The sequence below is a fragment of the Campylobacter hyointestinalis subsp. hyointestinalis genome, assembly GCF_013372145.1.
In the GTDB taxonomy this organism is placed as follows: Bacteria; Campylobacterota; Campylobacteria; order Campylobacterales; family Campylobacteraceae; genus Campylobacter; species Campylobacter hyointestinalis.
The window spans coordinates 741976-799646 of the sequence record NZ_CP053827.1; the positions used below are offsets into that span (position 1 = coordinate 741976).

Annotated in this window: 52 protein-coding genes, 4 tRNA genes and 5 pseudogenes (2 of these 61 only partly in view); 44 read left to right on the forward strand and 17 right to left on the reverse strand. The window is 32.5% G+C overall.

Annotation, left to right across the window (positions count from 1 at the left end; genetic code table 11):
• Window positions 1-617 carry the 5' portion of a MetQ/NlpA family ABC transporter substrate-binding protein gene (locus CHHT_RS03965; protein WP_034961496.1) on the reverse strand. It extends 157 nt beyond the left edge of the window, so the window shows 617 of its 774 coding nt (coding positions 1-617); the start codon lies at window positions 615-617; the stop codon falls past the left edge of the window.
• Between the two features lie 287 nt (window positions 618-904).
• Here CHHT_RS03965 and thiD point away from each other — a divergent pair, with 287 nt between their 5' ends.
• Entirely contained in the window at window positions 905-1696 is a 792-nt protein-coding gene (thiD, locus tag CHHT_RS03970) for a bifunctional hydroxymethylpyrimidine kinase/phosphomethylpyrimidine kinase (protein ID WP_034961494.1), read from the forward strand.
• A gap of 47 nt (window positions 1697-1743) precedes the next feature.
• Here the strand turns inward: thiD and CHHT_RS03975 are convergent, their stop codons facing one another.
• From CHHT_RS03975 to CHHT_RS03995, 5 genes are all read right to left on the reverse strand, one after another.
• The gene (locus tag CHHT_RS03975) at window positions 1744-2385 is read right to left on the reverse strand and encodes a methionine ABC transporter permease (protein WP_034961493.1); all 642 of its coding nucleotides are present in this window, start codon (window positions 2383-2385) and stop codon (window positions 1744-1746) included.
• On the reverse strand, window positions 2382-3350 hold the full coding sequence (locus CHHT_RS03980) for a methionine ABC transporter ATP-binding protein (RefSeq protein WP_034961491.1): 969 nt from the start codon (window positions 3348-3350) through the stop codon (window positions 2382-2384). Before CHHT_RS03980 ends, CHHT_RS03975 begins: the two co-directional genes overlap by 4 nt.
• A gap of 67 nt (window positions 3351-3417) precedes the next feature.
• Window positions 3418-3966, reverse strand: coding sequence for a hypothetical protein (locus CHHT_RS03985; protein WP_034961489.1), 549 nt, complete (start codon window positions 3964-3966; stop codon window positions 3418-3420).
• Window positions 3963-5315 (reverse strand): AAA family ATPase, encoded by a 1353-nt coding sequence (locus tag CHHT_RS03990; RefSeq protein WP_034961487.1) that lies wholly within the window; start codon window positions 5313-5315, stop codon window positions 3963-3965. Before CHHT_RS03990 ends, CHHT_RS03985 begins: the two co-directional genes overlap by 4 nt.
• An 11-nt stretch (window positions 5316-5326) precedes the next feature.
• Window positions 5327-7948, reverse strand: a complete 2622-nt coding sequence (locus CHHT_RS03995) for a valine--tRNA ligase (RefSeq protein ID WP_034961484.1) — start codon at window positions 7946-7948, stop codon at window positions 5327-5329.
• A 179-nt stretch (window positions 7949-8127) separates the two neighbouring features.
• On the opposite strand from CHHT_RS03995, the gene fumC reads away from it, so the two are divergent.
• The 7 genes from fumC (at window position 8128) to CHHT_RS04030 (ending at window position 15469) form a co-directional block, all read left to right on the forward strand.
• A complete protein-coding gene (gene fumC, locus CHHT_RS04000) occupies window positions 8128-9525 on the forward strand; it encodes a class II fumarate hydratase (protein WP_034961482.1) in 1398 nt (465 codons plus the stop codon).
• A 230-nt stretch (window positions 9526-9755) separates the two neighbouring features.
• Window positions 9756-10391 carry a hypothetical protein gene (locus CHHT_RS04005; RefSeq protein ID WP_051663698.1) on the forward strand — a complete coding sequence of 212 codons (636 nt, stop codon included), beginning with the start codon at window positions 9756-9758 and terminating at the stop codon, window positions 10389-10391.
• 154 nt (window positions 10392-10545) lie between these two features.
• Window positions 10546-10686 carry a hypothetical protein gene (locus CHHT_RS04010; RefSeq protein WP_159428475.1) on the forward strand — a complete coding sequence of 47 codons (141 nt, stop codon included), beginning with the start codon at window positions 10546-10548 and terminating at the stop codon, window positions 10684-10686.
• A gap of 2 nt (window positions 10687-10688) precedes the next feature.
• Window positions 10689-10904 (forward strand): hypothetical protein, encoded by a 216-nt coding sequence (locus CHHT_RS04015; RefSeq protein ID WP_034961481.1) that lies wholly within the window; start codon window positions 10689-10691, stop codon window positions 10902-10904.
• Window positions 10905-11147: 243 nt separating this feature from the next.
• The gene (locus CHHT_RS04020; RefSeq protein WP_034961480.1) at window positions 11148-13181 is read left to right on the forward strand and encodes an ATP-dependent helicase; all 2034 of its coding nucleotides are present in this window, start codon (window positions 11148-11150) and stop codon (window positions 13179-13181) included.
• 227 nt (window positions 13182-13408) lie between these two features.
• Window positions 13409-14938, forward strand: coding sequence for a succinyl-CoA:acetate CoA-transferase ScpC (gene scpC, locus CHHT_RS04025; protein WP_034961479.1), 1530 nt, complete (start codon window positions 13409-13411; stop codon window positions 14936-14938).
• Between the two features lie 141 nt (window positions 14939-15079).
• Window positions 15080-15469, forward strand: a complete 390-nt coding sequence (locus tag CHHT_RS04030; protein ID WP_034961478.1) for a rhodanese-like domain-containing protein — start codon at window positions 15080-15082, stop codon at window positions 15467-15469.
• A 71-nt stretch (window positions 15470-15540) separates the two neighbouring features.
• On the opposite strand, the pseudogene sdhE reads toward CHHT_RS04030, so the two are convergent.
• From sdhE to htpG, 4 genes and pseudogenes are all read right to left on the reverse strand, one after another.
• Window positions 15541-16394: pseudogene (sdhE, locus tag CHHT_RS04035) on the reverse strand (8-methylmenaquinol:fumarate reductase membrane anchor subunit).
• 2 nt (window positions 16395-16396) lie between these two features.
• Window positions 16397-17356, reverse strand: a pseudogene (locus CHHT_RS04040) (succinate dehydrogenase/fumarate reductase iron-sulfur subunit).
• Window positions 17353-19156, reverse strand: a pseudogene (gene sdhA / locus CHHT_RS04045) (8-methylmenaquinol:fumarate reductase flavoprotein subunit). The pseudogenes CHHT_RS04040 and sdhA overlap by 4 nt, the downstream one beginning before the upstream one ends.
• A 477-nt stretch (window positions 19157-19633) precedes the next feature.
• Window positions 19634-21481, reverse strand: coding sequence for a molecular chaperone HtpG (gene htpG, locus CHHT_RS04050; RefSeq protein WP_034961477.1), 1848 nt, complete (start codon window positions 21479-21481; stop codon window positions 19634-19636).
• 577 nt (window positions 21482-22058) lie between these two features.
• Here htpG and CHHT_RS04055 point away from each other — a divergent pair.
• Window positions 22059-22304, forward strand: coding sequence for a ribbon-helix-helix domain-containing protein (locus CHHT_RS04055; protein ID WP_034961476.1), 246 nt, complete (start codon window positions 22059-22061; stop codon window positions 22302-22304).
• On the forward strand, window positions 22304-22582 hold the full coding sequence (locus tag CHHT_RS04060; RefSeq protein WP_034961474.1) for a type II toxin-antitoxin system YafQ family toxin: 279 nt from the start codon (window positions 22304-22306) through the stop codon (window positions 22580-22582). Before CHHT_RS04055 ends, CHHT_RS04060 begins: the two co-directional genes overlap by 1 nt.
• Here CHHT_RS04060 and CHHT_RS04065 read toward each other — a convergent pair whose 3' ends face one another.
• Together CHHT_RS04065 and CHHT_RS04070 are read right to left on the reverse strand one after the other, a co-directional pair.
• A complete protein-coding gene (locus CHHT_RS04065) occupies window positions 22583-23086 on the reverse strand; it encodes a restriction endonuclease (RefSeq protein ID WP_051663697.1) in 504 nt (167 codons plus the stop codon).
• Complete coding sequence (locus CHHT_RS04070) at window positions 23087-23320, reverse strand: hypothetical protein (RefSeq protein WP_034961472.1); 234 nt, start codon at window positions 23318-23320, stop codon at window positions 23087-23089.
• A 308-nt stretch (window positions 23321-23628) separates the two neighbouring features.
• On the opposite strand from CHHT_RS04070, the gene CHHT_RS04075 reads away from it, so the two are divergent.
• The 9 genes from CHHT_RS04075 to CHHT_RS04110 all read left to right on the forward strand — a co-directional run bounded on the left by CHHT_RS04075 (window position 23629) and on the right by CHHT_RS04110 (window position 31185).
• Window positions 23629-24030, forward strand: coding sequence for a hypothetical protein (locus CHHT_RS04075; protein WP_034961470.1), 402 nt, complete (start codon window positions 23629-23631; stop codon window positions 24028-24030).
• Between the two features lie 70 nt (window positions 24031-24100).
• Window positions 24101-24313, forward strand: a complete 213-nt coding sequence (locus CHHT_RS04080; RefSeq protein ID WP_034961468.1) for a hypothetical protein — start codon at window positions 24101-24103, stop codon at window positions 24311-24313.
• Window positions 24314-24557: 244 nt separating this feature from the next.
• The gene (locus CHHT_RS09135) at window positions 24558-24686 is read left to right on the forward strand and encodes a hypothetical protein (protein ID WP_255199062.1); all 129 of its coding nucleotides are present in this window, start codon (window positions 24558-24560) and stop codon (window positions 24684-24686) included.
• 131 nt (window positions 24687-24817) lie between these two features.
• On the forward strand, window positions 24818-26179 hold the full coding sequence (locus CHHT_RS04085; RefSeq protein WP_141079404.1) for a hypothetical protein: 1362 nt from the start codon (window positions 24818-24820) through the stop codon (window positions 26177-26179).
• Window positions 26180-26188: 9 nt separating this feature from the next.
• Window positions 26189-26602, forward strand: a complete 414-nt coding sequence (locus CHHT_RS04090) for a hypothetical protein (protein WP_034961463.1) — start codon at window positions 26189-26191, stop codon at window positions 26600-26602.
• An 8-nt stretch (window positions 26603-26610) separates the two neighbouring features.
• Window positions 26611-27750 (forward strand): zonular occludens toxin domain-containing protein, encoded by a 1140-nt coding sequence (locus CHHT_RS04095; protein ID WP_034961461.1) that lies wholly within the window; start codon window positions 26611-26613, stop codon window positions 27748-27750.
• Window positions 27683-28849 (forward strand): type II secretion system protein GspD, encoded by a 1167-nt coding sequence (locus CHHT_RS04100; RefSeq protein WP_034961458.1) that lies wholly within the window; start codon window positions 27683-27685, stop codon window positions 28847-28849. The genes CHHT_RS04095 and CHHT_RS04100 overlap by 68 nt, the downstream gene beginning before the upstream one ends.
• 1 nt (window position 28850) lies before the next feature.
• Window positions 28851-30326, forward strand: coding sequence for a replication endonuclease (locus tag CHHT_RS04105; protein WP_115608577.1), 1476 nt, complete (start codon window positions 28851-28853; stop codon window positions 30324-30326).
• On the forward strand, window positions 30316-31185 hold the full coding sequence (locus CHHT_RS04110) for a tyrosine-type recombinase/integrase (protein WP_034961573.1): 870 nt from the start codon (window positions 30316-30318) through the stop codon (window positions 31183-31185). Before CHHT_RS04105 ends, CHHT_RS04110 begins: the two co-directional genes overlap by 11 nt.
• 60 nt (window positions 31186-31245) lie before the next feature.
• Here the strand turns inward: CHHT_RS04110 and CHHT_RS04115 are convergent.
• The 4 genes from CHHT_RS04115 to CHHT_RS04130 form a co-directional block, all read right to left on the reverse strand.
• A tRNA-Met gene (locus CHHT_RS04115) sits at window positions 31246-31320 on the reverse strand.
• A gap of 16 nt (window positions 31321-31336) precedes the next feature.
• Window positions 31337-31411, reverse strand: a tRNA-Gln gene (locus CHHT_RS04120).
• Between the two features lie 759 nt (window positions 31412-32170).
• On the reverse strand, window positions 32171-32791 hold the full coding sequence (locus CHHT_RS04125; RefSeq protein ID WP_034961454.1) for a TonB-dependent receptor: 621 nt from the start codon (window positions 32789-32791) through the stop codon (window positions 32171-32173).
• A 115-nt stretch (window positions 32792-32906) separates the two neighbouring features.
• Window positions 32907-34130, reverse strand: a complete 1224-nt coding sequence (locus tag CHHT_RS04130; protein ID WP_074898764.1) for a glutamate-5-semialdehyde dehydrogenase — start codon at window positions 34128-34130, stop codon at window positions 32907-32909.
• Window positions 34131-34209: 79 nt separating this feature from the next.
• Between CHHT_RS04130 and CHHT_RS04135 the strand changes: the two genes are divergently transcribed.
• The 10 genes from CHHT_RS04135 (at window position 34210) to CHHT_RS04180 (ending at window position 42042) form a co-directional block, all read left to right on the forward strand.
• Entirely contained in the window at window positions 34210-35160 is a 951-nt protein-coding gene (locus tag CHHT_RS04135) for an NAD(P)-binding domain-containing protein (protein ID WP_034961452.1), read from the forward strand.
• Window positions 35161-35169: 9 nt separating this feature from the next.
• Window positions 35170-37089: a hypothetical protein gene (locus tag CHHT_RS04140; RefSeq protein ID WP_034961450.1), complete on the forward strand. Its 1920-nt coding sequence runs from the start codon at window positions 35170-35172 to the stop codon at window positions 37087-37089.
• Window positions 37086-37784 (forward strand): tRNA1(Val) (adenine(37)-N6)-methyltransferase, encoded by a 699-nt coding sequence (locus tag CHHT_RS04145; RefSeq protein ID WP_034961447.1) that lies wholly within the window; start codon window positions 37086-37088, stop codon window positions 37782-37784. Before CHHT_RS04140 ends, CHHT_RS04145 begins: the two co-directional genes overlap by 4 nt.
• Entirely contained in the window at window positions 37775-38161 is a 387-nt protein-coding gene (locus CHHT_RS04150; RefSeq protein WP_034961445.1) for a YkgJ family cysteine cluster protein, read from the forward strand. Before CHHT_RS04145 ends, CHHT_RS04150 begins: the two co-directional genes overlap by 10 nt.
• Window positions 38134-39426 (forward strand): tetratricopeptide repeat protein, encoded by a 1293-nt coding sequence (locus CHHT_RS04155; protein WP_034961442.1) that lies wholly within the window; start codon window positions 38134-38136, stop codon window positions 39424-39426. The genes CHHT_RS04150 and CHHT_RS04155 overlap by 28 nt, the downstream gene beginning before the upstream one ends.
• The gene (trpC, locus tag CHHT_RS04160) at window positions 39423-40205 is read left to right on the forward strand and encodes an indole-3-glycerol phosphate synthase TrpC (protein ID WP_034961439.1); all 783 of its coding nucleotides are present in this window, start codon (window positions 39423-39425) and stop codon (window positions 40203-40205) included. Before CHHT_RS04155 ends, trpC begins: the two co-directional genes overlap by 4 nt.
• On the forward strand, window positions 40202-40690 hold the full coding sequence (locus CHHT_RS04165) for an HIT family protein (protein ID WP_034961437.1): 489 nt from the start codon (window positions 40202-40204) through the stop codon (window positions 40688-40690). Before trpC ends, CHHT_RS04165 begins: the two co-directional genes overlap by 4 nt.
• Entirely contained in the window at window positions 40687-41427 is a 741-nt protein-coding gene (locus CHHT_RS04170; RefSeq protein ID WP_034961435.1) for a YaaA family protein, read from the forward strand. Before CHHT_RS04165 ends, CHHT_RS04170 begins: the two co-directional genes overlap by 4 nt.
• Before the next feature lie 141 nt (window positions 41428-41568).
• Window positions 41569-41874 carry an HU family DNA-binding protein gene (locus tag CHHT_RS04175; RefSeq protein WP_034961433.1) on the forward strand — a complete coding sequence of 102 codons (306 nt, stop codon included), beginning with the start codon at window positions 41569-41571 and terminating at the stop codon, window positions 41872-41874.
• Between the two features lie 81 nt (window positions 41875-41955).
• Window positions 41956-42042, forward strand: a tRNA-Leu gene (locus tag CHHT_RS04180).
• 263 nt (window positions 42043-42305) lie between these two features.
• On the opposite strand, the gene CHHT_RS04185 is transcribed toward CHHT_RS04180, so the two are convergent.
• Window positions 42306-43517, reverse strand: coding sequence for a multidrug effflux MFS transporter (locus tag CHHT_RS04185; RefSeq protein ID WP_034961431.1), 1212 nt, complete (start codon window positions 43515-43517; stop codon window positions 42306-42308).
• A 186-nt stretch (window positions 43518-43703) separates the two neighbouring features.
• Between CHHT_RS04185 and CHHT_RS04190 the strand changes: the two genes are divergently transcribed.
• The 15 genes and pseudogenes from CHHT_RS04190 to hemA all read left to right on the forward strand — a co-directional run.
• Window positions 43704-43780, forward strand: a tRNA-Arg gene (locus CHHT_RS04190).
• A gap of 193 nt (window positions 43781-43973) precedes the next feature.
• Window positions 43974-45419 carry an acetyl-CoA carboxylase subunit A gene (locus CHHT_RS04195; protein WP_034961428.1) on the forward strand — a complete coding sequence of 482 codons (1446 nt, stop codon included), beginning with the start codon at window positions 43974-43976 and terminating at the stop codon, window positions 45417-45419.
• A 5-nt stretch (window positions 45420-45424) separates the two neighbouring features.
• Window positions 45425-45661, forward strand: a complete 237-nt coding sequence (locus CHHT_RS04200; RefSeq protein WP_034961426.1) for a hypothetical protein — start codon at window positions 45425-45427, stop codon at window positions 45659-45661.
• A complete protein-coding gene (locus CHHT_RS04205; RefSeq protein WP_034961424.1) occupies window positions 45648-46361 on the forward strand; it encodes an arginyltransferase in 714 nt (237 codons plus the stop codon). The genes CHHT_RS04200 and CHHT_RS04205 overlap by 14 nt, the downstream gene beginning before the upstream one ends.
• Window positions 46362-46404: 43 nt before the next feature.
• Complete coding sequence (locus CHHT_RS04210; protein WP_034961421.1) at window positions 46405-47229, forward strand: adenylosuccinate lyase; 825 nt, start codon at window positions 46405-46407, stop codon at window positions 47227-47229.
• A 44-nt stretch (window positions 47230-47273) separates the two neighbouring features.
• Window positions 47274-48047 (forward strand): pyridoxine 5'-phosphate synthase, encoded by a 774-nt coding sequence (locus tag CHHT_RS04215; protein WP_034961419.1) that lies wholly within the window; start codon window positions 47274-47276, stop codon window positions 48045-48047.
• 48 nt (window positions 48048-48095) lie between these two features.
• On the forward strand, window positions 48096-49025 hold the full coding sequence (gene pdxA / locus CHHT_RS04220; RefSeq protein ID WP_034961417.1) for a 4-hydroxythreonine-4-phosphate dehydrogenase: 930 nt from the start codon (window positions 48096-48098) through the stop codon (window positions 49023-49025).
• A gap of 49 nt (window positions 49026-49074) precedes the next feature.
• Window positions 49075-50616, forward strand: coding sequence for an inorganic phosphate transporter (locus tag CHHT_RS04225; protein WP_064019730.1), 1542 nt, complete (start codon window positions 49075-49077; stop codon window positions 50614-50616).
• A gap of 146 nt (window positions 50617-50762) precedes the next feature.
• A complete protein-coding gene (locus CHHT_RS04230; protein WP_064019731.1) occupies window positions 50763-53558 on the forward strand; it encodes a flagellin N-terminal helical domain-containing protein in 2796 nt (931 codons plus the stop codon).
• 133 nt (window positions 53559-53691) lie between these two features.
• A pseudogene (locus CHHT_RS09395) lies at window positions 53692-53952 on the forward strand (DNA translocase FtsK); the annotation flags it as partial.
• 366 nt (window positions 53953-54318) lie between these two features.
• A pseudogene (locus CHHT_RS04235) lies at window positions 54319-55776 on the forward strand (DNA translocase FtsK); the annotation flags it as partial.
• Between the two features lie 71 nt (window positions 55777-55847).
• The gene (locus CHHT_RS04240) at window positions 55848-56111 is read left to right on the forward strand and encodes a DUF2018 family protein (protein WP_034961409.1); all 264 of its coding nucleotides are present in this window, start codon (window positions 55848-55850) and stop codon (window positions 56109-56111) included.
• Window positions 56104-56529 (forward strand): hypothetical protein, encoded by a 426-nt coding sequence (locus CHHT_RS04245; protein ID WP_034961408.1) that lies wholly within the window; start codon window positions 56104-56106, stop codon window positions 56527-56529. Before CHHT_RS04240 ends, CHHT_RS04245 begins: the two co-directional genes overlap by 8 nt.
• Window positions 56529-57413 (forward strand): polyprenyl synthetase family protein, encoded by an 885-nt coding sequence (locus CHHT_RS04250; protein ID WP_034961407.1) that lies wholly within the window; start codon window positions 56529-56531, stop codon window positions 57411-57413. Before CHHT_RS04245 ends, CHHT_RS04250 begins: the two co-directional genes overlap by 1 nt.
• On the forward strand, window positions 57413-57671 hold the beginning of the coding sequence (gene hemA, locus CHHT_RS04255; RefSeq protein WP_034961406.1) for a glutamyl-tRNA reductase. It continues 1010 nt past the right edge of the window; only the first 259 of its 1269 coding nucleotides appear in the window; its start codon is at window positions 57413-57415; its stop codon lies beyond the right edge, outside the window. Before CHHT_RS04250 ends, hemA begins: the two co-directional genes overlap by 1 nt.

Sequence of the window (57671 nt, forward strand, 5' to 3'; positions counted from 1 at the left end):
AAAGCAAGAGCGTCTTTTGTAGGATTTAAATTTGCGTTCATAGCAAAATTTGTATTTATCACGGCGATATCTACGTCATCTAAAGTTCTAGGAAGAGTTGCTGCTTCTAACTCTTTAAATTTAAGATTTTTTGAGTTTTTTGTGATATCAAGTGGAGTTCTAAGCTTTGCACTATTATCTACTTCTATAAGTTTTGCATTTACCAAAACATCAAGTGCGCGACTCTCGTTTGTAGGGTCATTTGGAATGCTTATAGTAGCTCCGTCTTTTAGATCTTTTAGTGATTTGATCTTTTTGCTATAAATTCCCATAGGCTCAAGATGTACGCCAGCTGTTTTTACAAGATGTGTGCCTTTGTTTGCATTAAACTCATTTAAGTACGGTATATGTTGAAAATAGTTTGCATCTAAATCACCGTCTTCTACGGCTAAATTCGGCACTACGTAGTCATTAAATACTTTTATCTCAAGCTCGTATCCCTCTTTTTTTAACTCAGGCTTTATAAATTCCAAGATCTCTGCGTGAGGGATCGGAGTAGCTCCTACTTTTATAACTTCGGCAAACGCCGCACTGATAAAGCTGGTCGCAAGTAGCGCCATGGCAACTGTTTTTTTCATTTTAATCTCCTTTTTTAATCTGTTTTGTTTTAAAAATTTCGGTATTATACAAAAAAGATAGATAAAAATCAAGTATTTTTATATGATTTATATATTTTTTATAAATTTATTGCTATATATAGCTAAAATATGGTATTAGATAAAATATATTTTATAGATATATTTTTAAATTTAAAAACAAAATAGGCTTTGATATAAAATGAAATTTATATAAAATAAGTAAATTCATCTAGTTGGTTATTTGTAAAGGCAAAATGTTATAATTTTATAAAAAAACAGAGGATAAAATGAAAAAAGTTTTAAGTATAGCTGGATCTGATTCTAGCGGAGGCGCTGGAATACAAGCTGATATAAAGACGATAACCGCGCATAAGATGTACGCGATGAGTGTTATAACGGCGCTTACTGCTCAAAATACAAATGGTGTTTTTGGCGTTTTGGATGTTGGCGGTGAGTTTATAACTGCTCAGATCGATGCTTGCTTTAGCGATATATTTCCAGATGCACTAAAGATAGGAATGGTCTCAAACGAAGAAATTATCAGATCTATATCTGCCGGACTTAAAAAATGGAATACAAAAAATATCGTCCTTGATCCAGTAATGGTGGCTACAAGCGGTGGCGTGTTGATGAAAGACAGCGCCATAAATGTTTTAATAGACGAACTTTTTAGCATAGCTAACATCATAACTCCAAATATCCCAGAAGCAGAAATCCTAAGCGATATGGTCATAAAAACAACTGAAGATATGCAAAAATCCGCTAAAAAGATATCTAAATTTACAAATGCAGCCGTTCTTGTAAAAGGAGGACATTTGGAAGGTAGCGCCATTGACGTGTTATATAGTGGCGGCGAATTTAGCTTTTTTAACTCAGACAAGATAAAAACTAAAAATACTCATGGCACGGGCTGCACACTTTCTAGCGCTATAGCTTGTGGTTTGGCGGCGAATTTAGATATAAAAACCTCAGTCTTAAAGGCTAAAGATTTTATCACCAAAGCTCTTGCAAATGATATCAAAGTAGGGCAGGGAAATGGCGCTATCGATCATTATTTTAGGATACCAGAGATTTTTTGATGAATTTGCTATTTAAACGGTTTTTATACCGTCAAATAGCTTTAAATTTATTTTTTGGTGATTTTATAAAGTAGATTTCCTATCATCTGTATAACTTGAACCAATACTATCAAGATGATGACTGTGTATGCCATAATGTCTGGACGAAATCTTTGGAAGCCATATCTCATCGCTACATCTCCTAGCCCACCGCCACCTACAGTGCCTGCCATCGCGGTAAATCCTACTATAACTATAAGCGTGAGCGTTATGGCGTTGATGATACTAGGAAGGGCTTCTGGAAGCATAACTCTAAATATAATTTGAGATTTGTTTGCACCAAAGCTAAGTGCAGCTTCTATGATACCATAATCCACTTCATTCATCGCATTTTCTATAAGACGCGCTATAAACGGAGCCGAGCCGATAGTAAGAGGAACGATAGCCGCACTTGTACCTATACTCGTGCCTACTATTATTTTTGTAAGCGGAAAAAGCACGATTATAAGTATGATAAACGGAAAGCTTCTAAGAACATTTACTATCAGATCAAGACTAGAATATACAACCCTATTTGGCATAAGTCCGTTTCGTTTAGTAAGAACTAAGATGATAGCTAAAATCAGCCCTATTATAAAAGCCAAAAAAGTAGATATAAAAGTCATATAAATAGTATCTAAAGTCGCTTCGTAAAGTAGTTTTGGTATCATTGTTCTTCTCCTGCTATTTCATATAAAACGCCTGTTTTTTCTATGTAATCTATGACTTTGGTTTTGTCTTGTTCATTTATATTTATCACGAGGTTTCCAAGGACGTTTTTATCCAAGCGTTCAAGTTTGCCCCAAACTATGTTAAAATCAATATCTAGACTTCTTGCCATACTAGTAATGATGGTATTAAACGCTACTTTTGGCGGGAAGAAAAGCCGTATATTTATGCCAGTTTGTGGTAAAATTTCTTCTTCGCCAAGGAATGTTTTCATATTTTTGTTTGGTTTTAAAAATATGTCGATTATGCTTCCTGAGTTGGTTATGACGCCATCTTCAAGCAGTATAGCCCTGTTTGCTATGCTTTTTACGACTTCCATTTCGTGAGTTACTAGAACTATGGTTATGCCTAATTTCTCATTTATTTCTCTTAGAAGTGCTAGAATTTGATTTGTGGTGTTTGGATCAAGGGCACTTGTAGCTTCATCGCTAAGTAAGATTTTTGGCTTCAAAGCTAAAGCTCTAGCTATAGCTACACGTTGTTTTTGACCGCCTGATAGCGAGTTTGGATAGCTTGTTGACTTATCTTTTAAGCCTACTAGATCAAGCAGCTCATTTACTCTTTTATTTATATAATTATTATCAAATTTCCATAGTCTTAGCGGTGTGGCGATATTTTCAAAAACTGTTTTTCTACTCATCAAAGCAAAGTGTTGAAATATCATACCGATATCTTTTCTAAGCTCTCTTAGCTCACACTCATTTAGCTTAGAAATCTCTTTATCAAAGACCCTAAGGCTGCCACTTTGATAGCTCTCAAGCCCATTAATACAGCGCAAAAGTGTGCTTTTACCAGCACCGCTATGACCGACGATAGCGAAGATTTCACCAGGCTTGATATGAGTGTTGATATCTTTTAAAATCTCGTGTTTATCATAACTTTTGGATAGATTTTTTATTTTTATCATTTTGTTCCTTGCTATACTGAATATTTGTCTATAAAATCTAAAGTAAATTATATAGTATTTATGTAATTTAATTTTTACTTACATTTTTAAATAACTCCAATTTTAGCTCTGAATATCCATTCTTATCGCATGCTATATCTATTTTTATTAATTTTGGATTATTTTTTGTTAAATTTGTTGATGTTTTTTGCTGGTTTGCTCTTTGCGGACAAAGGCAGATAAATTGTTCTTTATTTTTAAAATCCAACTTTTTTGATTTTTTCATGTTATAAGCATCACACAAGTAATGAAATAAAATTTTGCTGCTTTCACATTGTTTTAAGGCTTTATCAAGTGGATTTATATCATTTTTATATTCTGTATTATTGGATTTTAGTTCTACGAAAAAAACTTTACTATCGTCAAATACTATAAAATCACAAGAGGAAATAGCATCTTTGAATAATCCAGCTTTAAATTCATCTTTTTGTTTTAAAACAAAAAAATTGCCATATTTTTTTATGGCTATATGTCTAAATGTACTACCTTTTTTTTCTTTAATTTCATAAACGCCGTTATTTTCACATTTTAATTCTTCGCTTAAGAAACTATAAAAATCTTGTAAATCTTTTTTCATGATTGACTCTTTAAGATTTGTTCGTAAATTTTATCTTGAGTTCTATTTTGTTCGTTTATAATGTCGTTGAAAGTGTCCATGAAAATGCCATCTTCTTGAGTTATTTTAACACTTTCAGTAGTTATTTCATCTTTAATTTTTATAGTTTGATAAGCTCTTACTTTATTAGCGTCTAATTGCATTTGCTTGTTATACTCTTTAAGATTTTTTAAATTTTCATCACTGACATTTTTTAAGCAAATACAAGAGCTAAACTCACGCAAAATATAATCACTATGAGTGCTGATAAACACCTTTATGCCGATATTTACCAACATAACTAAAAGCCTAGCTAGTAAAATTTGATTTCTTGGATGTAAGTTTAATTCTGGTTCATCTATGATTAAAATATCGCCTTTTTGAGCTTTGTATTTTATATATAAATCTAATAAAAATAGAGATTTTACTGAACTTGAAGTTTGTTGTATATCTACGGATTTACAACCAGAAGTAATCTTTACTTTTGCTCCGTTAGCAAATTGTATTCCGCTTTCATTTATTATATATTTTCCGCCAACTATTTGCCAAAGTAGGCCTACAATTTCACGATTTTCACTTTGAGATATGAAGCTTTTTTCTTTTGTTATGTTCGTTCTATCATTTATTGTTTCTATATTATCAATTATTGGTAAAGGATAACGAGACATAGTTGTTTTCATGTAATTATTTATATCTCTAATTAGTGTTTTTTCATCTGCTTGTGCAAGTCCTGCTAGAAGGCTATTTTTATTTAAATTTAATTCATTGTAAAACATATCTATGCCAGTACGCTCTACACTTATTATTTCTATATTTTTAGGTTTGCATATTAATTGAGATATTGTTTGATAAATTAACAACAAATATTTATTTTGAGTCATTATTATATTTTCTTCATTGAAATAATCAAAAATTATCTTTTCATCTTTTTCATAAATGTTTAATGAAATATTTTCTTGATTATAGATTGTTTCAAGATCTAAAATTTGAAATTCTGATTTAAATTTGGCATCAGCATAATTATCAGCGCTACCACCTAAAACTTTTGCAAGATCGTCTTTATAGTGTTTATTTATATCGGATACAAGGTGTTTACATATGTCAATAAATTTGGATTTTTCAATACTAATAGTTTTATCTTCTTGTATAAAATCATTTTTATGTTGCGAAACAAACTCTCCAAGATTTTTAGAAAAAAATTTCCAAAAACCATAAAAAGCATAAACAGCATAGGTTTTACCACTATTATTTTCACCGCAAAGAATAGTTAAGTCGCCAATTTCTATCTCTGCTTGATTTAAGAGTCCTAAATTTTCAACCATAAATTTCATTTTATCACCTTTTAGACATTATTTAAGTTTTTTAATTCGCCAATTACTTTTTCAAATTTAGCTTTTGCGGTGGCTAGGCCTTCGCGGTTAGCTCTTAAGACAGCCTCAGGGGCGTTGGCTACGAATTTTTCATTATTTAGCATATTTTCAAGCTTAGCTATCTCTTTTTCAAGCTTTGATTTTTGTGAGTTTAGTCGTGCTATAATGGCTGTTGTATCCACGCCAGCAAGCGGTATAAAGCTCTCTAAATTCTCGCTCACATCTCTAGCGGAATTTGGGATTATCTCATCTGTTAGCTCTATCTCTTCGCATTTTGCAAGTAGTTTGATGTAATTTGTAACTCCGTTTATATCTATTTTATTATTAAATTTAATATAAGCTTTTTGTACTTTTGCATTGCCTTGATCTATAGTCGCTTTTGCACGCCTTAAGCTTACTATAGCTTCTATGACCGCGCTCCAAGTTTCGACTATTTTTTGATCTGGAGTGGTGATTTTAGGGTATTTCATCACCATTATGGATCTAGAATTTTCTAAGTTTGTACCGCTTAATTCGTGATATAAATACTCGCTGATAAAAGGCATAAACGGGCTTAGTAGCTTCATACTTTCTTTAAATATCATTCCTAGCTCGATCACACTACTTTTATCTACTTTTGATAGCTCAATACCCCAGTCGCAAAACTCATCCCAAAGGAATTTATATATGTCATTTGCTGCGTCATTAAATCTGTATATGTCTAAATTTGATCTTAGTGAATTTACGCAGCTTTTAAAGCGACTTAGCATATATCTACCAAGTTCTGTTTTTATACTATTTTCATCAAAATCAGGGAATTTATCCGCGTTTAGAAGTAGAAATTTACTAGCGTTATAAAGCTTATTTGTGAAGTTTCTTACTAATACCATTTTTTCTTCGCTAAGTCTGATGTCGCGACCTTGAACACAAAGTAAAGTAAGAGTAAAACGCAAGATATCGGCTGAGTATTCGTCTATTTTAGTAAGTGGGTCTATCACATTTCCACTGCTTTTACTCATTTTTTTGCCGTCTTTATCTTTGACAAGAGCGTGAAGATAGATGTCTTTAAACGGAAGTTTGTTAGTTGCATTGTCACACTGAAACATCATCCTAGCAACCCAGAAAAATAGTATATCAAAGCCTGTTATAAGCATAGTATTTGGATAAAATTCGCTCAAATCTCCATCGAACCATTTCTCATTTTTCAGCGCATCACCATTTCCCCAGCCAAGCGTTGAGATAGGCCAAAGTCCTGAGCTAAACCACGTATCAAGAACATCTTTGTCTTGAGTAAATTTATTTCCGCCACATTTTGGGCATTTGAGTGGTTTTTCGTTTTCATCTGCCCACTCATGTCCGCATTCGCAGTAAAATACAGGAATTTGATGTCCCCACCATAGCTGACGGCTTATGCACCAGTCTTTTAGCTCTCTCATCCACGCATTAAAGCTATTTATCCAATGAGATGGGAAAAACTCAGCTCCGCCATCATTTACATTTTGTATCGCCTCGTTTGCGATGTCTGCTTTTACAAACCACTGTTTTGATATGTATGGTTCTACTACATTTTTGCAGCGATAGCAATATCCGACTTGATTTTCATAGTCTTCTATCTTTTCTACAAAGCCTAAAGACTCTAGTTTGGCTACTACTTTATCTCTTGCTTCAAGTCTTTCTAGTCCTTCAAACTCACCGCACTGCTCATTTAATATACCTTTTTCATCAAATACTGTGATGAACTCTAAGCCGTGTTTGTTACCGACTTCATAGTCGTTCGTGTCGTGAGCCGGAGTGACTTTAACTATACCTGTTCCAAAGTCCATATCTACGTGATCATCGGCTATGATTTGTATGCGGCGATTAATGATAGGAAGAGTGACGAATTTGCCTACAAGTTCCTTATATCTCTCATCATTTGGATTGACCATGACGGCAGTATCACCAAAGTACGTTTCTGGTCTAGTTGTTGCGACTATTATAAATTTATCGCTATCAACTATAGGATATTTTATATGATAAAGTTTGCCTTTATTTGCTTTGTGTTCGACTTCCACGTCGCTAAGTGCACCATCGTGAGTACACCAATTTACCATATAGTTTCCGCGAACTATCAAGCCTTTATTGTATAAATTTACAAAAGCTTTTCTTACAGCATTTTTAAGTCCCGCGTCCATAGTAAATCGCTCTCTGCTCCACGCTGGCGTTATGCCAAGACGGCGCATTTGATGTACTATCGTGCCACCACTTTTTTCTTTCCATTCCCAAGTTTTTTTAAGGAATTCTTCGCGTCCGATCTTTTCTTTTGTAGCTCCGTTTGCTAAAAGTTGCTTTTCAACGACATTTTGAGTAGCTATACCTGCGTGGTCAAGTCCAGGCTGCCAAAGCACTTTGTATCCGTCCATTCTTTTATATCTTGTCATTATATCTTGTAAAGTAAATGTAAGAGCGTGCCCTATATGAAGTACTCCAGTGACGTTTGGCGGTGGCATCATTATACAAAATTTCTTATCTTTTTCTAAGATATCTTTGTTTCCATCTATCTCAAAATACCCACGATCTTCCCAAATTTTATAGAATTTTTCTTCAACTTCTTTTGGATTATAAAAATCAGCCATAAATTTACCTTTAGATTTAAAAAATGCTAGATTTTATCTAAATTTAGCTAATAACATACTTACGTAAAATGTGTTATATTCTTAAAAATTACTTTTGTCAATTTTTAATTAGAAGTTAAATTTTATTTTTAAATTTAAATGATATAATCGAAAAATATAATTTTTTGAAAGGAAGCATTATGGAATTTCGCATTGAAAAAGACACAATGGGTGAGATCAAAGTACCAAACGACAAGTATTGGGGAGCTCAAACAGAAAGAAGTTTGGAGAACTTTAAGATTGGTAAAGGCACTATGCCAAGTGAGGTTATAGAAGGTTTTGCGTATCTTAAAAAAGCTTGCGCTATAGTAAATAACAAGCTTGGTCGCTTAGATGATTCTAAGACAAAAGCTATTTCTCAAGCTTGCGATGAGGTTTTAAGCGGAAAATTAGATGGAAATTTCCCACTTGTCGTATGGCAAACAGGAAGCGGAACTCAGTCAAATATGAACTTAAATGAGGTTATAGCTAACCGCTCTACTGAGATATTAGGTGAGGATTTTAGAAATAAAAAATTAGTCCATCCAAATGATGATGTAAATAAAGGTCAAAGCTCAAATGATACTTATCCGACAGCTATGAGAATCGCTTTTGTTTTAGAGCTTCAAAAACAACTTTTTCCTGCGATAGATAAGCTTTTGGCTACACTTGAGGCAAAAAGTAAAGAGTTTAAAAATATTGTAAAGATAGGTAGAACTCACTTACAAGACGCTACTCCTCTAACTTTAGGTCAAGAGTTTAGCGGATACGCTCATATGCTAAAAGCTAGTAAAGCTCAAGTTTTAGCTGCGCTTCCATTTTTAGAAGAGCTTGCTATTGGTGGAACAGCTGTGGGAACTGGTTTAAATTCTCATCCTGATTTTAGTCCTATGGTGAGTGAAGTTTTAAATGACTTAACAAAAACAGAGTTTAAATTCAAATCTCATCCAAATAAATTCCATGGTTTAACAAGTCACGATGCAGAAGTTTTCTTAAGTGGTGCGTTAAACGGACTTGCATCAAATTTAATGAAAATAGCAAATGACATTCGTTGGTTAGCAAGCGGTCCAAGATGTGGTATCGGCGAGATAAATATCCCTGAAAACGAGCCTGGAAGCTCTATTATGCCTGGTAAAGTAAATCCTACTCAATGTGAAGCCGTAACTATGGTAGCAGTCCAAGTAGCAGGAAATCACGTAAGCGTTGCGATGGCTGCGTCTCAGGGTAACTTTGAGCTAAACGTATTTAAGCCTGTGCTTACTCATAACTTGCTTGAGAGTATTCGTCTTTTAAGTGATGCTATGGTCAGCTTCAATGATCATTGTGCTGTGGGAATCACTGCAAATGAAGCCAAAATCGATAAACTTCTTCACGAAAGCCTTATGCTTGTAACTGCTTTAAATCCACATATTGGATATGAAAATGCAGCAAAAATAGCAAAAACAGCCCACAAGCACGGCACAACTTTAAAAGAAGAAGCTATAAATTTAGGTCTTTTAACAGCTGCTCAGTTTGATGAATGGGTAAAACCTGAAGATATGACCGCTCCTAAGAAATAATTTTCTATATTTTCGGAGTTGCTTACGCGACTCCGACTTGCCTTGTTTGATTTATATATTTTTCTTCGATTACGCATAAATTTCGTACAAAAATTACCATACGTAACACTAAAATAACGTTTTGCTAACTTTATATTGCCTATTTGTTTAATTTAAGCTTGTTTTTATGGGGGGGGGTATAATCATATGTGGATTTTGAAATAAATCCAAATCTATTTTTAAGGATTTCTATGACAAACATAGTTAAATTTGGTACAAAAGTTTTAGTTGCAAGTGCTTTGATGAGTAGCGCTGTTTTGGCTGAGGGTACATTTGTAGGTGTTGAAGGTGCATTTGTACAAAGCAAAGTGAATTTAGATAGTGATGCGAACGAATTTTTTAGCGATCCAAAAGATGGTGCTTTTGAATTTGGTTTTAAAGCTGGTCAAGATTTTGGAGATTATAGACTTTGGGCTGGTTATTTTTACAGAACTAAAGCTAGCGAAAAATATTCGTTTTCGGGCCCAGGAGGTTATGTGAATGCTGAGATTAATTGGAAATCTCATAATTTTGTAGTTGGTGCTGATTATACTCCATCTATTACTGAAAACTTTAAAGCTTTATTGGGTGCTTATACTGGTTTGGCAATAACAAAATCAGAGATTAAAGGTGATGCTTCATTAGCATCAAGATATGAATTTTCAGATAGTGGTTCTGAAACAGATGCTGGTGCTTTGATAGGTTTAAGACTTGGTGGAATTTATTTAATTGATCAAAGTAATGAGCTTGAATTCGGTGTAAAAACTGACTATACAAAAACAGGTATCGATGGAGCTGATGATGCAACAAGCTATGGCGTATACGTAGGCTATAACTACAAATTCTAAACTCGTTTTATTTAAAAGACCGAAGAAATTCGGTCAATTTGTCTAATAAATTTATATTAAGTTATTTGTTGGGAGATTAAATTTGTTTTATTTATAAAATATATTTAATTTGCTATAATTTCATAAATTTAAACCCAACAAAAAGGAAGCAAATATGAAAAAAAGTTTTATTGTTAAAGCTTTGCTTTTGAGCGTTTTGTGTTTTATTAATTTATTTGGCGATGAGATTGATAAATTTAGCATAAATGATGCTTTAAATAGCAAATTTGGGCAAAAATATCTAAATAAAATATAGCTTTGGAATTTGGTAGCGGATATGTTGGAGAAATTTTTAAAGGCGAAAGTTTTAAGAAAACTACGAGTAGAAGTTTTGCAGATGATGAAACTAGCAGGTATGATATACTAACTGGAGAAGTTAAAACTGTAAGCAAAAAAGACGGTAAAAGCAGCCTTGAAAAAGAATGCCAGTATGCTTTTATATCTGCTCTTAGAGTAGCTCAAAAAAAGCTTTAAAGAAAGGTTATGGTAAGATAGTAAATATCACTACGTATCTAAAAACAATAAGTTAGATAGCAAAGATGAATTTATATGCGGTCACAAGACGTTAAAAAATGTCGGTATCGCTTATGATTATGCTAAATAAATATAGGAATTTATAAATATTACGCTTATAAATTGAGAATTTATGTTTTTTGGTTCGTATCATTATAAATTTAGTAAAAAGAGGCTAAAATTATCACTTTTTAAAGGAGTTTTATGCCACTTTCAAAACTAAACCGCGAGCAATACAGCGCAGCTACGACTTCAATGGGACGAAATTTAGTCATAGCTAGTGCAGGAACTGGAAAAACCAGTACGATCGTTGCTCGCATAGCTCATCTTTTAAATTTAGGTATAAAACCAGAAAAAATTCTACTTCTTACATTTACAAACAAAGCTTCAAGCGAGATGTTAGAGCGTCTCGGTAGATTTTTTGATAAAAAAATAGTAAATTTAGTCACTGCTGGGACTTTTCACTCAGTATCAAATTCGCTTTTAAAAAAGTTAAATAAAGGCGTCATTTTAAAGCAGCCAAGTGAGCTCAAAACGCTTTTAAAAAGCTTAGTAGAAAGGCGCGAATTTCATAGAATAGGCGAAGTAAAAGCCTATAGTGGAGCTTATCTTTATGACATTTATTCGCTTTTTTGCAACTCTTGTGTAAATAACGAAAGCTTTGCTGATTGGTTTAGCGTAAATTATGACGATCAGGCACAGTACGCAGAAATTTATGAAGATATCTTGCGTGAGTTTGAAAATGAAAAAGCAAAGTTCAACTATGCTGATTTTAATGACTTACTAATCAAAATGCGAGGTGAGTTAAGAAAGGGAGCAAGGATAGAATTTGATGAAATCCTAGTCGATGAGTACCAAGATACGAATTCTCTTCAAGGCTCTTTGATAGATGCTTTTAAGACCAAAAGTCTGTTTTGCGTGGGTGATTTTGACCAAAGTATATATGCATTTAATGGTGCAAATATCGATATCATAGGTGGATTTAGTGAGCGCTATAAGGACGCTAGAATTCATACTTTAAATATAAATTATAGAAGTAGCTCAAAGATACTCGCTCTTGCGAATAAAGTTATTTCAAATAATCCTCGTCTTTATCCAAAAGAGCTTACTGTAAGTCGCGCGGGTAATTTTAAAGCCCCAAAACTTTTAGTTTATGAAGAGCTGTTTCATCAATATGAAAATATCTCTGAGATGGTGGCAAATAGTATATATAAAAAAGACGATATCGCGATAATTTTTCGCAATAATTCAAGTGCAGACGGACTTGAGGTCGCTTTAAAAGAACAGGGGATAGCGTGCAAAAGAAAGGGCGGCGTTAGTTTTTTTGAAGCTAAAGAGATAAAAGCGCTTATAGATCTGATAGGAATTTTTGTTAATCCAAAAGATATTATGGCGTTTATCCATATATTTGAATACGCGCGCGGTGTGGGAAATGCAGCTGCTAAAGAGATATTTGATACACTTTTGGTTTTAGGAGATAATGATATCGTAAAAGGGCTTTTAAATCCGGATAAAAGCGTGAAAGTTTATGAGAAAAAAAATAAGAATTATCAGCTCGGGCTTTTTGACGATTTTAGCGAATTTATGGATAGTGCGAGATTTGCCGGTCTTGGATTTGATCCGTTATTTATGAGTAATCCAGTGCTGAATTATTCGAATTTAAACAACAATGGGGCGATCTTTTTATCAAGTCTTTATGAGCTTTTAAAGCAAATTCAAAACGAAACAAACTCTTATGGTGTAGTAAATTCTGTCATAAACTCAAAAGTTTATGGCATCATAGTAGAGTATTTAGCACATAAAAGAGCCACTTTAAAAAACGGAAATGTCGATGAAGAGCTTAAAAAAGAAGCAGTAAATAGAATTTACGCAAAAGCAAAAGTGCTTTTAGAAATGAGTAAGCGCCATAATCATTGTGATATATTTTATAACTTTTTGACTCTTGGTAGATCTGAGATGAGCGAAGGCGAGGGCGTAAATTTACTAACCGTGCATGCTAGTAAGGGGCTTGAGTTTGGACAAGTTTTTGTTGTAGATCTAGCACAGAACCGTTTTCCGAATTTAAAACTTATGGGAATGGGCGGGAGCTTAGAAGAAGAAAGAAGGCTATTTTACGTAGCAGTTACAAGGGCACGTGACGAGCTGTATCTTAGCTATGCAAAATATGATAAAATCAGAAAAATGGACTATAAACCGAGCTGTTTTTTAGAAGAAGCGGCGATGGTAAAGCGATTTTGATGATGTGTAAATTTAAATCATAATTTATCGTTTAACCATTTTTTGTCGCTATAGCTAAATTTATATAAAGTTATCTTTTGAAACATTTTGGAAGATATGATAAGTTACATATTTACACATAATCTATATCTAAAAATATACTTAAAATATTTTATTACTAACAAATTTAATGATAAAAATTACGGCAAAATTGTTATAATCAAATCACTTAAGTTTAAAGGATAAAAATGATAGATAACACCATTACAGATACCAGTCGTATTAAGGATGCAAGGTTCTTAAGCAAAATAATCAAAGCAGATGACGCGGCGGCTTTGATAGGTGATGGCTCTACAGTCGGCTTTAGTGGTTTTGTCGGCGCTGGAAGTCCGCTATACGTACCTTTGGCGATAGCTAAGAAAGCTGAGAATTTACATGAGCTTGGAAAACCGTATAAAATAAATATCTATTCTGGTGCTAGTACCGACGTCGATCTTGATGGAGCGCTAGCAAGAGCTAAAGCAGTAGGCTTTAGAACACCGTTTAATACAGATCCGAATATGAGAGCTTGTATCAACTCAGGAGAGACGAAATATCTTGATGTTCATCTTTCAAGTTTGGCTTGGCAAGTAGAGGCTGGGTATTTTGGTAACATGGATTTTGCTGTAATTGAAATTTCTGGGATTACTGAAAATGGAGAGTTGATCCCTACTACTTCAGTAGGAAACAATCAAGCTTGGCTAAACTATGCAGACAAAATCATTTTAGAGTTAAATATCCATCAGCCAAAAGAGCTTGATGGTTTTCACGATGTCTATTTGCAACCACTTCCTCCGCATAGAGATCCTATACCGCTAAAAACAGCTAGAGATAGGATAGGAACTCCGTATATGAAAGTGGATTTTTCTAAGGTAGTTGGCATTGTTTTAAGCTCAACTGAAGATAGGCTAAATAAATTTACTCCGCTTGATGATATCTCTATAGCTATAGGAGATCACGTGGTTGATTTCTTAAAAATGGAAGAAACTGCTGGACGTTTGCCAAAAGGTAAGCTTTTGCCTTTGCAAAGCGGTATCGGAAACGTAGCAAATGCTGTTTTAGCCGGACTTCAAAGAGCTGGGTATAGGGGGCTTGATTGTTATTCTGAAGTGATACAAGATGGAATGCTAGAGCTTATAAAAAACGGAGTTGTCGATTTTGCTTCTGCTTCTGCTTTGTCGCTTAGCCCTGATGGAGTCAAGGATTTTAGAGCTAATGTCGAATTCTATAAAGAGCATATAGTTTTACGTCCTCAAGAAATTTCAAATAGTCCGGAGGTTATCCGTAGACTTGGCGTGATCGCAATGAATGGAATGCTTGAAGCAGATATCTATGGAAACGTAAATTCAACAAACGTAATGGGAACCCAGATAATGAACGGTATAGGCGGTAGTGGGGATTTTGCTAGAAATGGATATCTTTCTATATTTTTAACGCCGTCTATGGCAAAAGGCGGAGCGATTTCTGCTATAGTGCCTTTTGTGAGCCACTTAGATCATACAGAGCATGATTCTATGGTGATCGTAACGGAGTACGGTTTTGCCGATTTGCGTGGTTTATCTCCAAAAGAGCGTGCTAAAAAAATGATAGCTATCGCTCATCCAGACTATAGGCAAATGTTGCAAGATTATTTTGATCGTGCTTGTAGTGAGCCAAAAGCAGGCCATACGCCTCATATTTTAAGTGAAGCTCTTAGTTGGCATGATCGTTATAAAAAAACAGGAACTATGAAAATTTAAATTTACAAGTCCGAATTTATCTGAATTCGGACTTAATCTTCTAAATTTATCTGCAGTGTAAATTTAAATAAGCTTTAATGATAATGTAAACGCTTATTTGCTAATCTTACAAACATTTTATTTAATGAAAAGGAAAATAGCATGAAAAAAGTTTTATTGATTTTGACTGTATTGTGTGTGCAGATGTTTGCTAAATTTGAAACCATAGAAGTGGATCAAAATACTATAAATGATCAAAATATACAGATCATAGATGTCAGAACGCCTGCTGAATGGGAACAAACCGGTGTTTTAAACGGCGCCATTTTGGTGACTTATAGAAATAGTGATGGTAGTATAAATCCAAATTTTGTGAATAAAGTAAAAAGCAAAATAGACCCAAATAAAAAAGTTGCAGTTATCTGTAGAAGTGGCGCAAGAAGCAAGGCAGCTTCAACTTTACTAGATGAAAACGGAGTCGATGGCGTGATAAATCTGGGCGGTGGAATGAATAAAGTTTTAGATAAAAAACTTCCAACCGTAAAACCGTAATCAAATTTAGCAAAAAAAAAACGATATAAATTTATATTTCTGGTATGGACTTATATCCATACCAGATAAATTTATACTATTTGCATAGCATCTATGACATTGTGTGTAAAACCAAGCTCTTCTTTTGAAAGACCTAGTGCTAGACCTACTAGCTGCGAAAGATGCAAGATAGGCACTCTTGCTTTTGAGTTGGTGTATCCTTGAGCTCCATCTTGATAGATATCAAGTTGCATTTGACAAAGAGGGCATGGCGTAACTATACAATCTGCGTCATTTTCATCTGCGTCATTCACTATTTGGCTAGTCATCTTTTTTACTGATGTTTTGGCTGGATAAGTAGCGTGAAATCCGCAGCACTCAAGCCTTTTTTTAAATGGTACTACGGTTGCCCCAAGAGCCGTAATGACGCTTTCAAAGCTTTTTGGATTTACCGAGCTTTCAAATCCTAATACGGACTGTGGTCTGACACTATGACATCTATAAAATGCCGCGACCTTTAGCCCTTTTAGTGGTCTTTTAACTTTTAGTTTTATGATGTTTACATTTTTAGCTAAAACCCAAAGAAGGCTTGTTATATCAGCGCTTCTGTTATATTTCATATTTCCTTGTGCTAAAAACGTGTTGATTTCGTCTTTTTTACCTTTATCAAGAGCGTTTTTGGCTGTTGTTAATACTAATAAACATGTGCTACAAGTTGTTAAAATAAGCATTTGCATTTGTTCGGCAAGTGCTATATTTCTTGCGTTTGCCACTAGTGTGGCTACTGGATTGACATCCTGGGCTTGAGTAGCCCCACAGCAACTCCAACCTTTTATCTCATGGAGTTTGATACCTAAGATAGGCGCGATAGCCTCAAGCGAGATCTTTGCCTCTTTTGCTGCTTGAGATAAAACACATCCCGAAAAAAAGCAAATTCATTTTGCAGGACTACTCCTTATTTGCAGCTTGTGCTGCTTTTATCATTTTTACTAGATCTTTATGTCCTTCTATCTCTTTTTCGCCAAAGATGTGTAAAGGATTTAATTTTCCAGATCTTCAAAGAGTGATGGCAAGTCCAGTTTTGGTTATAGTTGCTGCACCTTCGCTTTTAAGCGCTAAAAGTACTTCGTTTAATCTACCTGATCCATCAACTAAATCAGTATAAAACGCCTTAGCATGAGCAGGTCCTACACCGCTAGTTAGTCCTTTTTTTATAGCTTTTATTCTTAAGGATGCGATGTTTTCAGTGGCATTTATCCCTTTTGGACAGCGATCTATACACTCTTGACAATGTACGCAGTTCCATAGCCCTCCCATTACTGAAGCTTTAGTATGAAGCATATCGTTTTTATTTCTTGAGTCAAATGCCGCTCTAAAGGCATGCACAAATACAAACGGTTCCATATAATCACTATTATCAGCTGATAATTTATTGCACTCAGACGCGCAACATCCGCACAATATACAATCCCATTCTTTTACTATTTTATCGAACTCAGCTTGAGTTTGGACGCAGCCTTTTTTAGGTGAAAATTCATCTTTTGGTACTATAGCTGGATGAATTTTCTTTAAGCTTTCAACTGATGGTTCCCAATCAACTACAAGATCTGAGATAACTCTAAAATTTGCTATAGGGGCGATATTTAATATATCTGGATCATCATACGTTCCAAGTAGATCTTTCATTTTTGTATCGCATGCTAAAACGGCGTGTCCGTTTACTCTGACTGCGCACGCTCCGCATATAGCAGATCTGCAAGACGCGGTAAAGTTTAATGTAGTATCCTTAGTTTGCTTGATAAAAAGTAATGTATAAAGTAAAGTTTTATTTATGATATCTTCTTTTTTAATATCATAATCTTGTTTGTAATGTTCTTTTCCATCAAATCTCTCTATAACTATTTTCATTGTGGTTTCCTTCCATCAAGTGAGAATTTAGTAACTATAACGTCTTTATAGCTAAGCTCTAGTTTGTTGTCTTTTAAAGTCACTATGCTATGTTTTAAGAAATTTACATCATCACGCTTTGGATAGTCTTCTCTAGTATGAGCGCCGCGACTCTCAAGCCTATTTCTTGCGGCTAGACATGCACACTTAGATAGAAGTATCAAGTTTCCAAGTTCGTAATAATCAGTAAATGCAGTATTCATTACTAAATTTGGATTTGGAACGTAAAGTTTGTTATAACGCTCCTCAATGTCATCAAGTGCTACTGCTAGGGCGTCTAATTGCTTTTGGGTTCTAAATATGCCCATATTATCCCAGTTTTGCCTACCTAACTCCTCTCTAAGATCGTATATTTCGTTTGCCTTACCGCCACCGTTTGTAACTTTTTTAAATTTAATTTGCCATTTCTGTGCTAATTTGGCTGTTATCTCACCGTTACCAAACTCAGCTGTTTTAGCGTAATTTGCAGCGCCGATACCAGCAAGCTTTCCTGTTATGACTGCATCAGTTAGTGAGTTTCCTCCTAAGCGATTTGCACCGTGTATAGAGATGCAAGATGCTTCTCCTCCGACATAAATACCTAGAATTTTAGTACTCATATCATCAAATTTATCAACTTCTATACCGCCCATAGAGTAGTGGGCAGTCGGGCGAATGGGTACAGGTTGCTCGACTAAGTCTATATTTTCAAAAAGTAGTGCGGTGTGGCGAATCTAACATCTATAAGCACGTATGCTCCAAGACCTTCGCCATAGCCTCTACCTTCTCTTATCTCGGTTTCGATTGCTCTAGCAACTACGTCTCTAGGAGCTAGCTCCATTTTTTTATGATAGTTTTTCATAAAGCGCTCGCCTTTGTTGTTGATCAAATATCCACCTTCACCACGCGCTGCTTCTGTTATCAAAGTGCCGCCGTTTGCTACGCCAGTAGGATGGAACTGTATCATCTCTGGATCTTCAAAACCCAGTCCAGCTCTAAGAGCTGCTGCTACGCCATCGCCAGTAGAGATATAAGGTACGGAGGTTCTGTTGTAAAATATTCTTGTGTATCCACCACTAGCGATCACTAAAGACTTACAAAGTACGGGCGTGATATCGCCTGTTTGGATATTTCTTAGTACTACGCCTTCACATTTGCCATTATTTACACCGATATCTAGTAATTCATGATCCATTAGAAACTTGACGCCGTTACTTAGGGCGTTATCAAAACAGGCGTGCATAATGATATGGCCTGTTTTATCGGCTGAGAAATTACATCTTTTTTAGATGCACCACCCATAAATCTTTGGCTTACTTTTCTATTATCTGTTCTTGAAAATAGGGTTCCTATATAGTCCATTTCTGATATAGTTTCACTCGCTAATTTACAAAATTTAAGTGCTGCGTCTTGATCGACTAGATATGCACCTCCTTTTATAGTATCATATGCGTGAAGTTCATATGAATCCTCATCGCTAAAATCAGTAACGCCGTTTATGCCGCCTTCTGCCATACATGTTGCGTTGCGAGATGGCATCGTTTTTGTAGCTACAATGACGCTGAGATTTGGGTTTAGGTTTCTTGCGGCTACAGCAGCTCTAAGACCAGCACCTCCTGATCCGATGATCAAAATATCGCAAGACGGAAATCCTGAAGTGTTAGAATCATTTAGCATTTGGCTACTTGCTGCAGCTTTTGTCGCGCCGTCTGCAAGTGATAATGCACCTATACCTATACAGGCCGTTTGCAGAAATTCTCTCCTGCTTAGTTTTTCATTCATAAGAGATCCTTTATACTAAATGAAATTTGGTTTTAATAAAAAAATATTTATCATAGTATGTAATATAATAATTAAAATATTAAATTTAGTATTGAATATTATAGTTTTTATAAGATAAAATTATAATATTTATTTCTTAAATAACTATTAATAAAATATCAAAAGCTTAATATTTTATTAAATAATTTATTAAAATTATATTGTATTTAATATACATAATTAATATAAATATTATTTTTAGTTTATGGTCTTTTAAGATCTAAAATAAGGAGCTTTTTGTCTAAATAAAAATATTGAAATAAGACACAATATAAATATAAAAAACTGTAATATAAATAATAAAAAATAGCTATAACAATTTTAAAAAATTTAGTAAAAATTTGAAAAAGTAAAATTAAAATAAGTGTGATTTTAAGATAAATATTAGTAAAAAGAGATCGAACTTTAATAAAAGGAGAGTTAGACTCTCCTTTACGTTTATAATGCTTTTATCATTATATTTGTGAGTTTTTTGGCAAATTCGCTTGGATTATCTACTGGTATTCCTTCGCTGATTTTTGCCATATTTAGAAGTAAATTTGAGATGTCATCTACCATAAGCTCATTGTTTTCTAGCTTGGCAAATAGTTCGTGTTTAGGGTTTATCTCTAAGATAGGTTTTACTTTTGGGGCAACTTCTCCCATTTGTTTAAACATCATTTGCATAGCATAATCAGGATCGTTTTTGTCAAATATAAGACAAGCTGCCGAGTCATTTAAGCGGCTTGAAATTTTTACATCTTTGATCTCGTCTTTTAATGCTTCTTTGATTTTTACTAGTAATTTTGCGTATAGTGTATCATCTATTTTTTCATCGCTTTTTATCTCGTCGTTAATGTCTGAGTTATTTACTGGTTTTATAGGTGTTTTGTCAAATTCATATACCATAGGCATTACGATAGTGTCTATCTCTTCATCGCAGATAAGTACTTCTATACCTTTTGCTTTAAAGTTTTCAAGGAGCGGTGAGTTTCTTAACATTTTCTCGTTTTGACCGCTTATGTAATATATGGATTTTTGACCTTCTTTCATTGCTGATTTATACTCTTTTAGGCTTACTAGTCCATCTCTACTGCTTGATTTAAACAAACACAAATTTAAAAGCTCATCTTTATTTGAATTAAATCCATAAAGTCCTTCTTTTAATACCTTGCCAAAAAGCGAGTAAAATTTGACATATTTTTCTCTATCATTATTTAATGTTTTTTCAAGCTCAGATAGTATCTTTTTAACACTTTGTTCTTTTACGCTAGCTAATATCTTGTTTTCTTGTAAAATTTCACGGCTCACGTTTAATGGTAGATCTTCGACATCCATAATACCGCGGACAAATCTCAAATACGGTGGAAGCAACTCTTTTGCGTCATCTGTGATAAACACTCTTTTTACATATAGTTTTACGCCGCTTTGATAATCGACTCTAAATAGATCAAACGGTGCAACGCTTGGAATGTAAAATAGTGTAGTGTATTCTATTTTTCCTTCGGCTTTTGTATGTATGTGCATAAGTGGATCACTGCTATCATGGCTTATTTGTTTATAAAAGTCGTTGTAGTCTTGTGGTTTTAAATTTGATTTTGGCAATCTCCAAAGAGCTGAAGCTTTGTTTATTTGAGAGTATTTGTTTTCGTAGTGTCCTTCTTTTTCTCCATCTTTTGGAGCTATCCACTCTTCTTTATCCATAAAAATAGGATATGGGATATGATTTGAGTATTTTTTGATTATACTTTCTATGCGGAAAGAATCGCTAAATTCGTCATCGTTTAGGTATAGCACGATATCAGATCCTTGAGTATCTTTTGAAGATGGTTCTATTTCATAACTTTTTGCGTCGCTACTCCATTTATAAGCTTTATCGCTCAGTGCTTTGCGGCTTATCACTTCTATCTTGCTTGCTACCATAAATGCAGAGTAAAATCCGACTCCAAACTGTCCGATAAGTGAGCTGTCTTTTTTAGCATCACCGCTCATAGAGCTTAAAAAACCTTTGGTTCCGCTTCTTGCTATCGTTCCTAGATTGTTTGTAAGGTCTTCTTCATTCATACCTATACCGTTGTCGCTTATGGTAATAGTTTTTGCATTTTTATCTATTTTAAGTTCGATCTTTGGAGTATAGTTTAAACTCTTATAAGATTCGTCTGTTAAGCATAGATAATTTAATTTGTCTAAAGCATCGCTAGCATTAGATATAAGCTCTCTTAAAAAGATCTCTTTGTTTGAGTATAGCGAGTGGATCATTAAATTTAGTAGGTCATTTACTTCGGTTTGAAATTCTTTTTTTGCCATTTTTTATCTCCTTAAATTTTTAGCACATTATATCAAAGAGTGCTAATCTTGTCAAGATAAATTTAAAAAACTTGATACTATGTTTATCAACTTAGTATCAAGTTTTTTAAATAAATCAAATAACATTTTTTATAACGAATTATATTTATGCTAATCAAATATAATGTAATATCCTGTGTAGTTGGAGTATGAAAAAATGGGGTGGGCAGTTAAAAGGAACTTTTAGCCCTTAGATATATAAAAACTATTTAGTTCTTATACTTATATATGAAGCATAAGTAATCTAAGGTAACCTAAGAATGGTTAAAATAAATTTAAACAGATGTGAAGGAACTTTAGGGAAGAATAGTAATAAAGGATTATTAAGAGTTCCTTTTAAGTTCCTTTGGTTGAAACTATAGAAGCTCCAAATTTGTTTTTAGTAATTAATCAAAGTGTGATAAAATCAATGTTTGATTGGTTGAGAGAGAAGGACTTGAACCTCCGACCTTCGGGTTATGAGTTTTTTAGACGTAATAATTTTGCTTTAAGCTTTGATTTATTATACTTGTATTACAAAAAATACAAAGGATTTAAAATGACTATATCAGTAAGACTTGATGATGATTTATTTAATTCTGTCGATATGCTTTCTAAATCAACAAATAGAAGTAAATCTTTTTATATAAAAGAAGCCTTAAAAGAATATTTATCTACTTTTGATAATAGCAAATATGAATTAAATGATGATACTCTAAAATCTATCAATAATATAGAAAAAGGTGTAAATTTATCTAAAAAGTTTAATTCCGTAGATGATTTGATTAAAGATTTAAATAGCTAATGTTAGATATTTATTACGAAAATTCGTTTAAAGCGGATTATAAAAAGCTTGTTAAGCAAGGTTTTGATATTGATTTGTTATCTACAGCCATAGAATATCTTATAAATAAAATAGAATTACCTAAAAAATATAAAAATCACTCATTAACTGGTAGTTTCAAAGGCTATTTTGATTGTCATTTAAAGCCTGATTGTGTTTTGATATATAAAATAGAAAATAATACTTTATATTTAGTTCGTATTGGATCTCATTCAAATTTATTTAAATCATATAAATAACTAATTTTCTTTAATTTGTAAAAAATTACACTCTACTTTATGTTGTTGAAAGTATAATTCACATCCTTTATCCATATTTGAGTTAGAAACTATCACTCTTTTTATAATTTTATTATTTAAATATTTATTATTTTCTTTTTCATACATATGGCAATCTCCTATGAATTTTCTTATTATATCTTGCTTTAGTGGATATATTGAATTTTTGCATTGTATTAATAATACTTCTTTATCCTTATATGCTATTATATCTATCCCCATATCTTTTTTTCCTTCATTTATTCCTTTCATATATATTTTGTATCCCAATCCTTTAAAATGTCTTCCTATCTGAAATTCATATTTAATCCCTTTGTCTATATTTGCTTGTTTTAATTCTTCTATATATTTTTCTTTTTCTATTTTTTCTTGTTCTTTTTGTTTGTTTAATTTTTTTATCTCTATATAAAAATATCCACTAGTTAATATACTTCCAAGACAGAAATATATAATATATTCAACCATTTATTCTATTTCCTTTTTTAGTAGTCTTGTTTTTATATCTGATATATAAAATTCTTGTTCTTTTTCGCTTAATTTTAGAAAATATTCGTTTAATTCTTTAATTTTTGGATTTATTTCATTATTTTTTTGAAAAAATGTTTCTATTATTTTATATAAATTCTTATTGCTTTTTTCCCAGTTATACAGTGTCTTTATATCTTTACCTATATATTTTGCTACTTCTTTTTTATCCATTTTTGGAATTATTCCTTTTATTTAAGCTATATTTAATAAATTGTTTGCAATAATTCCATTAAAGGATTTGCAATAATTCCATTTACAACAAATATTATAGCCAAATTCTTGAAATTTTACATAAATTCCAAAAAAACGCAGTCAGAGTAAAGAGATGAGAGTAAGCCGTTTTTTGGTAATTTCCTTTCGCGTTTGGTTAAGCGATATTAACCAGCCCTAAGTAAGGCTTTAAACTGCTTGGGCTAGTTTTTTATCGGTAGATCTCTAGCCCTAATTTATACCGAAAAATAAATTTTAAAGGATTTACCGTGATTATTCAACAACAATACAGCATAAGTTATGAGGTAACAAAGGGTTTTGTCAAAGCTACTTCTAGCGGAAGTATGAAAAACGACAATGGTGAAGTAATAGAATATGGTCCAAGTGTTCGTATTTTTGCTACAAACATATACCAAGCTACTACTGAGAATGAAAAAACAGGCTTTGCAAATAGTTACGATAGGCAACTTTGTTTTAAAATCAATTGTGAAACTGATACCAAAGCAGGACAAATCGCAAATCTAATACAAACTTCTTTAATTTCAAATTCTCCTATTTATATTAATGGTGACATACCTATCCGTAAAAATGATGGTTCATTTGAAGTAAGCGTAATAGAAATCAAAGGCTTAGATAAAGAACTTGAAAAGTTAAAAGAAGTTAAAAAGTAAATTTCTACAAAGCCCCTTTTTAGGGGTTTGATAGAGATTTAATCTCAAATATTTTTTTAAGGAGTTTAAGATGAAAAATCTTAAAACTAAGGTAATAACAGGCGTTTTTGGTCTTATGAGTTTATCTAGCCTTGCAAGTGCTGCCGTAACAATAGATGACGCCACTGGTAAAGTTAGCGGTTCTCTTGATGTAAGTCCTTTTATGTCTGCTTTCGGTCTTGTTATTGCTGCTGTTGCTGGTATGTGGGGTGCTAAAAAAGCTCTTTCTCTTTTTGGAAGATAATTCCAAATTTCAAGCTGGAAATTCGCCCTAATTTGTTTCTCCCTGAAATAACAACTAAGGCGAATTTCAGCAGACAACCGCAGGGCGTCAGTCTTAAAAAAAGGTAAATAAAATGGATATTGATTTTACAAAACTAGCTATTTTTATAAACTCTTACTTTGGAGTTCTTATCGTTGCTTGTTTTATTGTTAAATCTACTTTATTTGCTTTTTCCGTTTTCAATAAAGAATAAAAGGCTTCAAAAATGGATATACATAATCTTACAAATTTGCCTTTAAATGAATATCATTTTCTTATGGCTCAAACTGCTATTTTATGCGGTTTTTGTGTAATGCTTGTAACCTTTTTAATAATATCAAATTTAAAGGGATAAATAATGCTTGAAATAACTAGTGTGCCAAGTTTTGATTATTTCTTTACTATTTTTATTTACTTTACTTTATCTTGCATTCCTATTTTGCTTGTTTTTACTATTTTTACAAATAAAATTATGAAGTAAATAGTATGAAGTCTATTTTTAAAATAATTATTTTCCCTTTTTTATTTGTAAATTTTGCTTATTGCGAAACTTATTTGCCTGTTGGTTCAGAACCTTCTTACACTGGTTATGAAATTCCTCTCAACACAGAAGGTGAAATCATTTCCGGTAAAAAAGGTGTATATTTTGTATTAGGTGATAAATTTTTCCCTCTCGAATCTTCTTATCCTCACGATACTTACTCTACTTACAAAGATTGTTCCTCTTTTTACTCTCGTTATTCTTCTTTAGATAGTAAAGTCGTTGTTTCCTTTTATCTAGGTTCTTCTTCTGTTATTAAGAAGTATAAAGTTGATCCTACATTCACTGATTATAACTGTAAAGGTCAATCTGTGAAAACTCCAGCCATTAAAGTTCATACTTCGTATCATAGCACTTCTGGATATTATAGCTGTCCTAATGGTGGTACTTTTGATCCTGATACTAAAACTTGTAAAATTTGCAATGAGGGTGATGAGCTTAATTCTTCTGGTATGTGTTATACTGATTGTACTAAATATGACTTTAAAAACGGAGTTATTAAGATAGGTTTTTCTGACGGGACTTGTGCTGATTGCTCTACTTCTAAAAATTATAATGATTTGTATAAGTGTCTTTGTAGTTTTTCAGGTTCTTCCTTTTCAAATAGCGGTGCTTTTGTTGGAGATAATAAAGGTTCTAATTATGCTAATTGTGATAATGGTACTCAGATAAGAACACCTGATAACGTTTTTGATGATAAACCTACAGAACCAAAAAATCCTGATAAGCCTACAGAACCAGCAAATCCTGATAAACCTATAAATCCTGGTAGTGGTTCAAGCGGTGGCGATATAACAGATCCTAAACCAGTTCCAGGCGGTAGCGGTAGCGTTACAACAGATCCGGGAGATAAACCAGACGGTTCAGATCCGAAACCAGATGATAAACCAAAAGATCCTGATAATAATAATCCTGGTGGCGGTAGTCCTTCTGCTGATGATATTCTGGGTAAACCTGTAGATTATAGTGGGACTTTAAAAGAATATAGTGATAAACTCGAAGAAATAAATAATAAATTCTCTGAAGGTATTAAAACTGTTTCTGATAGTTTACAAAGTTTTAAAGAAAATTATTTAAGTCTTATAGATGTTTTAGGTGGCGGTGTTAATTCTATAAATAAAAAAACCGTCGTAACTAGTTGTCCAAAAACTTTAGATTTAAAAATATCTAATGTTCCTAATATTAATTTTGATGTTTGTAAATTAATGGTTGATGTTAAACCTTTAACATATGCTATTTTTTTCTTATTGTTTAGCTATATGTTCTTAAGCGTTATATATAGATTTATATTGTTATTTTTCATTTAGGACTTAAACATGCTTCAAGTAATCGGATATTTGCTTGGTTTAATAGGTTTTGTTATAACATATTTATTTAATAAAATAACTTCAATTTCTGCTTTTTTAGCTGTTCTTACTATCAATGGTATTATTTTTGGCTTGTTTTTAACTTACGTTAAATTTCTTTTAGACATTATTTTATTTTTTTATCACAATGTTAATAATATTATTGATTATATTAATGAAATGATTAATAGCGGTGGAATAGTCGGTTATTTTGTTGATATATTGTCTAGCCTTGGGTTTGTAAATGCTTTTTATGATGCTTTTGTTATTTTTTCCGTTCCTTTTAATACTATGTTTTCTTTCATCGCATCAAAATATGCCGTTAGAGGACTTTTGTTTATGCGTGAAAGCATTTTATCTCTTGTTATATCAAAATTATCATAGGCTATATAATGGCTATCCACTATATAGTTGGTAATCCTGGAAGCGGTAAGAGCTATTATGGCGTTTATATTCTTTGGGATAAATTCATAAAACAAACTAAAGAGCCAAAAGGATTTTTAAAACAATTTATAAAACCAAAAGTTACTAAAACTTATGATATTGCTTATACAAATATAAATGAGTTTAAATTTGATAAATCAGATAAGATTATTCCTTTCGACTTTGAAAATATATTATCTAGTTTGACTATACTTTTTAACAGATACAAATTTGAAAAAGCTACTGATGAAGAACTTATAAAAACTGCAAAACAACTGAATTTACTAAATGCTATATTTGTTATAGATGAAATACACAACTTTTTTAATGAAAAAGAAAACGAAGTCCTTATTTGGTGGCTTACTTACCACCGCCATTTATACCAAGAATTATATTTTATCACTCAGGATCTCAGCCTTGTAAATAACGAATACAAAAGAATAGCTGAGTTTTTCTACCGTGCTGTTGATAGCTCAAAACGCTTCTTTTCAAAGAAATTTAGATATATACAATACTCAAATTACAAACTTTATCAAAAAGACATTATTAAAACTTTTCATATAGATTTTAATCAAGAAATATTTAATTTATATCATTCTGGACAAAACGGACTAGGAACAAGCTTTGTTAAAAAATACCTTTTTATCTCTCTTATAATATTTGGTTTTTGCATTGTTGCATTTGCTATTTTTGTAAACTCTATCACTCCAGATACTCCTAAAAAAGATATACAAAATTCAAATATCCAAAATACTACAGAATTGCCTATTGCTAAAAATAATACTTTTGGTCAAATTTCTAAAAAAATCAATACTTCAGAAATATTTTACTATGAGATTAATTGTATAAATTTAACTTGCTCGTTTCCAAATTCAAACGATAAATTTGATAAACGAGCTATCAAATTTCTTCTAAATCAGACTGAAATTTTGTATGAAACTAAAAAATACAATATTTCAAATGTTGAAACGTCTATCTATTTTTTAAAAGATGACGTTTTTAAAATTCTTAATATCAAATTTAATGATAAAGGAAATACCGATGAAAAAGATAATAGCCTTTTTAGTAGCTTTGGCTCTAACAATACAAGCAGATCAAATCAAAAATAACCTTCTAGAATTTGCGAATATCGTTTCTAGTTCTACACAAAGCGAAATTTTGATAAGTGGCGATATAAATCCACTCGATTTTTACTTTTTTACTCCAAAAGAAACAACTAATATCAGTTTGCAAATATTTAAAAAGATGGTCGAGCTTCAAGGATTACGCTTTTTAAAACTAGGCTCTTTTTATTACGTCGATAAGCCTATTATAATCGATGAAAACGCAACCAACAAAGAAGAAGAGCCAGAAAATCTTTATTACATAAAACTTAAAAATAATAGCCATAAGGAGATTGATGCTATGCTAAATCAATACGATAAAAACTCTACATACATAAGTCAAGATAACGCAGTCGTTTTTAAAAGCACTGATAAAATTTATTCTGAAATACTTTCATATTCAGATAATTTTGATAATAAAGTAGCAAAACAGGTTAATTTTAAAGTAACTATACTTGAAACAAATTTAAGTGATTTAAAAAGTCGTGGCACAGAGATAAATTCACTTATAAAAGGTGTTGATAGCGTAGATTTTAGGTATTTTTTTAATCTTATGACGGTTCCTTATACTCAAAATACTAATGTAACAAATAAATCAGATCAATTTTATGGTGTTTTGAATTTTCTTGATACAAATAATATCACTAAAATAAAATCCAGCCCTTTTTTAGTTGCTAAAAATAACACAGAAGTATTTTTTAGCAATGTTAAGACAATTCCATATCTTACTACTTCTACAAATATCACAAATGCTCAAACTCAGCAACAAAGCAATTATAGTTATAAAGATGTCGGCTTAAAGCTTACTTTAAAGCCTATCATTATAAATGACAACATTGACGTTGATATTCATCTAATCTTTGAAAATTTACTAAGCAATTCTGATACTTTGACACCTACTACAAGTAAAAAAGAGTTAAAATCAACTTATAAACTTAAAAAAGGCGATATCCTTGTTCTAAGTGGCATTAATCAAGAAAATGAAATTACTTATACTTCTGGCGTTCCACTATTAAAAGATATTTGGCTTTTAAAATATCTTTTTTCTACTACTAAAAAAGAATTTGTAAATTCAATACTTACTATTACAATAGAAGTTTTTTAAAATGAATAACTTAAATACTGATATAAATTTATTTAATTATGGCGCCCCAAGCGCCACAATGAGCGCGCAGGAGCCTGCGACTGCGTGCGAACAGGGGGCGCCTTGTCAATTTAATAAAAAACTCTCAGCTTTAAGTTTAAGCGTAGCGAAAAACATAAAACCATACGTTAAAATTCCTTTTGGTATATCAAAAAAAGATTTAGAATTATCAAATTTAAGATTACAAAAACAAAAAGAATGGCTTAAAAATCAAATTTATAAAATAAATAAAGAAACTGGCGAAGTAAAAACTCTTCTTGATGTTTCTATGTCTGCAAATTTAAGCCCAAAATATTACGCCGAACTTAATAACCGTGTAAATACCATTGCTGATTTTGCATTTAATAAAGGCTTAAAATCATCATTTTTAACAATAACTTTAAATGGTTGCTTTCGTGATGCCTTAAAAGGCGATTTTAGCCGTTTTACACCTAAAGATAGAAGTCTTTTAAGCGATGATTTTAAATACAAGATGATGTTTAATCCTTATTCTATCGGTATAAAAGATTTAATTGATTTATTAAATTATCAATGGAATATATTTATAAAGCGTATTCATACTAAATTTAAAGGTATTGAAAAATATTATATAAGAGCTTTTGAGCCGCATAAAAACGACGGTGTTCCGCATATACACGCTCTTATTTCTTATCCAAAATACGCACACGAATTCATATATAAAACTTTTAAAGATGTTTTTTATGCTCCACAAAATTTAAAAGTTAATTATCTCTCTAAAGAGCAGATTAAAAATGGCGAAATAAATGGCTTTCAATGGACTTTAAGTAATCCTACTGGATATGTTTTAAAATATATAAATAAAAGTTTTATTAACTTTGATAAAAATGATAAATTAGATCTTAATTCTGCTTGGTATATAAAATATAAAGTTCGCAAATTTATTAGCTCACGTCACCAAATTCCGCTTTGGATATATCGTAAAATTAACTTCTTTTTTAGGGATTTTTATAATCTTTGCACTTTGAAAGATAACCCTGATTGGGTTTGCGAGTGGAGCTATGATAAACAATATTTTCGCCTTGAAAACATACAAACTACAGAAACTATACTTTATGAAAATGGCATTATGAAACATACAATCAAAGATTATATTATACATATCTATCAAAAAGAGACTAAAGAACAAAATCCAACTCCATATAAAATTACTGATAAACCTACTATAAAAGCTAAAAAAGAGTATAAATTTATTAAACCTACAGAACTTCCAATAAAAAGAATGAAAGATTACACTCTTATTACTTATTATAAAAATCTTGATACTTTTAACTCAAATTTACAACATTTAGCTTATGTTGAAAATGAGCTTATTAAGCGTGATTTAGGATTTATCGTAGGAACAAAAGAAATTCATAATCTCAATAAGCCTGTTGTTGAGAGTTTTATTGAAAGGAATAAAAGATATTATGATTTTTAATGAAGTTTTTAATCAGTATATAAAATATTATGAGCTTCTTTTACGTCCTAGCACCTTAAGAAGCGATGTTGCTACATATAATAAACATATTAAACCAAATTTAGGATTAAGAGATGTAAGTAAAATATCTTTTTTAGATATTCAAGTGTTTTGTAATGATCTTATCAAACAAGATTATAAGATAAAAACTGTTAAAAATATACTTACAAAATTAAGGGTTATATTCAAATTTTCTATGAAACTTGAACTTATAGATAAAAATCCTTGTGATTTTGTAGAACTTCCTAAATTTGATAATAAAGTATATTTTGACTATGGTGTAAAAACTCAAAAAAGGATTATTAATGCTATTGTTAATAACATAAATCCAACTGCTGATATCTTCTTTTTCCTTTTGCATGGTAGAAGAAAAAACGAAGTTTTATCCCTTAAGTGGTCTGATTTAAATTTGAAAAATAGAACTTATAAAATACCTTGCCAAATTAATAAAGCTAAGCGTGATATGTTTTATACTATGAGTGATGAGCTTTATAACAGACTTTATAAAAGATATATTAAGGCTAAAAAGTTAAATTTACTAAATACCTATGTTTTTCTTAATCCAGATACTAATAATAAATTTGTTGATTTACGCCGTTCTTGGAATACTTTATTAAAATCTAATAATTTACCTAAAATAAGACTGCACGATATAAGACATTTAATCGCTACTTATTCTATCAATTATTTAAATTTACCGGTTGAGCAAGTAAGTTTTACTTTGGGTCATACAAATATAACTACTACGCAAAAATACATCACTACAAATATTAAAAAATCAAAAGAAACAATCGAAAATATACTAAATTCTGTAAGATAAAAAGTAAGATTATTTTAAGCTTTAAAACAATACGCTTTAAAAGATGATTTTATGCTTATTTGGTTGCGAGAGAAGGACTTGAACCTCCGACCTTCGGGTTATGAGCCCGACGAGCTACCACTGCTCTATCTCGCGACAAGAATGATTTGAGTGGATGGGGTAAGAGGATTCGAACCTCTGAATGACTGGACCAAAACCAGTTGCCTTACCGCTTGGCTATACCCCAATCTTAAAATGAGCAAGAATTATACTATATCTTTTATGTTTTGTCAAGCATTTTTATCAAAGATTGTAAAAAAACTATATAAAATTATCAAAAATTTATATAGTTGTAAAAAATAGCTTTACTGCCTCAAATAATAAGGGTAAAACTAAAAGCTATATAAAACAAAACATCTTGCTTTACTATCTTTGTCGGCATAAATTTGGTTCCGATAGCAAATAAATTTTCAAGCCTTATATTTTGACTCTCATTTTTTCGCAATCCCTACTAAAAAGCATATCAAAATAAGAATAATCAACTTAAAAATATGTCTATTATTTTTTATGTTTGCTAAAAAAATGTGATTTACTAAAAAATAAAACTTCAAATTGCTAGTCGTATTTTAGATACCTATCATAGTAGCGCTATGAGACCTAAATTTATCATTGGACAAAGTCAAAAGCCAGCCTATTTTAAAGGATTTTATCTTAAGTCAAACTTGATGAGCTGATGCAATTAAAATTTAGAAATTAAAAAATAATGGTATTGAATATAGCTTAAATATTTCAAGTCCATATCCTAAGCAAATTGTAATCAAAAAAATAGTCTTAAAATAGACTTTGTTAGCGATTATGTATATATCACAAAAAAGTTTTCTTAAAACTTAACAATAGATTTTGTGTTGATAATATTCTAATATAACAAAAAGTAAAGTAATATCAAAGTAGAACATAGGTTTTGTGAGTTTAAGCTGGATCATAGTTTTTATGATCCAGTTGGCTATTAGAATTTATAGTTATATCCTATATATAAGCCGTAGTTTGTCTCTCTAGTATCTCTCAGATCTAGACCGTCTTTAAATTTTCTATATTTGGTTCTATCTGTTTTGAAGCCAAACTCTATCTCATTATTGCTATCTATAGAATAAATACCACCTAGTTTGGCTCCTAGTATTAAGCCTTCTGAGTTGTCACTATTTTCTACATAATTTCCGTTGTCTTTATATGTGGCTTTTAGGTTTATGATAGACATACCCGTATATGCACCGATAGCCAGTTTGAAATCGTTAGTTATGGAAGGAGTATAGTCTGCACCGACTATAAGCTTATGAGTAGTCCATTTAGGAGTGACGAAGCCGTGTGTGTCATCTTGTATCGTCTCTTTGGCTTCAAAATCATAGATATATGAGCCATATACTCTATAGATATCAAAGTCATAACCTAGCTTAAGTCCGATTCCAGCTTGTCCATCTTTGACTTCAACTACTTTATCGCCAAGACCTTTTGTTTTTAGATTTGATTGAAAAGAGTAGTCGCTCTCAAAGCCTATAAACGCACCTTCTGCAAAAGTAAGGCTACAAAGCAAAGATGATACGACACTTGCTTTCAAAATAGATTTTTTCATTTTTTATCCTTTCATGTTAATTTTTGGATTTGTATTTTACTTATCAATAAGTTAATATTAGCTTAAAAAATTACTCAAATGAATAAAAATGTTAAAACTTTTTGATAAGGCAGACTTATCTTATCTGCCCATTTCCGCGGATTATATATTTATAAGTAGTGAGTTCTTTTAGTCCTACTGGGCCTCTTGCGTGTAGTTTATTTGTGCTGATCCCTATCTCTGCGCCAAACCCAAACTCGCTTCCATCGCTAAATCTTGTAGAAGCGTTCGCATAAACACAAGCACTATCTACTAGCTTTAAAAACTTTTCGCAAACGCTGTAGTTTTCACTAATGATCGCTTCGCTATGTCCTGAGCTAAATTTACTTATATGTTCTAAAGCGGTGTCTAGGTCATTTACTATTTTTAAATTTAGTTTAAAATCAAGATATTCCGTAGAATAGTTTTGTTCATTTGCGATTTTACAAGAGATTAGCTTTGCTGATTTTTCGCATCCGAAAATTTCTACGCCAAATTTATCAAGCTCAGTTTTTAAAAGTGGTAAAAAATACTCGGCTATATTTTTATGTACCAGCACGGTTTCAGCGGCGTTGCATACGCTAGGACGCGAGCATTTCGCATTTACGCAAATTTGTAAAGCTTTATTTAAGTCTGCAAATTCATCTACATAGATATGGCATAGCCCTTTATCGTGCTTTAAGACTGGTATTGTCGCATTTTGACTTACGAATTTAACTAAGCTTTCTCCGCCTCTTGGAACGATCAGATCTAAGTATTTATCCATTTTTATGAGTTCGCCTACATCGTTTCTATCAATATCAAGATAAACAACGCAGTTTTCATCTAGATCGCAGTTTTTCAAAGCCGTACTGATGGCTTTAATCAAAGCTAAATTTGTATTTCTAGCTTCTTTTCCACCTTTTAAAGCGCATCCGTTTGCGCTTTTTATACATAGAGCGGCGACTTCGGCTGTTACATTTGGTCTGGATTCATAAATAGTGCAGATATTTCCTATAGGTATACTTATCTTTTCGATATTTATACCGCTTTTTGCACACCATCCGCGTTCAACTAGCCCGATCACTTCTGGAAGACTTGCTATGTCTTTTATATTTTGAGCTAAACTAAGCACTCTAGATCTATCAAATTTAAGTCTTTCTAGTAGAGCAGGGTAGAGATTTGAAGCTAAGCTTAAGTCTATATCGTTTGCGGATTTTATATTGTCTGCTTCTAACTCTATTTGCCTAGCTATCTCTAAAATAACCGCTTTTCTTTCATTTTGTGTTAATGTACGTAATGACTTTGAAGTGTTTTTTAAATTTTTGAGTAAATTTTGCATTTATTTACCTATTCTTTAAGGAAATTTTGTTAAATTTTACAATTTATATGCTTTATAATAAATAATAACGGAGACAAATATGGAAAATGTTTATGATATCATCGTCATAGGAGGCGGACCGTGTGGTATAGCTACGATAGTCGAGGCTAAGCACAATGGTTTTAAAAACGTGTTACTTTTAGAAAAAGGTGACAATCACTCGCAAACTATTCGTAAGTTTTACAAAGACGGAAAAAGAGTTGATAAAGTCTATAAAGGCCTAGAAAGCGAAACTAAAGGAAACGTAGAGTTTTTTGATGGTACAAAAGAAAGTACTTTAAACTACTTTGATAGATTGCTTGATGATGGAAAAATAGACGCTATGTTTAATAGCGAAGTCGAAAGCGTCAAAAAAAATAACGGAGTATTTGAAGTAGCGACTTCAAAAGGAACTTTTAAAACTAAAAACGTGATGATCGGTATCGGTAAAATGGGCAAACCAAATAAACCAGAGTACAAGATCCCACCTTCGCTTACTCAAGTTGTAAATTTCAACTTAAATAGCTGTAATTGCGGTGAGAAAATTCTTGTAGTTGGCGGCGGAAACTCTGCTGCTGAGTACGCGCTGGAGCTTAGCAAATGTAACAAAGTAACTTTATGCTATAGAAAAGATAAATTTACTAGACTAAATGAGATAAACGAAGCTGGGGTTTTTGAGTATAATAAAGCTGGAAAATTAGAGCTGAAACTGGGCGTAGATATAGTAGAATTAGACAATGAGAATGGAAAAGTAAATGTTAAATTTAATAACTCTACTAATGAAATTTATGATAGAATAATCTATGCAATAGGTGGCTCAACTCCGGTTGATTTCTTACAAAAATGTGGTGTTGAGCTTAAGGATAATGAGCCTATACTTGATGAAAATTTACAAACTAAAACCCCAGGACTTTTTGTAGGTGGAGATATAGCAAGCAAAAGTGGCGGAAGTATAGTTGTAGCTTTAAACGATGCTCACACAGTGATCAGCTATATAATGAAATCAAAATAAGGCTATATGTTGGAATTTAAAAAAACTGTTATAAGAACTACGTTTTTTGCTCTGTTTTGTGTCGCCATAGTCAGTTGTGATAGTGATTCTAGTCAAAAGCAAGATACGCAAAATAGAACTTTAAACTTCTTTGATCTACCAAAAGCTGAGCAAGATTGGTATATCAAAAAAGATGAGCTTGACAAATATGGTGAGTACTTTACAGTAGATAGCTATGCTAAAAATTTCAATATAGATGATAATCAAAGCATAGAAGGAAGCATAGACGAGCTTAAAGCACAGATCCGTCTGCTAAGAGAGAAAAATAGACTTTTGTTTGAAGATAACGCTCAGTTTATGAATAAAAACTGGGCTATAATGACAAAATTAAGAGAGCAGCAAAATAGTTTTGATAATGAAAAAAAACTGATCAATGCAAAAAATTTAGAGATTATGAATGATGTTGAAAAGCAGCATTACAAAAATATCAATGATCTAACAAAAAAGATAAATGAAGTTCAAAAAGAAAATCTTTTAACCATAAAAGCTTATGAGCAAAAGATAGTTAGTCTTGAGAACCAAATCGATACTTATCAAAAAAAATTACAGCAATCCGCTCTTAATTTTGATGATAAGATAGCGACTTCTACAAAAGAAGAAAGGCTTAAAAACTCTGATTTAGCGCAAAAAAATCGTTATTTATTAGAACAGATAGAATCTCTTAAAAAATCAATGGCATTTAGCATAAATGATCTAACAAAACAGATAGAAGAAAAAAAGATACGAGAAAACGAGCTAGAACAAAGTATCTTGCAAAAAGAAGCAAAGATAAATGACCTTTTAGCGTCTCATACAAATGAAATTTTAGAGCTTCAAAAGAAAAATTCACAAGATCTAAAAGATCTTAAAAATGAGATTGTGACACAAAAAAAAGAGTATTTTGACGAGTTGAATTTAAAAAGTTCTGAGTATTTAAAACTGGCAAATGAGTATGAAAACTATAAAAAAGATAAGCAAAAAGAGTTTGCTATCTTTCAGCAAAATTTAGCAAAAACATATAAAGATGCCGAAGAAAAAAAAGTAAATGATATAAAAAATGATTTTTTAAGAGTCATAGTAGAGCAAAACGCTACTATATCGCTACTTAATGCTAGAATTTCTAGTATGGAAGCTAAATTTAGAAGCGATTTAGAAGCTAAAGATAAAGAGTACGCAAAATCTTTACAAGCATTGAAGGATAAAGCTCTATTTATAGAACAAAATGAAAACAGACTAAAAGCCGAATTTGATCAAAACGTAAGTAGTTTTAAGCAAGCTCTTAAACAAAAAGATGTGAAGATATCAGAGCTAAACGCTCAAATACAAGATCTTATAAAAAGTCAAACCGACGGTAAAATGATAAAAAATTACGAGATCTTAAACGAAGATATCACAAAACTAAAACTTGAAAATGAAAATTTAAAAAAATTCGCTGAAGAAAATTTACAAAAATCAAAAGAGCTTGTCTTGCAAAAAGACAAAGATATGAAAATGGAATTAGACAAGCTAAAAGAGCATTATGAAAGCATTATTAAGGATTTAAAAATCGGTGATTTTAATATGACTTCCACTTCGTCTTTGAACGGTAAAAAGAGTATTGATGAGATAAAATGTGAGCTTAAAGATAATGCTATGACAAAAGAATGTCAAAGCAAATTTAATGATTTGCTTAAAAAATATGGCGCTGAGGCGACTTACGAAATAATATCTCTTATCCCTGAGTTCAAATATATAGATTCTAGTCAAACAGCCTTGTTGTCGTCTATGGAGCTTAGATCTACTACTAGCATTATGAGTTTAGCAAGTGAACCATTAAAATCTAAATTTGGCTCAAAACTCAAGATAGTTTATGCTAAAGAGATCAAATTTGAAAAAAGCGGATATGGATTTTTGATCAGAGTTTATAAATGACGCTGTATCAGCTAGAAAACGGATATAGATACAATAGCGACTCTTTGTTTCTGTATGATTTTATCTCAAAGAATAGACTTTTTGGCGATCTTTTAGATGTGGGATGTGGCTCTGGGATACTTGGGCTTTTGTTAAAACGAGATTTTTCTGATCTAAGCCTAACTAGCTTGGATATTCAAGAGATAAATCGCGATATTACGAAATTTAATGCAGATGAAAACGGACTAAAAGTTAGCGCTATTTGTGAGGATATTTCTAAATTTAAAAGCGAAAATAAGTTTGATTTTATAGTTTCAAACCCACCTTTTTATATAGATGAAGTCACAAAAAGTGGTAATGAGCATATAAATATCAGTAGATACAGTGGAAATCTTAAATTTGATGATTTGTTAAAAAGCGTAAATTCTCTCTTAAAGCCACGCGGAGTTTTTTATTTTTGTTATGACGCAAGGAGGCTTGGCGAAGTCGTGAGTGGGCTTGCTGGCTTTAAACTAAATCTTACTAGATTTAGATTGGTATATTCTAAAATATCAAAAGAGTCTAAGCTAGCGCTTTTTGAAGCTAAAAAAAGCTCGAAATCAATGACTAAGATAGAGCCGCCTTTGATAGTGTTTGACGAGTTTGGATATAGCAAAGAAGCAAAAACGGTATTTGATAAAGCTAACACTCAAAGTAGGATTTTTGTATGCAAATAAACATAGAGAAAAAAGACGGTTTTAAGTATGAATTTGATCCATCATTTTGTCAGATATGCGGTGGAAAATGCTGCACTGGAGAGAGTGGATATATATGGATAAGCAAGGATGAGATATCTAAGATAGCGGCTTTTTTCGGAATGAGCGATGATGAATTTAAAAAAATATTTTGTTATAATGCCCACAATCGCTATAGTTTAAAGGAAAAAGAGTATAATAACGGCTATGCTTGCATCTTTTTTGATGAAACTCACAAAAATTGCGGAATTTATGAGCTTAGACCTAAGCAGTGTCTGACATTTCCATTTTGGGACTATTTTAAGAAAAACTTTAAAGAATTGGAGAAAGAATGTATTGGTGTAAAGCAATTGCAGTAATTGCTCTATTTTTAGCCGGTTGCTCTAATAAAGCTGCCATAAACATAAATAAAGTACAAATTTATAATAACGTAGATGTAAATACTACTGTTTATCTCGAAACATTCAATGCATTTTATTTAGTTGGTGATGAACAAAATGCGAGTGCGATAAGAAAATTCTATGAAATTTATAAGATAACAAATGATATAAGCTATCTAAAAGAGGCTTTAAAGCTTGCATTTGTCACAAAAGATGAGATGTTAGATAAGCTTATGAACGAAGCAAAGATTTACATAAACGATGATCTTGATATATTAAGAATGCAAATAGGATATTTTGTATCGACTTACGATATAAACTCTGCAAAGTCTTTGGCAAATGAACTGATCAAAAAAGATGGAAAAAATGCTACGAATTATGCTATTTTAGGTGGAGTTTATATCTTTTCAGATGAGCCTAAAAAGGCTTTAAATGCATTTAAAAAAGCGTATGAATTAGACGCAAGCGAAAATAATCTTCTGAAATTAGTAGATGTATTAGAAAATAAATTTGATAATGCAAAAGTAGCTATAAAGTATTTAGAAGACTGGATATATGAAAATGGATGCTCAAAGCCAGCTTGCTTTACGCTTTTAAATTTATATTCATCTAGCGGCGAACTTGATTCCATGGTGGAACTTTATGAAGAGCTTTATAAGGCTTTTAGAGAAGTTGAATTCTTAGAAAAAGAGCTTGAAATTTTGGTTTATAAAAAAGATTTTATAAATGCAAAAAGGATTTTAGAAGAGTACGGTTTTAATAATTTGGCTCTAATAGAAATTTACTCACATTTGAGTGAGTTTGAGCATGCTTATGCCTTATCTCAAAAGATATATCAAGAGACGAAAAATCCCGAGTTTTTAGCTAAAATGGCGGTGTATAAATACGAAAAAAACGGTAAAAATACCGGTAAATTTGAACTTTCTATGGTAGCTAGGCTTTTTGAAGAATCCGTGTATGTTCTAAACAGTGGTGTATATTATAATTATTACGGGTACTTGCTTATAGATCATGATATGGATATAAAAAAAGGTTTGGAGCTTGTAAAAAAAGCTTATGAATTAGAGCCAAATTCGCCTTATATCATTGATTCTATCGCGTGGGGATATTACAAGCTAGGTAATTGCACTGAGGCTAAGATCTGGCTAGATAAGATCAGAGATGATACTAAATTTATGAATACCAAAGAGGCAAAAGATCATAAAATAGCCATAGATAAATGCTATAAAAAAGGAAAACGATGATTTTAGATGAGATTATTTCTAAGACAAAAGAGAATTTAACTATATACAAAGCCAAATTTCCATTTGAGCTCTTAGAAAAAGGGATGATCTCATCGTTTAAACCAAGGGACGTTAAACCGTTTCTAAGCGGGAAAAATGGCTGCGCAAATATCATAGCTGAGATCAAAAAAGCAAGCCCTAGTAAAGGAGTTATAAAAGCTGATTTTGACCCTTTATCTATAGCGCTCGAGTATGAAAAAGCTGGAGTTAGTGCGTTTTCTATCTTGACTGAGCCGTTATATTTTTTAGGAGATTTAGAGTATCTAACGCTTATTAGGAGATTTACCAATACTGTGATTCTTAGGAAAGATTTTATAATAGATATATATCAAATAGCCCAAGCTAGGGTTTATGGAGCTGATTTTATCTTGCTTATAGCAAAAGCTTTGGATAAATTTAAATTAAAAGAATTATTTGATTACGCGCGTCATCTTGATCTTGAAGTTTTGGTCGAAATACACGATGAAGACGATCTTCATAAAGCTTTATTTGCAGGTGCAAATATCATAGGTATAAATCATAGAAATTTAAAAGATTTTACGATGGATATGTCTCTTGGCAAGAAGCTAATCCCACTTATCCCAAAAGATAAGATCATAGTAGCAGAAAGTGGGCTTAGAACACACACGGATATTGTAAATTTAGAGAGTTTAGGTGTCAATGCTTTCTTGATAGGTGAGCATTTTATGAGGCAAGCAGATATTTATGCAGCAGTAAAGACTATAAGGGGTGAAAAATGAAACATGAGTTTGCACCTTGGAGAAGTGAGTATTTCAAAAATAAGCAAGAGGGTTGTGCTTTTTGTGACATAGTAAGTAATGATAACAAAGATGATGAGAATTTTGTTATTTTTAGAGCTAAACACTGCTTTGGCGTCATGAACCGCTATCCTTATACTTTAGGCGAGTTTATGGTCATCCCGTATGAGCATATCGACAACGTAGAGACGCTAGATGATGAGACGTGGCACGAAATGAGCCATTTTGTTAAAATCGGTGTTGGTATATTGAAAAAATACTTAAACGCTAATGGCGTAAATATAGGTATGAATTTAGGTGCCGCTGCTGGAGCTGGAATCGCAGAACATATACATTATCATCTTGTTCCTAGGTGGAACAGAGATACGAATTTCATAACTACTATCGGTCATACTAGGATCCATGGAGTTCCGTTTTATGAACAATATCAAACTTTAAAAGAGGCGTTCAAAGAGATAATAAAATGAAAATTTTATTTTCGCCAAGTGAGTCTAAAACACCCGGCGGTGAGCTTAAAAATTTAGACGATAAAGCGTTTTTATTTTCAAATTTATACGATAAAAGACTTTATGCTTTAAATTTATACAATGAGTTTATAAAGACTGCTTCAAAAGATGAAGTGTCAAAACTTTTTGGGCTTAAAAAAGATTTTGATATCCAAAAATACACCGAAGATATATTTTTAAAACCTGTAATGAAAGCAGTTTTAAGATATGATGGCGTGGCGTACGACTATCTAAAATACAGAAGTTTAACTCAAATCTCAAAAGAATTTATAGATGAAAATGTTATTATATTTTCAAATTTATACGGTCCTCTTTTGGCTAAAGATGAAGTCGTGGATTACAAGCTAAAACAAGGAGAAAATATCCCCGGTTTTATTTTTGATAAATTTTATAAAGACAATTTTAGTCTAGCTTTAGATGAATATTTACAAGACGAGGATATTTTGGATTTAAGGGCAGGCTTCTATGATAAATTTTATGAGATAAAAAAGCCGTATCTAACGCTTAAATTTAAAAAAGACGGTAAAGTTGTAAGCCACTGGGCAAAAGCGTATAGAGGTATAGTTTTAAGAAGTGTTGCGTTAAATTCTGTTTTAACCATCAAGGATTTTTATGATCTTAACATTGATGGCTTAAAAGTTTGCAATATTATAAGAAAAGGCTTAAAGAGCGAAATTGTATTTGATATTACTATATAAATTTAGTAAATATTATAAATATCAATAGAAAATTTAAAAAAAATTATGAAAATAGGCAAAAAAAATTGCAAAAATTATTGAAAAAAATAAAAAATAATTGTAAAATGCGTTTTAAATTTATTTTTTCAGAAAGGATTATCAATGAAAAAGTCTGATTTTATAGATCTTGTTTCTAAAAAAGCAGGTCTTACTAAAAAAGATACGGCTGGCGTAGTTGATGCAGTTATAGAGTCTATAACTGAATCTTTAGCAAAAGGAAATGGAGTCAATTTTATAGGATTTGGCTCTTTTAGCGTTGTTGATAAGGCTGCTAGAGAAGGCAAAGTTCCTGGAAGTAACAAGACTTACAAAACTCCTGCTACAAAAGCTGTTAAATTTAAAGTTGGAAAAGGTTTAAAAGAGACCGTTTCTAGTGTTTGTGTTAAAAAATGTGGAAATAAAAAATAGTCGATTAGGCTATTAAGCAAATAAGATAGATTAAACAAAATTTAATCTATCTTATAGTAGAATGACCATTCTAAATTTTTAGCCCAAGTGGTGAAACTGGTAGACGCGCTAGACTCAAAATCTTGTACGGGCAACCGTGTGTCGGTTCGAGTCCGACCTTGGGCACCATTAACTTCTCTATTAACCCCGAATTTACCAATGTTTGAGCTAATTAAGGGTTCGAACTTTTCCTTACGATTTTCCACAAAATAAATCATTATGTTTTTTATATAATGGTAAAAACATAATTTGATTGCTATAAACTTTCCTTGAGATGAGATTATATAAAGAAAGCAATTAAAGTCTTCTTTATTTACTAAATAAATCTTTTTCATTGATCAAATAATTTTAATGTAAATACTTAGTAGCGACCAATAATGATAAATTTGCTATTATTGCCTATTTTTTATGCTAAATTTCTTTTTTCTCAAAGAAAAATATATGATGCAAGCTATCAAAACACAAGACGCCATCACTATGGCAAGTGGTAAGGGGTGATTTGCTCCTAGTGCTCCTGTTACAAAAGATATGATTCCAGCTATCGCAAACTCGACTGTTCCTAAAACAGCTGACGCAGAGCCTGATTTTTGTTTAAATCTTGCCATTGCAAGAGTCGTTGTATTTGGTACGATAAAACCTAGCGAACCGATAACTAAAAATGTACAAATCTCTACATATATAAATCCAAGCCCCATAAATCCGGAAATTGTTAATAAAATGGCCAAAGTAAGCATTGCTAAAAATCCATAAGGTAAAATTTGATACGGCGAGATCTTTTGTACTATTTTTGCATTTATGTTTGCAAATATAGTAAATCCTAAGGCATTTATTCCAAATAAAATTCCATAATCTCTTGCGCTTAGTCCAAAGTGCTCTGTAAATACGAAAGCAGATCCAGTAATATACGCAAACATTGCAGCCATCGCAAATCCGGCTGAAAATATGTATATTCTAAATCTTCTATCTTCTAGTATAAATTTATAGTTTTGCCATAGTGCTTTTGGGTTTAGGCTAAGTGTTTTATCTATTTTTGCACTTTTATCTAGCCAAAATATTATCATTAAAAGCAGTATTGCTCCTAGTACAAACAGCACGCCAAATATAAATTGCCAAGAAAAATATTCTAAAAATATACCACCAAAAGTAGGAGCAAGCATAGGTGCTAAAGACGATATTACCATCATCAAAGCAAATACTCCAGCGGCTTCTTTGACGTTAAATTTATCATTAACTATAGCAATAGCAATGACTACGCCAACACATCCGCCTAGTGCTTGGGTGAATCTGAAAAATATAAAAGCATAGATTGAATCAAAGCTAATACATGCCACGCTCGAAAGTATAAATACTAAAACGCCTATATAAAGAGGTTTTTTGCGTCCATAGACATCACTTACAGGTCCATATATCAGTTGTCCAAGCGAAAATGCTATGAAAAATGAAGCTAAAGAGAGTTGAGCTAGAAATGAGCTTGTGGCAAAGCTTTTTTGGACTTCGCTAAGAGCTGGTAGATACATATCAGTAGCTAGTGGAGCTAGAGAAGACATAAAAGCTAAGATTATTATGAGTTTAAATTTAGAAAATATGCTTGATTGCTCTTTTATTTATGATCCTGATCAAAGTTTGAGCGTGATTTTATCACTTTTTGCTTAAGCCAATTTGATATTTTGATAAATAAAATCATTTATAATTATATATCAACTATGTTATATGCAAAAATCAAATTTATAGCTATATTTTTGCTTTTTTTAAGGAAGTATTGTATATAATTTGCATTCTTTTTTATTAGTGCGCTCTTAGCTCAGCTGGATAGAGCATTTGATTGCGGTTCAAAAGGTCAGAGATTCGAATTCTCTAGGGCGCACCATTCTATTATTTTAATCAATTTATCAAAGATCTTATCCTAATTTTCGATGTATTTTGCATTTTCAGTGATGTTTTAAATTTTTACGTATCATCAAGTAACACAGGTATATTTTTACCAAATAAATAAGACAAAATTTAGCTAAAAATAATCAAATTTAGCTATCATTATGCAAAGATTTTACAAAAGGTTAGCAATGATACATAAAATTCTTATAGCCAATCGTGGCGAAATCGCAGTTCGTATAGTCAGAGCTTGTAAAGATCTGCATATAAAAAATGTTGCCATTTATACCGAGCCAGATCGTGAGTGTTTGCACGTAAAAGTCGCCGATGAAGCTTATCAGATCGGCAAGGATCCTATAAAAGGTTACCTTGATGCAAAAAGAATAGTCGAAGTAGCAAAAGCTTGTGGTGCGGACGCTATCCATCCAGGATATGGATTTTTGAGCGAAAATTATGATTTTGCAAAAGAAGTAGAAGATGCGGGCCTCATATTTATAGGTCCAAAATCTGAAGTTATCCGCAAAATGGGAAATAAAAATATCGCTAGATTTTTGATGAAGAAAAACGGAATTCCAGTCGTCCCAGGTACCGAAAAGCTAAATAATGAAACGATAGAAACTATAAAAACTTACGCTAGTCGTATAGGCTATCCAGTCATCCTTAAAGCAAGTGGTGGCGGTGGCGGTCGCGGTATCCGTGAGGTTTGGAGCGAAGACGAGCTTGAAAATAACTATGAAAGTTGTAAAAGAGAGGCTAAAGCATTTTTTAACAACGATGAAGTTTTTATGGAAAAATTCATCGAAAAACCTCGCCATATAGAGTTTCAAATTCTAGGCGATAATTATGGAAATTTGATACATTTATGCGAAAGAGACTGCTCTATCCAACGTCGTCATCAAAAAGTCATCGAGATAGCTCCATGCCCAACCATCAGTGAAGATCTAAGAAAGAGAATGGGCGTCGCAGCTGTTGCTGCAGCTAAAGCAGTCGGCTATACAAACGCTGGAACTATCGAGTTTTTACTAGATGATTACAATAATTTTTATTTTATGGAGATGAATACGCGTATCCAAGTAGAACACGGTGTTACCGAAGAGATCACGGGAGTTGATCTCATAAGTCGTCAAATCCGCATCGCCTCTGGTGAGATTTTAGATATAGAGCAAAGCGAAGTAAAACCAAGAGGAGTATCGATAGAAGCTAGGATTACGGCTGAAAACGTATGGAAAAACTTTGCTCCAAGCCCTGGAAAGATAACCGGATATTTTCCTGCTTTAGGTCCAGGAGTAAGAGTAGATAGCCATATATATCAAGATTACGCTATACCGCCGTTTTATGACTCTATGCTCGCAAAACTTATGGTAAAAGCAAATAGCTATGATCTAGCAGTCAGCAAGCTAGAGCGCGCCTTAGATGAGTTTAAGATAGAAGGCGTTACTACGACTTTACCATTTTTATTAGCTATCTCAAAACGCCGTCACTTTAGACGTGGATTTTTTGATACTAGCTATATTGAAGAGCGTTTGCAAGACATTTTAGAAAATACTCACGATGCTCATCAAGATAATAAAGAAGAAGTCATCGCAGCCATAGCAGCGGCAATACAAAAAGTAAAAGCCGATAGAAACAAGGAGTAGATCAAGTGAATGATTTTTTTGACAGTTTAAAAGGTATTAAAGACGAGCTTGTTAAAGAGCAAAAAGATAACAAACAACTAGCTCCTAAAAAACCAAAACCAAATCCAAATAGAGACGAGTTCAAAGATATCTTTACGGAGCCTGATGAGATAGAAATGCCAGATATTAAAGAACATAGGCTAAAAGATGAATTTATGGAATTTATAAAGCATTCGGATATAAAGAAGATTGAACGAGATTGATTTTTGTACTTTAGATGTTTCTTGCCCCTATCTTAGTGGCAAGAACTCTAGGACTATGTATAAATACGTGGATGGTTGCGATTTTGCTTACAACTCAAAGTTGGTAAAAGAAGGCTTTAGGAGATTTGGTAATTATTTTTCTACACCTATTTGTGATGGTTGCAATGAGTGCAAAAGCTTACGCATAGATGCTTTGAACTTTAAATTTACAAAAAGTTTAAGACGTGTCATAAGAAAAAATTCAGATACAAAAATACGCATTTCAAAGCCAAATTTATCAAATGAACATATAAAATTATATGAAAAATATCATAAATTTATGCACGAAAAACGTGGTTGGGAATTTCACGAGTTAAATTTCAACAGATATTATCACGTATATGTCGAAGGTGCTGGAAGTTTTGGCTATGAAGTTGATTATTTCGTAGAAGACAAGCTAGTCTGCGTAGATCTTATAGATCTAGTAGATGATGGGATAAGCTCGATTTACTGTTATTATGATACTAATTTTGCTCATCTTAGCCTAGGTAAGTTTTCTTTGCTTACTCAGATAAAACTAGCTTGTGAGCATAATCTTAGATGGATATATCTTGGATTTTACGTAAAAGGTTGCCCGAGTTTAGAGTACAAAGATGAGTATAAGCCTTATCAAATTTTAAATAATACAAACGGCGATCTTATTTGGGAGAATTTGGAATAAACTTTGCTTATTAATAGTCAAATATTTGTAAGTGAGGCTTTTAATGAACATAACTCAAACTCTAGAATCAATAACCATCACAATAGACGACGATAGTCTTTTTTTAAGTTTAGCAGATAAGATCAAAGAAAACTTTACGAATTCGATAAAAAGTAGAGATAAGGTTATCTTATTTTACAATGAAAACGAACTAGTGCAGCGCAAATATTTTTTAAAGCTTATAGGTAAAATATACGAAAAAACATCAAACGATAAAATAGATTTTTTATTTACCCATCATAAAAATATAAAACTTGTCTATAAAAAAGCGAACTCAGTCCAAATTTTGATCAATATAAACATAAAATTTGATAAAAATCATATAATTTTTGATTTAAGTAAAAGCGATGATATTTTCAACAAATACCTGATAAAATGTGTTGGGACTATGAAATACGAGTTTTTTAAAAACGAAAATTTGCTAAGTGTGAGCGTGGATAAAGCTGAAAAGCTTGATATTTTTGATAGCTTATTTTCATTTAAAGAGCATATCAAATACGCCGTAAATTTTAACTTTGATGAGGGCGAGTACGAGAGCTTTAAAAAGCGCATCAGAATTCAAAACTCAAAAAATTACGTAAGAAGATTTTCTATGCTTGCAAGCTTGCTTGAAGAGCATTTTGAGACACTTGGTTGTAATGCTAATGATGACTTTGAAACAGTTCGTGCAAAATACTTAAATTTAACCAAGATGTATCATCCTGATCGCCATTTACAAAAAACGATAGAAATTCAAAAGAACTACACCGATAAATTTCAAAAGATCGGACTAGCGTATGAAGCCTTAAAACCATACTTTAGAGAGCAAGATAACTTTATAAGTGCTTAAAGAGTATTTATGTATAATACGCCAAATTTAAAATAAGGATTTGTATGAAACTTGGCGTAAATATAGATCACGTAGCAGTTTTAAGAGAGGCTAGAGCGGTAAATGATCCTGATGTTTTGCAGGCTCTTTTTATCGCTGTTAGCTCAGGAGCCGATCAAATAACCATCCATCTTAGAGAAGACAGACGTCATATAAATGAAGCTGATGTTAAAAACATCATAAACTTAAGCAAAATCCCAGTAAATTTAGAATGTTCGATAAATAGTGAGATCGTAGATATAGTTTGCGCGCTAAAGCCTAGTAGAGCTACTTTGGTTCCTGAAAAAAGAGCTGAACTCACGACTGAGGGCGGACTGAATTTAAACTCGCCAAATTTGGCTAATGTTATCAAAAAATTGCAAGATAATGATATAGAAGTTTCGCTTTTCGTTGATCCAAATTTAGATGATATCCGTGCTTCAAAAGAGTTTGGAGTTCAGTTTGTAGAGCTTCATACTGGAGCTTATTCAAATACATTTTTAATGCTTTTTTCAAATTTAAGACATACAAAATATAGCGTAAATGGCTTAGACTTTTCAAAAAATGAATTAAAACAGATATTAAACAAAGAGATAAATAGGATAAAAGAAGCGGCAAAATTAGGTAAAAACTTAGGATTGAAAGTTGCCGCAGGACACGGACTAAACTATCAAAACGTAAAAGCTATCGCCAGTATAGATGAAATCTTTGAGTTAAATATAGGTCAAAGCATAATAGCAAGAAGCATTTTTGTAGGACTAAAAACAGCTATAAAAGAGATGAAAGAGTTGTTTATATAAGCAAATTAGTATAAATTTAAGTAAAATATAAGGTTGGTTTTTGTTAAAATGAGTGAACTACCAAAAATAGCCATAAGCGTTGGTGACATAAACGGAGTAGGTATCGAGATCGCGCTAAAATCTCATGAAGAGATTTCAAAAATTTGCAGTCCTGTTTATTTTATAAATAAATATCTTTTAGAAAATGCTGCAAATCTTTTAAAGCTTAAAATTCCAAGCGATCTTAAGATAGTAGAATGCGGTAAAAGTTTTAAGATAAAACCGGGTAAAGTTAGTAAGAAAAGTGGAAAGTTTTCGTTTATCAGCTTTGAAAATGCTCTGCTTTATGTAAAAAACGCCCATGCAAAAGCGCTTGTAACGCTTCCTATAAATAAAGAAAGTTGGAAAAAAGCGAGTCTTCCTTATGTAGGTCATACAGATGTTTTGAGTAAGCATTTTAAGAAAAATGCAATTATGATGCTTGGTTGCGATGAGCTATTTGTCGCGCTTTTTACAGATCATATCCCGCTTAGTGATGTTTCAAAAAAGATAGTTACGAAAGATCTGACTAAATTTCTACTAAATTTATACTCTTCTACTAAATTTGACAATGTCGGCGTTTTAGGTTTTAACCCACACGCAAGCGATAATGGAACTATCGGCAAAAAAGAAGAGGTCGCTATAAAAAAAGCAATACAAAAAGCAAATTTGACACTTAAAAAAGATATCTTTAAAGGACCTCTTGTTCCAGACGCAGCATTTAACAAAAATTCGCTTAAAAGCTGCAATAGACTAGTAGCCATGTATCATGATGGCGGACTGGCTCCTTTAAAAGCACTATTTTTTGATAGATCTATAAATGTGAGTTTGGGGCTACCTATAGTTCGCACTAGTGTAGATCACGGAACGGCGTTTGATATAGCTTATAAAGGTATAGCAGATAATAAAAGCTATTTAGAAGCTGTCAAATTTGCTATAAAGTTACAAAACTGTAGCTAATTTTAAGAACAAAAAGCTATAATACAAAATATAATTTTGGAGGTGTTTTTTGTCAAGAGATAATCTCTTTGCACTTACATTTTTCGTAATTTCAGTTGTTGCTTTTTTTATGTGGGGTTATAGTTATATTCCTAGTAATCATCTATTATTATTCATTTTAGCAAGCGTTTTTGGTCTATTTATGGCTTTCAATATCGGTGGAAACGATGTTGCAAACTCATTTGGAACTAGCGTTGGTGCTAAGACTCTTACTATCAAACAAGCTCTTATCATTGCAGCAGTTTTTGAACTAAGCGGTGCAGTTTTTGCTGGAGCAGAAGTTACAAATACTATTAGAAGCGGCATAGTCACCCTCCCAGATGAGATCATAAATCCTATGAGTTTTGTAGTGGTTATGATATCGTCTTTGTTTAGTGCTGGTGCGTGGCTTTTTGTAGCTACAAAAAAAGGTTTGCCCGTCTCTACGACACACTCTATAGTAGGTGGTATAGTTGGAGCTGGACTTACTATGGGTTTTGTGTATTATGGTAATGGCAGGGCGTTTGAAATGGTACAGTGGAGCGAGATAGGACGTATCGCTCTTAGCTGGGTCGTGTCTCCTATAATGGGTGGAGTTGTTTCGTATCTTATATTTGGCTACATCAAGTCAAAGATCATTATTCCTTCTACTATTTTACAAGGCAAATTAAAATCTATAAAAAGAGAGCGTAAGCTATACAAAGATCAATACATAAAAGATCTATCAAACAAAAGTGAAGCTGAGCAGATAAGAGAGCTTAGACGGATCGCCATTACCGATGAAGAAGAGTGTGAGGGTAGCGAGTGTGAATTTAGAAATAAGATAAAATCTATGAAAGAGCGCGAAAAGAGCTTTGATACGACATTTTTTATGCGCGCTCATATACCTATGGTAGCTGGCGTGGCAGCTATGATCATATCTGGGAGTATGCTTTTTAAAGGTTTAAAACATCTGAATTTCAACCTGAGCTCTATCCAGACTTTATGGATCATTTTTGTTATAGGTATCGCGGCATATCTAGCTAGCTTTGCTATAGTAAATTTGATGAAAAAAGATAGCCCGCAAAAAAGTATAAATAGAATTTTCGGCTGGTTTCAGATATTTACGGCTTCATCATTTGCATTTTCTCATGGAGCAAACGATATAGCAAACGCAGTAGGTCCGTTTGCTGCGATTCTTGATGTTTTGAAAAACAACTCTATAAATGAAAGCTCTCCTGTTCCTGGTGTTGCTATGGCGACATTTGGTATAGCTCTTGTAGTTGGGCTTTGGTTTTTAGGTAAAGAAGTTATCACTACAGTTGGCTCAAAACTTGCCGAGATACTTCCTACTACTGGTTTTAGCGCTGAACTCGCCGCTAGTATAGTTATACTTATCGCTACCAAAATGGGACTTCCTATCAGTTCTACTCACGTTCTTATCGGTGCAGTTTTGGGTATTGGGGTTTACAATCGCAATGCAAATTGGGGTATGCTAAAGCCTATCGGACTTGCTTGGATCATCACTTTACCTGTTTCTATGATAGGTTCTGCCGTCGGATATCTTGTTATAAAAAATATTATGGGACTTTAAGCCTCAAACTAAATTTGGGGCTAAATTTAGCCTTTATTTCTTTTTATTATATTTTTATCATATTTATCTAAAATTTAAAACTGTCGATTTACTCAAGTGGAACTTAAATTGCTTGAGTAAATTTATAAAAAGATTTAGGAGATAAAATGAGAATTACAAATCAACTAACAAGCTACAACACGCTTTCAAACTATCAAACAAGCTTAAAAGATATTTATGATTTAAATCAGCGATTTGACAGTGGATTAAAAATTCAAAACTCCTACGATGATAGTGGAATTTATGTAGATGGAACAAGACTTGAGTATGAGATAAATTTACTTGAACAAGTCAAGGAAACTACTACAAAAGCTACCGAATTTTCAAAAAACTCTGATCAAGCGTTAAATGATTTCGTAAAACAACTTGAAAATTTCAAGACAAAACTTATCCAAGCAGCAAACGATATACACGATGAAACATCAAGAAATGCTATAGCAAATGATTTAGAAAGTATAAAAACTCATCTGATAAATATAGCAAATAGTTCTATAAACGGTCAATTTTTATTTTCAGGAACGGCGCTTGATACGAAGCCTATCGATTCACTTGGAAATTATTTAGGAAATAACAAGCAAATATCTGCAAATATAGGTCCTAACCAAACTACTGCGTACAATATAGACGGCTATACTCTATTTTTGGGAAAAGACAATGACTATAAAAATATCTTGACGACAAACATAGGACTTGTAAATAATATAGATAAAATTCGAGATAACGCCGCTACTAATTACGTCACGGCAGATAATCAACTAAAAGATATCATAGGTGGAAACTATCGCTCTGAAGCGCTTAAAAATGAAATAGGCAATATGAACCCAGATACCGATTTTACCGATACTACAAAATTAGCCGATACGACATTTTTTATGCAAGGAAGAAAACCAAACGGTGAAACGTTTGCTACTAAATTTAAAATGTCCGCTGATTCTAGTGTGCAAAGCTTGCTTGATAATATAGGTTACGCTTTAGGCAATGATAAAAATGGTAAAAATAAAATAGTCGATGTTAGTATAAATAACAGTGGACAAATAGAAGTAAAAGATCTAAAAAGTGGTAATCAACTTATGGATTTTAGCATATTTGGACTTACTGACGCTGAGAATGTTGAAACATATACAGTAGGCGATAAAGATATAGTGATAGATCCAGCAAGCCATGCTGACTTCAATGTAAAAAAAGACGGTAATTCTTTAGTGTTTGATAGTACAACTACTACTGGTATGAAGTACACTATAACTCAAAATGCCGATGGTACTATGAAAGTAGATGCGACAAATAAAGCTACAGGTGTTACAAACACTACAAATAATATAAATTTGACAGGGGATAAATTTGTATTAAATCCTGCTGATTTTGCAGGTGGAGTAGATGCAGGCGACTTTAAAGCTTACGACAAGGCAAATGCGCAAGCCCTATCTGCAAAAGGTAGCAGAGATGAGAATGGAAAATGGGTATCATCGGCAAATTTAACAAATCTTGATAATATAGAAGAGAATGTAAAAAACGGTTTAGTTTATATGACCGAGTTTATAAAAAGCGGATTTACCACTAGTACTGGAGCAAAAAGTACAAGCGCTGATTATAATGAACTAAGATTTGAAAAAAATAGTAATGTGCTAACAGGAAATGTATCTCAAATCGTGAAAAATACAAATGAATTTGCTACAGATGCTACAAAGCTTAGTGAGGTAGCCGGTGGAGATCTAAAAGCGGATCCAAATAGCAATATAACTATGAATATTCATTCTAAAGATGGAAATAACTATAAAGTTCAGATAAACTTTACGGATGCAAACTCAAATCTTCCTACAAATTATCCTACTCTAAGCATAACAAGAGTCGATGCGAACTTTGAAGAGATACCAGGAACAAATCCAGTCTATAGCGGAAATATATATACTGGAAAATATAACGATGTTACAAAAACAACAGACGGCGTTAAAACAGAAGCGAATGATATAAGCTATAAACAACTAGGAGATATTATATCAATGGTAGCAGCTGGAAATTTACCAACTGGAGACTCTGTAACTGCTACAAATAATATAAATAATCTCACAAATGCAGATATAACAACAACTGCCGGTATAGCAAATGTCTTAAAAGCAGGTGTTGCAGATCCAAATGTACAAGCTGCGATAGACGCGGCTGTCGGTACTTTGACTTTACCATTAGCCGATCTAAATACTGCTAAAAGCGCTGTAAAAGACGCTCTTTCTAGCAATAATGATTTTGTAAATTCAATGTATTCATCTTACAATAAAGCAGTAGATAACGCTGGCTCTAGCGTGAGTGCCGGACTAAATTATCGTGGAGAGATGCAAATAACAGACAAAAGCGGTTCTGCTACAAATATAGAGATTTCTATGTTTGAAGAAAATAGCGCTGAGTTTGGTGATATGTGGGCAAGAGATAACGCGGGTAATTTTATAATAGACGCAGCAGGAAATAGAGTAGTAGCAGATACATCTACAAAACAAGGATCTCTATTTAGTTTTACGTCAAATAACGCTATAGCTATTGATGAGCCAAGTATAGATATATTTAAAGATCTTGATGAGATGATACAAGCTGTTAGAAATGGTAGCTATAGAGCCGATGCTAACGCGGAAAATCCTAGAACTACTGGAGTTCAAGGCGCTCTTAAAAAGATAGATCATCTTAAGGACCATATCAACAAACAACACACTCAAATCGGTTCATATACAAATTTACTTACTAGTACAAATGATAGAGTAAGTACGCTCAAAGTCAATGTTTCTACAGTAAAATCAGAGATTATGGATGCTGATTACGGTGAGACTTATATTATGTTTCAACAAAGACTAATAGGATATCAAGCTATGCTGCAAGCGACATCTAAGATAAACCAAGTTAGCTTATTAAACTATATGTAAAAATTATTTAGTTATAATTATAAGCTAACTTTTAAATCAAGGATTTGATATTTTACGTGAAATTTGGCTTATTATAAGCATTTGTATTTTACTATTTTTTGGAGTTTCTACTATATTGCCAAATGCTTCTTTTGTGGGAAGCGTTGGCAATCTTATAGGAAATTGGAACTATAAACTTTTTGGCTTTATCTCTTACGTATATCCGTTTTTACTCATATATCCAGCGGTTTTAAACTATAGAAATTTTAAAAAGCTAAATTTGAAATTTGTAGGAAATATCGTAGGCACCGTACTACTTTTCTTTTCTGTTTTGCTTCTTTTATCTATGTTTTCTAAAAGCTATGGAGGCGCAGTAGGAGCGTTCATCATAGATTCGCTTATATCTGTTATAGGAAGTGTAGGAAGTGTAGTTTTTATACTTATGATATTTTTTATTGCATTTGGACTTGCTTTTGATGATAGGCTTGATATCGTTATAAAAAAAGCGTTCATAGAACAAACAAAGTCATCAAATACACAAAATGGATCAAATTTATCTAAATTTAGTACAAAAAACAGCGATCTAAAGTCAAATTTAAATGAAAATACAAATTTAAAAGATGAACCGAATTTAGAGCAAAAATGGCGAATAAAACAAAAAACTAAAGAGCCATTAGAAGAAATTCAAAACGGAGAAAAAGATAAAATAGAAGATGAGATTTCACAAAATAATGTGATAAAAGACGAGCCATTAATGCTAAATGGCGTAGAAATTTTAAACGAAGTAGCCGAAAATAAAGAGCTTTTAAATCAGCTTGAAAAAGGTAAGATAGAAAAGCCAAAGGATTTTAAACTTCCAAGTTTGGATTTTCTAAATGATCCACCAAAAAGGTCAAAAAGTGTAAATGAGTCTGAGATTGATCAAAAGATCGCCGATCTACTTGATAAACTTCGCCGCTTTAAGATAGACGGTGATGTTGTTAGAACGTATTCTGGACCTGTTGTTACTACTTTTGAGTTTAAGCCAGCAGCCCATATAAAAGTAAGCAAAATCCTTACTTTACAAGATGACCTTGCTATGGCTTTAAAAGCTCAAACCATACGCATTCAAGCACCGATCCCTGGAAAAGATGTTGTTGGCATAGAGATACCAAATAAAAATATTGAAACTATTTATTTAAAAGAAATTTTGCAGAGCGAAATTTATAAAAATGCAAAAAGTGAGCTAACTATAGCGCTAGGTAAAGATATAGTCGGCGATCCGTTTATTACAGATCTTAAAAAGTTACCGCATCTTCTCATCGCAGGAACTACTGGAAGTGGAAAAAGCGTGGGGATCAATGCTATGCTTTTAAGTCTTCTTTATAGAAATTCTCCAAAGACTTTACGCCTTATTATGATAGATCCAAAGATGCTTGAGTTTAGCATTTACAATGACATACCTCATCTTCTTACGCCAGTTATAACAGAGCCTAAAAAGGCGATTGCAGCTTTAGCAAATTTAGTTGCTGAGATGGAGCGTCGTTATAAAATAATGAGTCAAACTAGAACAAAAAATATCGAAACTTACAACGAAAAAGTAAAAAAAGAGGGCGGTGAGACACTACCGTTTATCGTTGTTATCATAGATGAGTTAGCAGACCTTATGATGACAAGCGGAAAAGAAGTCGAGTTTCATATCGGACGTCTTGCACAGATGGCAAGAGCTAGCGGAATTCACCTTATAGTAGCTACTCAGCGTCCAAGCGTAGATGTAGTAACAGGACTTATCAAAGCAAATTTACCGAGTCGTATAAGCTATAGAGTAGGTCAAAAGATAGATAGCAAAGTCATACTTGATCAAATGGGTGCTGAGAGTTTGCTAGGACGAGGAGATATGCTTTTTACCCCTCCTGGAAGTCCTGGAATAGTTCGTTTGCACGCTCCATTCGCAAGCGAAAAAGAGATAGAAAATATAGTTGATTTTTTAAAAGATCAACAACCAGTGGTTTATGAAGAAAGCTTTTTAAAAGACTCTGGCGTAGAAGCAAGTGAACAAGGAGTCGCTCTTGGCGAGACAGATGAACTGTACGAAGAAGCTAAAAATATCATTTTAAGTGAAGAAAAGACTTCTATAAGCTACTTGCAACGCCGTCTTAAGATAGGCTACAACAGAGCTGCAAGTATAATAGAACAGCTTGAACAAGCAGGAATTCTAAGTCCTATAAATGCAAAAGGACAAAGAGAAATTATAAGATAATCCCTTATTTAATGGGTTTTTTAAATAAATTATTATAGAATTAAGTTTCATTTTATTTTAAGGATTTAAATTTGAATTTTAATGATGATATATTTGGTGGTGAGCCAAAAGATAAATTTTTTGATATAGTTTTTAATGCAAATAGAAATTTAGTAGAAAACGAGATAGAAAAGCTTTTTATAGAGCTTACTTGTCTTAGAGATCTATGTGAGCAAAAAGGCATAAATATAGATGATGTTCATACTTATCAAGCTTTAAACGCAGATAAAGTAGAGCTTGGGCTAAATGACATTTATATCGGTATCACAGGAGATATTCTAAGCCAAAATGAGTAGGGTATTATGGCTTTTACTACTTTCTTTTTTTAGCTTAAATGCCGCTGGGCTTAATTTCGAGTATGCCAAAAAATTCGAGCTAAAAAAGGATGAAAAGGCGTATGTTTTTATAACCGATAGAAGAGATGGTATAGAGGATATTTTTGAGTTTTCATGGACTTTGTTTGATGATACAAATATGGTTTTACATACTAAATTTAGAAAATATCCACGCCAGATAATGCTTAGTTTGAGACGCGGACTTGAACTTTATAAGCAGATTGTTTTACCGCATCTTAGAAAAGAGATAGAAGGCGAGGTTATGTTGTATCTTGAATTTAAGGATTTTAAAAAGGGCGTCGGGACCTTTATGGTTTATATTGACGATAATGCAAAACGCGTAAATGTACGCTTTGAGCCTAATGTCGGAGATGAATAATGGATAAAATAGATAGTATAATGAACGAATTTGTCGCGTCGCTCGGATTTGATCATGCCTTAAATATGTTTAGCAAGATAAACTCCGGTAAAAAGCTTAGAAGTAAGCTTATACTAAAGATAGCAGGATTAAACGAAGCTAGCTTAAAACTTTGCGCTGTGATAGAGATCATACATCTTGCAAGCTTGCTCCACGATGATGTTATAGATAGCAGTGATGTTAGGCGAGGAAGCCCAAGCATAAATGCTCTTTTTGGAACAAAAAATGCAATAATGCTTGGAGATATTTTATATTCAAAAGGTTTTAACGAGATAGTTAAATTTGATACAAAAATAGCAGATATCGTCTCTGAAGCTGTTTGCAAACTAAGCATCGGAGAGATGATGGATACTTTGCTCGGAGACAAATTTAATACAGACAAAGAAAAATATCTAAAAATGATATATCTAAAAACAGCCGTTCTTATAGAAGCGAGTGCTAGGTCGGCTGCTGTTCTAGCTGGTCTTGATGAGCAAAAATACGCTATTTATGGTAAAAATTTAGGTCTAGCGTTCCAGATAGTCGATGATATACTAGATATCACACAAGATAGCCTAAAACTAGGTAAGCCGGCTATGAATGACTATAAAGAAGGCAAAACCACGCTTCCTTATATATTTTTATATGATAAACTTTTACCTTATGATAAAGAAAAGCTAACGAGCCTTTTTAAAAAAGAGTTAAACAGTGCTGATATAGCTTGGATAAAAGATAAATTTAATGAGTTTGATATAATAAATTTAAGTATAAATTATGCAAAAGATCTTGGAAATAAAGCTACTAGCGCCGTCGATAATGGTGAGCTTAAAAACATAGTTACAAGCATGATAGATAGGGACTTTTAATGAACTACGTAAGTGTAAGTTTTACTCATAAAAATACCAGTATCGAGGTGCGCGAGAAGCTCTCTTTTTCGGATCCAGAAAAAAAAAGAGAGATATTAAGGCTAATTGGAGCAAATGAAAGTATAATCGAATCTATGGTTCTTAGTACCTGTAATAGAGTCGAGATATTTGCTTATGCTATAAATCCTAGTATCGCTACAAAACATATACTAAACTCTATATCTATCATTACTTTAGTTCCTTATGACGCACTAGAGT

Coding starts and splice junctions, on each gene's coding strand:
- thiD (WP_034961494.1), top strand. CDS start 905: ATGAAAAAAGTTTTAAGTATAGCTGGATCTGATTCTAGCGGAGGCGCT.
- CHHT_RS03975 (WP_034961493.1), bottom strand. CDS start 2,385: ATGATACCAAAACTACTTTACGAAGCGACTTTAGATACTATTTATATG.
- CHHT_RS03980 (WP_034961491.1), bottom strand. CDS start 3,350: ATGATAAAAATAAAAAATCTATCCAAAAGTTATGATAAACACGAGATT.
- CHHT_RS03985 (WP_034961489.1), bottom strand. CDS start 3,966: ATGAAAAAAGATTTACAAGATTTTTATAGTTTCTTAAGCGAAGAATTA.
- CHHT_RS03990 (WP_034961487.1), bottom strand. CDS start 5,315: ATGAAATTTATGGTTGAAAATTTAGGACTCTTAAATCAAGCAGAGATA.
- CHHT_RS03995 (WP_034961484.1), bottom strand. CDS start 7,948: ATGGCTGATTTTTATAATCCAAAAGAAGTTGAAGAAAAATTCTATAAA.
- fumC (WP_034961482.1), top strand. CDS start 8,128: ATGGAATTTCGCATTGAAAAAGACACAATGGGTGAGATCAAAGTACCA.
- CHHT_RS04005 (WP_051663698.1), top strand. CDS start 9,756: ATGACAAACATAGTTAAATTTGGTACAAAAGTTTTAGTTGCAAGTGCT.
- CHHT_RS04010 (WP_159428475.1), top strand. CDS start 10,546: ATGAAAAAAAGTTTTATTGTTAAAGCTTTGCTTTTGAGCGTTTTGTGT.
- CHHT_RS04020 (WP_034961480.1), top strand. CDS start 11,148: ATGCCACTTTCAAAACTAAACCGCGAGCAATACAGCGCAGCTACGACT.
- scpC (WP_034961479.1), top strand. CDS start 13,409: ATGATAGATAACACCATTACAGATACCAGTCGTATTAAGGATGCAAGG.
- CHHT_RS04030 (WP_034961478.1), top strand. CDS start 15,080: ATGAAAAAAGTTTTATTGATTTTGACTGTATTGTGTGTGCAGATGTTT.
- htpG (WP_034961477.1), bottom strand. CDS start 21,481: ATGGCAAAAAAAGAATTTCAAACCGAAGTAAATGACCTACTAAATTTA.
- CHHT_RS04055 (WP_034961476.1), top strand. CDS start 22,059: ATGACTATATCAGTAAGACTTGATGATGATTTATTTAATTCTGTCGAT.
- CHHT_RS04060 (WP_034961474.1), top strand. CDS start 22,304: ATGTTAGATATTTATTACGAAAATTCGTTTAAAGCGGATTATAAAAAG.
- CHHT_RS04065 (WP_051663697.1), bottom strand. CDS start 23,086: ATGGTTGAATATATTATATATTTCTGTCTTGGAAGTATATTAACTAGT.
- CHHT_RS04070 (WP_034961472.1), bottom strand. CDS start 23,320: ATGGATAAAAAAGAAGTAGCAAAATATATAGGTAAAGATATAAAGACA.
- CHHT_RS04080 (WP_034961468.1), top strand. CDS start 24,101: ATGAAAAATCTTAAAACTAAGGTAATAACAGGCGTTTTTGGTCTTATG.
- CHHT_RS09135 (WP_255199062.1), top strand. CDS start 24,558: ATGGATATACATAATCTTACAAATTTGCCTTTAAATGAATATCATTTT.
- CHHT_RS04085 (WP_141079404.1), top strand. CDS start 24,818: ATGAAGTCTATTTTTAAAATAATTATTTTCCCTTTTTTATTTGTAAAT.
- CHHT_RS04090 (WP_034961463.1), top strand. CDS start 26,189: ATGCTTCAAGTAATCGGATATTTGCTTGGTTTAATAGGTTTTGTTATA.
- CHHT_RS04095 (WP_034961461.1), top strand. CDS start 26,611: ATGGCTATCCACTATATAGTTGGTAATCCTGGAAGCGGTAAGAGCTAT.
- CHHT_RS04100 (WP_034961458.1), top strand. CDS start 27,683: ATGAAAAAGATAATAGCCTTTTTAGTAGCTTTGGCTCTAACAATACAA.
- CHHT_RS04105 (WP_115608577.1), top strand. CDS start 28,851: ATGAATAACTTAAATACTGATATAAATTTATTTAATTATGGCGCCCCA.
- CHHT_RS04110 (WP_034961573.1), top strand. CDS start 30,316: ATGATTTTTAATGAAGTTTTTAATCAGTATATAAAATATTATGAGCTT.
- CHHT_RS04125 (WP_034961454.1), bottom strand. CDS start 32,791: ATGAAAAAATCTATTTTGAAAGCAAGTGTCGTATCATCTTTGCTTTGT.
- CHHT_RS04130 (WP_074898764.1), bottom strand. CDS start 34,130: ATGCAAAATTTACTCAAAAATTTAAAAAACACTTCAAAGTCATTACGT.
- CHHT_RS04135 (WP_034961452.1), top strand. CDS start 34,210: ATGGAAAATGTTTATGATATCATCGTCATAGGAGGCGGACCGTGTGGT.
- CHHT_RS04145 (WP_034961447.1), top strand. CDS start 37,086: ATGACGCTGTATCAGCTAGAAAACGGATATAGATACAATAGCGACTCT.
- CHHT_RS04150 (WP_034961445.1), top strand. CDS start 37,775: ATGCAAATAAACATAGAGAAAAAAGACGGTTTTAAGTATGAATTTGAT.
- CHHT_RS04155 (WP_034961442.1), top strand. CDS start 38,134: ATGTATTGGTGTAAAGCAATTGCAGTAATTGCTCTATTTTTAGCCGGT.
- trpC (WP_034961439.1), top strand. CDS start 39,423: ATGATTTTAGATGAGATTATTTCTAAGACAAAAGAGAATTTAACTATA.
- CHHT_RS04165 (WP_034961437.1), top strand. CDS start 40,202: ATGAAACATGAGTTTGCACCTTGGAGAAGTGAGTATTTCAAAAATAAG.
- CHHT_RS04170 (WP_034961435.1), top strand. CDS start 40,687: ATGAAAATTTTATTTTCGCCAAGTGAGTCTAAAACACCCGGCGGTGAG.
- CHHT_RS04175 (WP_034961433.1), top strand. CDS start 41,569: ATGAAAAAGTCTGATTTTATAGATCTTGTTTCTAAAAAAGCAGGTCTT.
- CHHT_RS04195 (WP_034961428.1), top strand. CDS start 43,974: ATGATACATAAAATTCTTATAGCCAATCGTGGCGAAATCGCAGTTCGT.
- CHHT_RS04210 (WP_034961421.1), top strand. CDS start 46,405: ATGAACATAACTCAAACTCTAGAATCAATAACCATCACAATAGACGAC.
- CHHT_RS04215 (WP_034961419.1), top strand. CDS start 47,274: ATGAAACTTGGCGTAAATATAGATCACGTAGCAGTTTTAAGAGAGGCT.
- pdxA (WP_034961417.1), top strand. CDS start 48,096: ATGAGTGAACTACCAAAAATAGCCATAAGCGTTGGTGACATAAACGGA.
- CHHT_RS04230 (WP_064019731.1), top strand. CDS start 50,763: ATGAGAATTACAAATCAACTAACAAGCTACAACACGCTTTCAAACTAT.
- CHHT_RS04245 (WP_034961408.1), top strand. CDS start 56,104: ATGAGTAGGGTATTATGGCTTTTACTACTTTCTTTTTTTAGCTTAAAT.
- CHHT_RS04250 (WP_034961407.1), top strand. CDS start 56,529: ATGGATAAAATAGATAGTATAATGAACGAATTTGTCGCGTCGCTCGGA.